Source organism: Ottowia sp. (genome assembly GCF_035325765.1).
Lineage (GTDB): Bacteria > Pseudomonadota > Gammaproteobacteria > Burkholderiales > Burkholderiaceae_C > Ottowia.
The window spans coordinates 1-43827 of record NZ_DAOKZG010000027.1 but is presented as its reverse complement, the minus strand read 5'-3'; the positions used below and the strand labels follow the sequence as shown (position 1 = coordinate 43827).

Annotated in this window: 39 protein-coding genes and 2 pseudogenes; 19 read left to right on the top strand and 22 right to left on the bottom strand. The window is 67.2% G+C overall.

The window, feature by feature from the left end; all coding sequences use genetic code 11:
• Positions 1-170: 170 nt before the first annotated feature.
• From PKA16_RS10145 to PKA16_RS10120, 6 genes are all read right to left on the bottom strand, one after another.
• Positions 171-398, bottom strand: a complete 228-nt coding sequence (locus tag PKA16_RS10145; protein WP_324402894.1) for a glycine zipper 2TM domain-containing protein — start codon at positions 396-398, stop codon at positions 171-173.
• 475 nt (positions 399-873) lie between these two features.
• Entirely contained in the window at positions 874-1194 is a 321-nt protein-coding gene (locus PKA16_RS10140; RefSeq protein WP_324402892.1) for a HigA family addiction module antitoxin, read from the bottom strand.
• Positions 1195-1205: 11 nt separating this feature from the next.
• On the bottom strand, positions 1206-1340 hold the full coding sequence (locus PKA16_RS10135) for a hypothetical protein (RefSeq protein ID WP_324402890.1): 135 nt from the start codon (positions 1338-1340) through the stop codon (positions 1206-1208).
• Between the two features lie 314 nt (positions 1341-1654).
• Positions 1655-2149 carry a PaaI family thioesterase gene (locus PKA16_RS10130; protein ID WP_324402888.1) on the bottom strand — a complete coding sequence of 165 codons (495 nt, stop codon included), beginning with the start codon at positions 2147-2149 and terminating at the stop codon, positions 1655-1657.
• Positions 2146-2637, bottom strand: a complete 492-nt coding sequence (locus PKA16_RS10125) for a PaaI family thioesterase (RefSeq protein ID WP_324402885.1) — start codon at positions 2635-2637, stop codon at positions 2146-2148. Before PKA16_RS10125 ends, PKA16_RS10130 begins: the two co-directional genes overlap by 4 nt.
• Before the next feature lie 58 nt (positions 2638-2695).
• Entirely contained in the window at positions 2696-3421 is a 726-nt protein-coding gene (locus PKA16_RS10120) for a TetR/AcrR family transcriptional regulator C-terminal domain-containing protein (protein ID WP_324402883.1), read from the bottom strand.
• Between PKA16_RS10120 and PKA16_RS10115 the strand changes: the two genes are divergently transcribed.
• The 8 genes and pseudogenes from PKA16_RS10115 (at position 3420) to PKA16_RS10080 (ending at position 13828) form a co-directional block, all read left to right on the top strand.
• A complete protein-coding gene (locus PKA16_RS10115) occupies positions 3420-4520 on the top strand; it encodes an efflux RND transporter periplasmic adaptor subunit (protein WP_324402881.1) in 1101 nt (366 codons plus the stop codon). The genes PKA16_RS10120 and PKA16_RS10115 overlap by 2 nt on opposite strands.
• The gene (locus PKA16_RS10110) at positions 4517-5749 is read left to right on the top strand and encodes an efflux RND transporter permease subunit (protein WP_324402879.1); all 1233 of its coding nucleotides are present in this window, start codon (positions 4517-4519) and stop codon (positions 5747-5749) included. Before PKA16_RS10115 ends, PKA16_RS10110 begins: the two co-directional genes overlap by 4 nt.
• 5 nt (positions 5750-5754) lie before the next feature.
• On the top strand, positions 5755-7578 hold the full coding sequence (locus tag PKA16_RS10105) for an efflux RND transporter permease subunit (RefSeq protein WP_324402876.1): 1824 nt from the start codon (positions 5755-5757) through the stop codon (positions 7576-7578).
• A gap of 170 nt (positions 7579-7748) precedes the next feature.
• The gene (locus PKA16_RS10100) at positions 7749-8816 is read left to right on the top strand and encodes an HlyD family efflux transporter periplasmic adaptor subunit (protein WP_324402874.1); all 1068 of its coding nucleotides are present in this window, start codon (positions 7749-7751) and stop codon (positions 8814-8816) included.
• Positions 8813-11569: a ribosome-associated ATPase/putative transporter RbbA gene (gene rbbA, locus PKA16_RS10095; RefSeq protein ID WP_324402872.1), complete on the top strand. Its 2757-nt coding sequence runs from the start codon at positions 8813-8815 to the stop codon at positions 11567-11569. The genes PKA16_RS10100 and rbbA overlap by 4 nt, the downstream gene beginning before the upstream one ends.
• Positions 11566-12696, top strand: a complete 1131-nt coding sequence (locus PKA16_RS10090) for an ABC transporter permease (RefSeq protein WP_324402870.1) — start codon at positions 11566-11568, stop codon at positions 12694-12696. The genes rbbA and PKA16_RS10090 overlap by 4 nt, the downstream gene beginning before the upstream one ends.
• A 303-nt stretch (positions 12697-12999) precedes the next feature.
• A pseudogene (locus PKA16_RS10085) lies at positions 13000-13587 on the top strand (IS21 family transposase); the annotation flags it as partial.
• Positions 13588-13651: 64 nt separating this feature from the next.
• Positions 13652-13828: a hypothetical protein gene (locus tag PKA16_RS10080; RefSeq protein WP_324402869.1), complete on the top strand. Its 177-nt coding sequence runs from the start codon at positions 13652-13654 to the stop codon at positions 13826-13828.
• Between the two features lie 206 nt (positions 13829-14034).
• Here PKA16_RS10080 and PKA16_RS10075 read toward each other — a convergent pair whose 3' ends face one another.
• The 4 genes from PKA16_RS10075 to PKA16_RS10060 form a co-directional block, all read right to left on the bottom strand.
• On the bottom strand, positions 14035-14163 hold the full coding sequence (locus tag PKA16_RS10075) for a hypothetical protein (protein WP_324402867.1): 129 nt from the start codon (positions 14161-14163) through the stop codon (positions 14035-14037).
• Positions 14164-14208: 45 nt separating this feature from the next.
• On the bottom strand, positions 14209-14451 hold the full coding sequence (locus PKA16_RS10070; RefSeq protein ID WP_324402898.1) for a hypothetical protein: 243 nt from the start codon (positions 14449-14451) through the stop codon (positions 14209-14211).
• A 231-nt stretch (positions 14452-14682) separates the two neighbouring features.
• On the bottom strand, positions 14683-15597 hold the full coding sequence (locus PKA16_RS10065) for an alpha/beta hydrolase (RefSeq protein WP_324402865.1): 915 nt from the start codon (positions 15595-15597) through the stop codon (positions 14683-14685).
• 7 nt (positions 15598-15604) lie between these two features.
• Positions 15605-16360: an SDR family NAD(P)-dependent oxidoreductase gene (locus PKA16_RS10060; protein ID WP_324402863.1), complete on the bottom strand. Its 756-nt coding sequence runs from the start codon at positions 16358-16360 to the stop codon at positions 15605-15607.
• A gap of 203 nt (positions 16361-16563) precedes the next feature.
• On the opposite strand from PKA16_RS10060, the gene PKA16_RS10055 reads away from it, so the two are divergent.
• The 10 genes from PKA16_RS10055 (at position 16564) to PKA16_RS10010 (ending at position 26690) form a co-directional block, all read left to right on the top strand.
• Positions 16564-17778 carry an ABC transporter substrate-binding protein gene (locus tag PKA16_RS10055; RefSeq protein ID WP_324402861.1) on the top strand — a complete coding sequence of 405 codons (1215 nt, stop codon included), beginning with the start codon at positions 16564-16566 and terminating at the stop codon, positions 17776-17778.
• A gap of 16 nt (positions 17779-17794) precedes the next feature.
• Entirely contained in the window at positions 17795-18589 is a 795-nt protein-coding gene (locus PKA16_RS10050; protein ID WP_324402859.1) for an enoyl-CoA hydratase/isomerase family protein, read from the top strand.
• 26 nt (positions 18590-18615) lie between these two features.
• On the top strand, positions 18616-19470 hold the full coding sequence (locus tag PKA16_RS10045) for a branched-chain amino acid ABC transporter permease (protein WP_324402858.1): 855 nt from the start codon (positions 18616-18618) through the stop codon (positions 19468-19470).
• Positions 19470-20513 (top strand): branched-chain amino acid ABC transporter permease, encoded by a 1044-nt coding sequence (locus tag PKA16_RS10040; protein ID WP_324402856.1) that lies wholly within the window; start codon positions 19470-19472, stop codon positions 20511-20513. The genes PKA16_RS10045 and PKA16_RS10040 overlap by 1 nt, the downstream gene beginning before the upstream one ends.
• On the top strand, positions 20510-21244 hold the full coding sequence (locus PKA16_RS10035) for an ATP-binding cassette domain-containing protein (RefSeq protein ID WP_324402854.1): 735 nt from the start codon (positions 20510-20512) through the stop codon (positions 21242-21244). Before PKA16_RS10040 ends, PKA16_RS10035 begins: the two co-directional genes overlap by 4 nt.
• A complete protein-coding gene (locus PKA16_RS10030; protein ID WP_324402852.1) occupies positions 21231-21971 on the top strand; it encodes an ABC transporter ATP-binding protein in 741 nt (246 codons plus the stop codon). Before PKA16_RS10035 ends, PKA16_RS10030 begins: the two co-directional genes overlap by 14 nt.
• Complete coding sequence (locus PKA16_RS10025) at positions 21971-23548, top strand: AMP-binding protein (RefSeq protein WP_324402850.1); 1578 nt, start codon at positions 21971-21973, stop codon at positions 23546-23548. Before PKA16_RS10030 ends, PKA16_RS10025 begins: the two co-directional genes overlap by 1 nt.
• 7 nt (positions 23549-23555) lie before the next feature.
• A complete protein-coding gene (locus PKA16_RS10020; protein ID WP_324402849.1) occupies positions 23556-24224 on the top strand; it encodes an SDR family oxidoreductase in 669 nt (222 codons plus the stop codon).
• Between the two features lie 76 nt (positions 24225-24300).
• Complete coding sequence (locus PKA16_RS10015) at positions 24301-25533, top strand: CoA transferase (RefSeq protein ID WP_324402896.1); 1233 nt, start codon at positions 24301-24303, stop codon at positions 25531-25533.
• A complete protein-coding gene (locus tag PKA16_RS10010; protein WP_324402847.1) occupies positions 25530-26690 on the top strand; it encodes an epoxide hydrolase in 1161 nt (386 codons plus the stop codon). Before PKA16_RS10015 ends, PKA16_RS10010 begins: the two co-directional genes overlap by 4 nt.
• Here PKA16_RS10010 and PKA16_RS10005 read toward each other — a convergent pair.
• The 8 genes from PKA16_RS10005 to PKA16_RS09970 all read right to left on the bottom strand — a co-directional run bounded on the left by PKA16_RS10005 (position 26687) and on the right by PKA16_RS09970 (position 34485).
• A complete protein-coding gene (locus tag PKA16_RS10005; protein ID WP_324402845.1) occupies positions 26687-27517 on the bottom strand; it encodes an enoyl-CoA hydratase in 831 nt (276 codons plus the stop codon). The two genes, PKA16_RS10010 and PKA16_RS10005, sit on opposite strands and share 4 nt — an antisense overlap.
• Positions 27514-28407 (bottom strand): SDR family oxidoreductase, encoded by an 894-nt coding sequence (locus PKA16_RS10000; protein WP_324402843.1) that lies wholly within the window; start codon positions 28405-28407, stop codon positions 27514-27516. The genes PKA16_RS10005 and PKA16_RS10000 overlap by 4 nt, the downstream gene beginning before the upstream one ends.
• A gap of 13 nt (positions 28408-28420) precedes the next feature.
• On the bottom strand, positions 28421-29218 hold the full coding sequence (locus PKA16_RS09995) for an enoyl-CoA hydratase-related protein (protein WP_324402841.1): 798 nt from the start codon (positions 29216-29218) through the stop codon (positions 28421-28423).
• A gap of 32 nt (positions 29219-29250) precedes the next feature.
• Entirely contained in the window at positions 29251-30399 is a 1149-nt protein-coding gene (locus PKA16_RS09990; RefSeq protein ID WP_324402839.1) for an acyl-CoA dehydrogenase family protein, read from the bottom strand.
• 21 nt (positions 30400-30420) lie between these two features.
• Positions 30421-31551 carry a CaiB/BaiF CoA-transferase family protein gene (locus PKA16_RS09985; protein WP_324402837.1) on the bottom strand — a complete coding sequence of 377 codons (1131 nt, stop codon included), beginning with the start codon at positions 31549-31551 and terminating at the stop codon, positions 30421-30423.
• 89 nt (positions 31552-31640) lie between these two features.
• Positions 31641-32462: an enoyl-CoA hydratase-related protein gene (locus PKA16_RS09980; RefSeq protein ID WP_324402835.1), complete on the bottom strand. Its 822-nt coding sequence runs from the start codon at positions 32460-32462 to the stop codon at positions 31641-31643.
• A 9-nt stretch (positions 32463-32471) separates the two neighbouring features.
• On the bottom strand, positions 32472-33650 hold the full coding sequence (locus PKA16_RS09975) for an acetyl-CoA C-acetyltransferase (protein WP_324402833.1): 1179 nt from the start codon (positions 33648-33650) through the stop codon (positions 32472-32474).
• 52 nt (positions 33651-33702) lie between these two features.
• A complete protein-coding gene (locus PKA16_RS09970; RefSeq protein WP_324402831.1) occupies positions 33703-34485 on the bottom strand; it encodes an SDR family NAD(P)-dependent oxidoreductase in 783 nt (260 codons plus the stop codon).
• A 146-nt stretch (positions 34486-34631) separates the two neighbouring features.
• On the opposite strand from PKA16_RS09970, the gene PKA16_RS09965 reads away from it, so the two are divergent.
• Entirely contained in the window at positions 34632-37367 is a 2736-nt protein-coding gene (locus tag PKA16_RS09965) for a LuxR C-terminal-related transcriptional regulator (protein ID WP_324402829.1), read from the top strand.
• Between the two features lie 87 nt (positions 37368-37454).
• On the opposite strand, the pseudogene PKA16_RS09960 reads toward PKA16_RS09965, so the two are convergent.
• From PKA16_RS09960 to PKA16_RS09945, 4 genes and pseudogenes are all read right to left on the bottom strand, one after another.
• Positions 37455-37736, bottom strand: a pseudogene (locus tag PKA16_RS09960) (transposase); the annotation flags it as partial.
• 173 nt (positions 37737-37909) lie between these two features.
• Positions 37910-39310, bottom strand: a complete 1401-nt coding sequence (locus PKA16_RS09955; protein ID WP_324402827.1) for an efflux transporter outer membrane subunit — start codon at positions 39308-39310, stop codon at positions 37910-37912.
• On the bottom strand, positions 39307-42483 hold the full coding sequence (locus PKA16_RS09950; protein WP_324402825.1) for an efflux RND transporter permease subunit: 3177 nt from the start codon (positions 42481-42483) through the stop codon (positions 39307-39309). Before PKA16_RS09950 ends, PKA16_RS09955 begins: the two co-directional genes overlap by 4 nt.
• Before the next feature lie 13 nt (positions 42484-42496).
• A complete protein-coding gene (locus PKA16_RS09945) occupies positions 42497-43699 on the bottom strand; it encodes an efflux RND transporter periplasmic adaptor subunit (protein WP_324402823.1) in 1203 nt (400 codons plus the stop codon).
• Between the last annotated feature and the right edge of the window lie 128 nt (positions 43700-43827).

Here is a 43827-nt window from a genome sequence, read left to right as displayed (position 1 = left end):
GTCGCCGCAGCACGCATCGTCGCGGACCTGAAAACGAGTTGTTCAGGGCCGACTAAACAACGCGGTGTCGCGCGGCGCCACGCACGTCGCCGGGGCCGGGTGCCCGCACCCGTTCGCTCGTGCCGCGCCAGGGAATGCCGGCCCGCCGGCGACCCGGCAGGCGCCGGCGGTCACTTGCCCTTCTTGCCCGACTCGTTGCCGATGAGGCCGCCGATCGCGGCGCCGCCGAGCGTACCGACCGCACTGCCATGGGTGAGCACCGACCCGGCGACCGCGCCGACGGCGGCGCCGGTGGCCGTGTGGCGCGTTTCGCGCGACATGCCGGCGCAGGCCGACAGCGTCATCGCCGACACGATGGCGGCGACGATCGTGAACGAGCGGATGCGGGTGTGCGACATCTCGGGTCTCCGGTGATTGGGATACCCCCATCTTCGGCGCCGGCGCACCGGCCGCCCATCGTCCATCGCCGCGTCGGCGTGTAGGACCCGACCTACGATCGAGACTCGAGCGGGACGCCCTACTCCCACTCGATCATCAACAGCTTCGCTAAGTCGTTGTCTGGCTTGATGCTCATCTCGCAACGCCGGGTGTTTTACCGTCAAAAGTACCGTCATTTTGAGTGGCATCCCCGAGCGCAGCTTCCATCATCGATCGACATCTATCGAAAACCATCGGCGCTTCCACAATCGCTCGCTTTCGAGATCTATCGCGGTCAATCGCTTTGCTGCATGCGATCCCGCAGGTGGAAGCAGCCCCTCGGGCATTCGAGTCGAGAGCGACAAGGCTCCGGCATCAGATGGCATAACTTGTTGTCGCATCGAGTCTTTGTGGCAGATTTTTTACCGTCACGACGCCGCCGAACGAGCTCCGCGATCAGTGCGCATCCGCCGTCTGCTCCATTGCTTCCTTCCACGGCCTGATTTTCGCCAGCGTCTTCGCAAGGCTCGTCTTCGCGACCTCGGTGTCGTAGTCCGCCTGCAGACGCAGCCACCAGCCGTCGGAGAGCCCGAAGAAGCGGCACAGCCGCAGATCGGTGTCCGCGGTGATGGCGCGCCTGCCGGCGACGATCTCGCCGATTCGCTGCGCGGGTACGCCGATCTCCTTCGCCAGCCGGTAGTTGCTCATGCCCAAGGGCTTGAGGAACTCCTCGACGAGCTTCTCGCCGGGCGACACGGGCTTGAGTTTCCTGGTCATCTGGTCTGGCCTCAGTGATCGTCCACGATCTCGACGTCTTCGGTGTCGCCTCCGGTCCAGCGAATGCAGGCGCGGAACGGATCATTCGCCCGCAGGCTCCACTGGCGCTTCACAGGTGAATCGCCCCTCGCAAAGACGATCAACATTCACGTTCCCATGCACCGGCAGACCAGTGCAACCTCCGACTCGAGCAGAAGCACCGGCACGATCCTCTCTTCTCGCGGGGCGCAGAGGCCTGGAAAGATCAGAACGCGGCCAACTCACCTATCTCAAGCGGCTGCGCGTTCAGACGAGCGGAGCCGGCTCTGTCCATAGCGGTCCGGCTGCGCGAAATCCTGCGTTGATCCGGGTTGAGGTGGCGTGGCTCGTCGTCGGGCCGCGGGATACGCGCGCGGCGACCGAGGCGGCGCTCGCGCCCGTGGTCGACGTGGTCGTTGCTGCCCGAACGCGCGACTCCCGCCTATGCCTCGGACACTGGACGATACTCGATGATCGAGGCGTCCGACGACGAGGGTGCGATGTACACATGAGCACGTGCCAACGCGATTGGAGCGTCGACACTGCGTTGCCAGCAACGCACGCCGACCGCAACGACACGCTTGCCAGTGCGATGCACTTCACCGGCTGCATGCAAGTCATGAGGCCCCGCGGATGCAAGATAGTCGAGAGAGAAATCAACGAGCTTCGGCGGAAGCCCTTGCTGGCTGACGGCATAGGCGATGGCCAGTGCGGCAGCTTCCAGGAAGGTGGCGATGACGCCACCGTGAATCGCAGGCAAGGTGACGTTTCCGACAAGCCGCTCGTCGAACGGCAGGAAGAAGGTGCAACCATTCGAGTCCGACGACTTGGTGACCTGGATGCCCAGGTACTGTGCGTACGGGATCGCCGCCAGAGTCGCGGCGACTCGGTTGTGACGTGAGAGATTGCCGTCCGTATTCAGGCTGTCGTCGGTCATGGCCGGCCTCCGCGAGCGATGCGAGTTGCTTCTCCGACGCCCCCCGAACTCGACGACAGCATGAAGGTTCCGGCGGCCACGGCAACCACCTTTTCTTCAGCCCCGCATACAAGCTCGCAGCGAGCAAATGCGACGGGTCGCGTGAGCCGGTAGCAGTCGGCGATCGCGATCAGGTCTGCGTCCATTGAAGCCGGGGCCAGGTGATCGATGCGCATGTCGAGAGTTGCAATCGGAACGAAACGGCCGACGGCGCGGAAGACTGCCAATCCACAGGCCGAGTCTGCGAGACTGAAGAGCACGCCGGGAAAAAAGAACTTGCCTCCGGGGTCGCCCGACAGTCTCGACGCTGGGGGCAGTCGCATGCGCGTCCTGCCGTCAGGTGTTCGATCGTCGAGGAGCATGCCTATGTCCTTCCCATGTGGCATGTGCCGAGAGAACAATCGGGCGAGATCTTCGATGGATATCGAGGCGGTGTTGTCGTCGCTCATGTGTGGGGTCGGAAGTGGCACGGCAGGGGGCTGGCTGCTGCAATCGGAATGATGCAGGTCAACGCATCTTGGCACTGCACAGCGCCACGAAGGCGCCCACAACGCGCCGGGCGTGGTCGCCGCGCGCCTGCCTGCTGCGGTCGGGCGAAGGCTGCCGGTACATCGCACGCACCAGATCCAGGCCCACCGCCATCCCGAGCAGCATCTCGGCCGCGCGCTGCGGGTCGCCGCACGCCAGCAGACCGCGCTCCTGCGCCTGCCGCAGGTACTCCGCGAGCCGCTCGTGGGAACGCTGCGGCCCGCTGCGGTAGACGGCGCGAAGGTCGCGCAAGGGTGGCGCCGCCTGGCCCATCGCCTGCATCAGGCGCGCGTGCCGGCTGCCGGCGAGAAAGCCGTGCAGCGCGAACACGAAGCGCTCCAGGTCGGCGACGAGGCCTTGCCGGGCGAGCGGCGGCGCACCGAGCGACACGTCGATGCGCGACGCCTCATCGGCCACGACGGCGGCCAGCAGCTCGTGGCGGCTCGGGTACAGCGCGTACAGCGTTGTCTTCGACACGTGGGCGCCGTGCGCCACCGCGTCCATCGTCAGGCCGCGCGGCCCCTGCTGGAACAGCAGCCGGCGAGCGGCAGCGCGAATTCGCAGCGCCTTGTCGGGGCGCGTGCGATCTGGCACGCGAGAGATGGTCGACGAGGAGGGCACGGCAGCCGCAAGGCTGTAGCGACGGTCCGGTATAGCACCCGCACGATACAGTGTCGTACTCGATCCAAGTCTCTCCAGCACCATGACATCGTTCTCGTTGACCCGCCTGGCCGGTGCGGCCGCCGGCCGCGGCGCCGCAATCGTCGCACTCGCCGCCCTCGTCGCGGCGTGCGCACCGGGCGAGCAGGCACCTGCCGAAGCGCGCGTGCCCTACGTGCGCGTCGCGCAGCCCGAGCCTGTGCTGGGCGCGGCGCTCGGTGTCTCGGGCACCGTGCGCGCGCGCGTCGAGGCGCCACTGGCGTTCGAGGTCGGCGGTCGCGTCGTCGCGCGCCTCGCCGACGCAGGGCAGAGCGTGCGCGCAGGCCAGCCACTGATGAACCTCGATCCACGCGACCTCGACCAGGCGGTACAGGCTGCGCTGGCCGAACAGGCGGCGGCCGCCACGACGCTGGCCACCGCCGAAGTCGACCTGAAGCGCGCGCGCCAGCTCGCTGCCGAGGGCTTCGTCAGCCCGCAGGCGACGGACCGCGCCGAGTTGCAGCGGCGCGAGGCGCTGTCGCGCCTGGACGCCGCTACCGCGCGGCTGGCGCAGGCGCGCCATGCGCGCGACTACGCCGAGTTGAAGGCGCCTGCCGAGGGCGTGCTGATCGACGTCACCGGCCAGCCCGGCCAGGTCGTCGCGCCCGGCCAGACGGTGGCGACGCTGGCACGAGGCGCGCGCGAGATCGAGGTTTTCCTGCCCGATGGGGTTGCGGCTCCGGCGCGCGGCACCGCGCTCGGCCCCGACGGGCAGGCGCTGCCGCTGGCGCTGCGCGAGGTGGCCGGCGCGGTCGATGCGCTGGGCCGCACGCGGCGCGCGCGCTACACCGTGGCAGCGGGCGGCGAGCGTCTGGTGCTCGGCAGCGTCGTCGCGACGCGCTTCGACATCGGGCCCGCGCCTGCGGGGGTCGAGGCCGCGGCGGTGTTCACGCTGCCGGTCGGCGCACTGGACGAGCGCGGCCAGCAGGCGCAGGTCTGGCGGGTGCGCGAGGGCCGCACGCAGGCGGTGCCGGTGCAGGTGATCGGGCTGGACGACCGCACGGTGCGCGTGGCCGGGGCGCTGCAGACCGACGACCGCGTCGTCGCGCTGGGCACGCACCTGCTGCGCGAAGGCATGGCGGTGCGCGAGCGGGCCGCGCCATGAGCTTCCCGAACCTGTCCGCGCTCGCAGTGCGCGAGCGCGCGGTGACGCTGTTCTTCCTCGTGCTGTCGGTGATCGCCGGCGTCTACGCCTTCGTCTCGCTCGGACGTGCCGAGGACCCGGCGTTCACCGTGCGTGTGCTCGTGGTCAACGCCGCCTGGCCCGGCGCCACCGCCGAACAACTGCGCGACCAGGTGGTCGACCGGCTCGAGAAGCGGCTGCAGGAAGTCGAGTACCTGTACCGCATCGAGACCACGATTCGCCCCGGTCAGGCGACGCTGCAGGTCGAGTTCCAAGACTACACGCCGCAGCACAAGGTGCCCGACCTGTTCTACGAAGTGCGCAAGCGCATGCTCGACGAGGCGCCGCGGATGCCTGCTGGCGTGATCGGTCCGATCGTCAACGACGACTTCGGCGACGTCTATTTCAAGCTGATGGCGCTCACCGCTCCTGGCCTGCCCTACGGCGACCTGGTGCGCGAGGCGGAGGCCGTGCGCGACCGCCTGCAGCGCGTGGCGGGCGTTCACAAGGCGCTGCTGCTGGGCGAACGCAGCCAGCGCGTGTTCGTCGAGTTCGACAACGCTCGCCTGGTCAACCTCGGGCTGGCGCCGCAGGCGATCTTCGAGGCCATCGACGCCAGCAACCGGCTCGTGCCGGCCGGGCGGCTGGAAACCGCCGGGCCACGGCTGCACCTGCGCGTCGACGCCGATCTGGCCGACCCCGAGGCCCTCGCCGCACTGCCGATCCGCGCGGGCGGCAAGCTGCTGCGGCTGGGCGATATCGCCACCATCCGCCGTGGCTTCGAGGACCCGCCGAGCGTGCTCGTGCGCTCGCGCGGCGCGGAGGCGGTGCTGCTGGGCGTCGTGATGGCCAAGGGCGAGAACGGGCTCGCACTCGGCCGGCGGCTCGACGCCTTCGTCGACGCGGAGACCGCGCGGCTGCCGCTGGGCCTGACGCTGAACACCCTCACCCACCAGGCCGACGCGATCCGCGCCGCAGTCGACCTGTTCCAGGTCAAGTTCCTCGTCGCCGTCGCCGTGGTCATGGGGGTGAGCATCCTGGCGATCGGGCTGCGCGCAGGGTTGATCGTCGGCATCGCGGTGCCGGTGACACTGGGCATCACCTTCCTCGTCATGCTGCTGATGGGCATCAACCTCGACCGCATCACGCTGGGCGCGCTGATCATCGCGCTGGGCCTGCTCGTGGACGACGCGATCATCTCGGTGGGATGATGCTGGTGAAGATCGCCGAAGGCTGGGACCGCGTGCGCGCCGCCGCCCACGCCTGGAACGTCACCGCCGCGCCGATGCTGTTCGGCACCCTGGTGACGGTGGCCGGCTTCCTGCCGATCGGCTTCGCGCGCTCGGGGGTCGGCGAATACGCCGGCAACATCTTCTGGGTGCTCGCGATCTCGCTGCTCGTGTCCTGGCTGGTGGCCGTGGTTTTCGCGCCCTACCTGGGCGTCAAGCTGCTGCGCGGCGCCGGTGCTCACGTGAGCCACGACAGCCTGTACCAGACACCGGCCTACCGCCGCCTGCGCGCGCTCGTCGCCGCGTGCGTGCGCTGGCGCAAGAGTGTGGTCGCCGTCACCGTCGCGCTGCTCGTGCTGGCCGGGTTCGGCATGGCCACCGCGGTGCAGAAGCAGTTCTTCCCCGGCTCGGATCGGCCCGAGGTGCTGGTCAGCGTCTACCTGCCACAGGGCAGCAGCATTGCTGCCTCCAATGCGACGCTCGGGCGCGTCGAAGCGGCGCTCGCGCCGATGCCCGAGGTCAAGTCGCTGCTGGCCTACGCCGGCAGCGGCGTGCCACGCTTCTTCATCTCGGCCAACCCCGAGCCGCCCGATCCGGCCTTCGGCAAGATCGTCGCCGTCACCGGCGGGCCCGCGGAGCGCGATCGCGTGATGGCCGAGCTCGAGCGCCGCATCGCCGCTGGCGAGTTCCCCGAGGCGCGCGTGCGCGTGTACCGGCTGCTGTACGGCCCGCCGGTGATCTGGCCGGTGCAGATGCGCGTGATCGGCCCCGACCCGCTGGTGCTGCGCCAGATCGCGCACCGCGTGCGCGACACGATGGCCGCCAGCCCGCACACGCGCGACCCGCACCTGGAGTGGGACGAGCGCGTGCCGACGCTTCACCTGCGGGCCGACGCCGAGCGGCTGCGCCTGATCGGGCTCACGCCGCAGGAGCTGGCGCAGCAGATGCAGTTCCAGCTCGAGGGCTTGCCCGTGGCGCAGCTGCGTCAGGACCTGCGCACCGTCGAGCTCGTGGCGCGTGGCGAGCTGCGGCGTCCGCTCGACGCCGCGGCGCTCGGCGCGCTGGAGATCTTGAGCGGCGACGGCCGCAAGCTGCCGCTGGCGCAGGTCGGCCGCGTCGAAGTGCGCTTCGAGGAACCGGTGATCAAGCGCTACAACCGCGAACCCTTCGTCGCCGTGCTGGCCGATGTGCAGGGCGCGCAGCCCAACGACGTGACAGCGGCAGTGTGGAAGGCGCTCGAGCCGCTGCGCGCCGAGCTGCCCGAGGGCTACCGCATCGACATCGGCGGCGCGGTCGAAGCCTCGGGCAAGGCCGACGCGTCGATCCAGAAGCTGCAGCCGGTGATGCTCGCCTTCATGCTGATCTTCATCATGCTGCAGATGCGCTCGTTCGCCGGCACCTTCATGGTGGTGGCCACCGCCCCGCTGGGCCTGATCGGCGCCGTGCTGGCGCTGCTGATGTTCCGCCAACCGTTCGGCTTCGTCGCGCTGCTGGGACTGATCGGGCTGGCCGGCATCCTGATGCGCAACACGCTGATCCTGACACAGCAGGTGGCCGACAACTTCGAGGTCGGCATGCCCGCGTTCGAGGCGGTGGTCGAGGCGGCCGTGCAGCGTGCGCGGCCGGTGGTGCTGACGGCGCTGGCGGCGGTGCTCGCCTTCGTGCCGCTGACACAGGACAGCTTCTGGGGGCCGCTCGCCTACGTGCTGATCGGCGGCGTGGCGGCCGGCACTGCCATCACGCTGCTGTTCGTGCCGGCGCTTTACGCGCTGTGGTTCCGCATCGATGCAACGAGCGCTGCGGCGCGGTAGGCAGGAGGGATCCGCTGGGGCGACGGCCGCTACGCCAACCCGATCGTCAACGAGCCTTATACGCCGTTGATTTGAGACACTGGAATGAGCGAACCGGCACGGCACATCGGATTCCTTGATCGCGAATGGCTGACAGCCGCGTGGGCAACAACTGCCTCTGGGATGCGAACATGAACATCAAGACTTGGGCTCTCCGGTCGGGCGTGGTGGCTGCCGTCGGCGTCGCCGGATTGTTCTTCTGGCATCAGCACAACGGCAACGGGACGCTGGAGCACATCGCCAGCGGCAACGGTCGCATCGAGGCGGTGGAGATCGACATCGCTGCCCGCCAGCCGGGCCGCATCGAGGCCATCGAGGCGCGTGAGGGCGAACTGGTGCGTACCGGCCAGGTGCTGGCGCGCATGGACATCGAGTCCTTGCAGGCCCAATTGCGGCAAGCCGAAGCGCGCATGCGGCAGGCCGAAGACGCGGTGGGCTCGGCGCGCAGCCAGCTGGCACAGCGAGGGAGCGAGAAAGCGGCGATGCAGGCCCTGGTGGTGCAACGCCAGACGGAGCTGGCCGCCGCCGAGCGACGTGCCCGGCGTTTCGAAGATCTGCGCAACCAATCCTTCATCTCGCAGCAGCAGCTCGATGACCAGACCGAAACCGTGGAGCGCGCCGCCGCCGCGCTGGCCGCCGCGCGTGCGCAGGTGGCAGCCGGCGACGCGGCGATTGCTGCCGCCCGCAGCCAGATCCGGGGCAGCGAGTCGGCGGTGGAGGCGGCGCGCGCGGAGATCGCCCGCATCCGCACCGACATCGAGGACAGCGTGCTCAAGGCGCCGCGCGACGGTCGCGTGCAAATGATCGTGGCGCGCCCAGGCGAGGTGGTGGGCGCCGGCGGGCGGGTGCTCAACCTGGTGGACCTGAAGGACGTGTACATGACCTTCTTCCTGCCGACCCGCGCGGTGGGACGCGTCGCCGTGGGCAGCGAGGCGCGGCTGGTGCTCGATGCGGTGCCGCAGTACGTGATTCCGGCCCGCATTTCCTTCGTCGCCGACGTGGCGCAGTTCACGCCCAAGACGGTGGAAACCCAGGTCGAGCGCGAGAAGCTCATGTTCCGGGTGCGGGCGCAGATTCCGCCCGACCTGCTGGAGAAACATCTGGCTCAGGTCAAGACCGGCCTGCCCGGCGTGGCCTACGTCAAGCTCGACCCCGATGCACCCTGGCCGGCGCAGTTGCAGGCGAGGCTGCCCGAATGAACCGCACGGCCGCCACGCTGTCCGCCCCTGTGGCGCGCCTGCGCGGTGTGGGGCTGCGCTACGGCAAGGCACAAGCGCTGACGGACATCGACCTCGATGTCCCGGCCGGCGTGATGGCAGGCCTGATCGGCCCGGACGGGGTGGGCAAGTCCAGCCTCATGGCCCTCGTTTCCGGTGCGCATGCCCTGCAGAACGGACGCATCGAGGTGCTGGGCGGCGACATGGCCAGCGCGCGCTTTCGCGCCAAGGCGTGCCCGCGCATCGCCTACATGCCACAGGGCCTGGGCAAGAACCTCTACCCGACCTTGTCGGTGTTCGAGAACGTGGACTTCTTCGGCCGGCTGTTCGGCCATGACCGTGCGGAGCGCGAGCGCCGCATCGCCGCGCTGCTGACCGCCACGGGGCTCGCGCCCTTCGCCGACCGCCCGGTCGGCAAGCTCTCGGGCGGCATGAAGCAGAAGCTCGGGCTGTGCTGCGCGCTGATCCACGACCCCGACCTGCTCATCCTCGACGAGCCCACGACCGGCGTCGATCCGCTCTCGCGCCGGCAGTTCTGGGCGCTGATCGACGCCATCCGTGCCGAGCGAGCGGGCATGAGCGTGCTGGTGGCCACCGCCTACATGGAGGAGGCCTCGCGCTTCGACTGGCTGGCGGCGATGGACGCCGGGCGCGTGCTCGCCACCGGCACGCCCGCAGAATTGCTCGAGCGCACCGCCTGCGACACGCTGGAGCAGGCGTTCATCGCGCTGCTGCCCGAGAAGCAACGCGCCGGCTACCGGCCGGTGGAAATCGCACCGCTCGCAGCCGGCGCCGAGGCCGAGGCGGCCATCGAGGCACGCGACCTCACCAAGCGCTTCGGCGACTTCACGGCGGTGGAGCGGGTGAGTTTCCGCATCCAGCGCGGCGAGATCTTCGGCTTCCTCGGCTCCAACGGCTGCGGCAAGACCACGACCATGAAGATGCTCACGGGGCTGTTGCCCGCGAGCGAAGGCGAGGCGCTGCTGTTCGGCAAGCCGCTCGACCCCCACGACCTCGCCACCCGCCGCCGCGTCGGCTTCATGACGCAGAGCTTTTCGCTCTACGGCGAGCTGACGGTGCAGCAGAACCTGGTGTTGCACGGGCGCCTGTACGGCCTGCCGGAAGCGGACATCGAACCCCGGGTGAAGGCCATGGCCGACCGCTTCGACCTGGCCGACATCCTCGATGCGCTGCCCGACGCGCTGCCACTGGGCGACCGTCAGCGCCTGTCCCTGGCGGTGGCGATGATCCATGGCCCGGAGATGCTGATCCTCGACGAGCCCACCTCGGGCGTGGACCCGGTGGCGCGCGATGCCTTCTGGCGTGCGCTGATCGAGTTGTCCCGCAGCGATGGCGTGACGATCTTCGTCTCCACCCACTTCATGAACGAGGCCGAACGGTGCGACCGCATATCGCTGATGCACGCCGGTCGCGTGCTGGTCAGTGATACGCCGCAGGCCATCCTGGCGGCGCGCGGCGCACGAACGCTGGAAGATGCCTTCATTGCGTACCTCGAGGAGGCCGTCGGTGAGCCGGCACCGCCGGAGCGTGCCGGCCCGTCGGCATTGGCGGATGTCCGGGCCGATGCAGCGCCGGGTGCCCGCCGGGCCTTCAGCCTGCGCCGGCTGTTCAGCTTCACGCGACGCGAGGCGCTGGAGCTCGAGCGCGACCCGATCCGCCTGAGCCTGGCGGTGCTGGGCAGCATCGTGCTGATGCTGGTCCTGGGCTACGGCATCACGCTGGACGTGGAGGATCTGACCTATGCGGTACTCGACCACGACCAGACCAGCATCAGCCGCGATTACAGCCTGAGCCTGTCGGGCTCCCGCTATTTCGCCGAGCGAGCGCCGCTGCACGACTACGCCGAGCTGGACCGGCGGATGCGCGCCGGCGAGATCAGCCTGGCGATCGAGATTCCGCCGGGCTTCGGGCGCGATGTGCTGCGCGGCCGGCCCGTCCAGGTCGGCGCCTGGATCGACGGCGCCATGCCGCAGCGCGCCGAGACCGTGCGCGGCTACGTGCAGGGCGTTCACCAGCACTGGCTGGGCGAGCGCTTGCGCGAGGCGCTTGGCGAGGCGGCTGCGGCCCCGCTGGTGACCGTGGAGACGCGTTTCCGCTACAACCCCGACGTGCGCAGCCTGCCGGCCATGGTGCCGGCGGTGATCCCGCTGCTGCTGATGTTGATTCCGGCCATCCTGGCAGCGCTGTCGGTGGTGCGCGAGAAGGAACTGGGCTCGATCATCAACTTCTACGTCACGCCGGCGACCCGGCTCGAATTCCTGCTGGGCAAGCAGATTCCCTATGTCGTGCTGGCGTTGGCGAGTTTTCTGCTGCTTGTGGGGCTGGCCGTGCTGTTGTTCCGCGTGCCGGTCACCGGCAGCTTCGCGGCGCTGGCGCTGGGCGCGCTGATCTACGTGATCAACGCCACCGCCTTCGGCCTGCTGATGTCCTCCTTCGTGCGCAGCCAGGTGGCGGCGCTGTTCGGCACGGCCCTGCTCACCATCCTGCCGGCGGTGCAGTTCTCGGGACTCATCGATCCGGTCAGTTCGCTCGAAGGCGTGGGACGCCTGATCGGCGAGGTCTTTCCGACCACCCACTTCGTCACCATCTCGCGCGGCACCTTCTCCAAGGCGCTCGAATTCGGCGATCTCTGGGCCTCGTTTGTTCCGCTCCTGATCAGCGCCCCGGTGCTGATCGGCCTGACCGCTGCACTGCTCAGGAAACAAGCCCGATGAAGCGACAACGCCTGCGCAATATCGCCCAGCTCGGTCTCAAGGAAGTGCGCAGCCTGCTGCGCGACCCGATCATGCTGGTGTTGATCGTCTATGCCTTCAGCTTTTCGATCTACACCGCCGCCACCGCGATGCCGGAGACGCTCAACAAGGCCCCCATCGCCGTCATCGACGAGGACCGTTCGCCGCTGTCGCAGCACATCATCGACGCCTTGTATCCGCCTTACTTCATGCCGCCGGTGCTGATCGCTCCGGCTGAGCTGGACAAGCGCATGGACGCCGGTCTCGAGACCTTCGCCCTGCATATTCCGGCCGGCTTCCAGCGCGACGTGCTGGCCGGGCGCGCCCCCGCCATCCAACTGAGCGTGGACGCCACGCGCATGAGCCAGGCCTTCACCGGCAGCGGGCACGTCCAGGCCATCGTCCAGGATCAGGTCGCCGAATTCATCCGCCGCTACCGCTCGGTGGCTGGCGCGCCCGTGGAACTGGCGCTGCGCGCCCGCTTCAATCCCGAGCTGAGCAAGGCCTGGTTCGGCGCCGTCATGCAGATCATCAACAACATCACCATGCTGTCCATCGTTCTCACCGGCGCTGCCTTGATCCGGGAGCGCGAACACGGCACCCTGGAGCATCTGCTGGTGATGCCGGTCACGCCGTTCGAGATCATGGCCGCCAAGGTGCTGGCGATGGCGGCCGTGGTCTTGCTCGCCTCGGTATTTGCGCTCAACGTGATCGTGCGCGGTCTGATGGGCGTGCCTATCGAAGGATCGCTGCCGCTGTTCTTCACCGGCGCGGCGGTGCACCTGTTCGCCACCACATCGCTGGGCATTTTCCTGGCGACGTTGGCGCGCTCGATGCCGCAGTTCGGCATGCTGCTGCTGATGGTGCTGCTGCCGCTGCAGATGCTCTCGGGCGGCACGACGCCGCGCGAAAGCATGCCCGAACTGGTCCGGTTCGTGATGCTGGCCGCTCCCAACACTCACTTCGTGATGCTGTCCCAAGGCATTCTTTACCGCGGTGCAGGCTTGGAGGTGGTCTGGCCGCAGTTGATCAGCCTGGCTGTGATCGGATCAGCCCTGTTCACTTTCTCGTTGGCGCGGTTCCGCAAGACCTTGGCGTCGATGGCGTAGATGTTTCAATCAGCCCTCGGCAACCCGCACTATTGCTCATAGGCGCGGGAGTCCAGTCGGCACGTGATCCACCGTTCGACACCAAAATTCAGCGCCCAACTGTTCTCGACGCGCCGGGTTCACTTTTCGGCCTCTTTTTCAAATTTTCAATGGTCGTATGAAGCAACCGCAGCCTTCGAACAGGAAGGCACGTGCCTGGCCCGTGGTTACCTTCAGAGAACCGAGATGACGCCCACCGGCCTGAAGACCAATGCCGCTTCGACCCTTGACCAGGCATCAGGCGAGAAACGGCCTCGACGCGCCGGGGGCGTACCGCGGCGCGGCATCTACGACAACATGAAGACGGCGGTCGACAAGGTCAAGAAGGGCAAGGGCCGGGTCGCCAACGCCCGCTTCGCGGTGATGTGCAGCCACTACCTGTTCGACGCCGACTTCTGCAACGTCGCCGCGGGCTGGGAGAAGGGCGTCGTCGAGAAGAACGTGCAGGACAGCCGGCGGCGCATCTGGATCGAGGCGGCCAAGCAGCGCTGGGGCAGCTTCGCCGAGCTCAACGCTTGGCTGGGCCAGCGCTGCCGCGCCCTGTGGGACGAAGTACGCCACCCCGAGCACGACCAGTTCAGCGTCGCCGAGATGCTCGAGCACGAGCGGCCGCAGCTGATGCCGATGCCGGCGCCGTTCGACGGCTACGTGGAGAAGCCGGCGCGGGTGTCGAGCACCAGCCTGGTGTCGGTGGCCCGCAACCGCTACTCGGTGCCCCGCGAGTTGGTGGGGCAGATGGTCTCGACCAGACTGTACCCGAACGCGGTGGCCGTTGCCGCGGGCGACCAGATCGTCGCGCGCCATGACCGGCTGAGCAACGCGGGGGAAACGCGCTACGACTGGCAGCACTATGGTCAAATTTGGATCGGCGCCGACACCCGGAAGCATCCGGCGCGTGTACCGCCCGCGTGATGTGATGACGCCGCTGCAAAAGCTCGCCAGCCTGCCCAACGCCGCGCAGTTCCTGCGAGCGACGACCACGCTGGCCGAACTGCACGCGCTCGCCGGTGCGCTCAGCGACGTCGCGGCCGCCGAGGAACTCGCCCAGACCCGGGCGGCACTGTTCAAGCGCGCCAGTACACGCGCGGCCTGAACCCGTCAATTGCATCGATGAGAGCGGGGGGCCTGCGGCCCCTCGCGCCCCCCCGCTCACGGCGTCAGAGAAAGAACGAAAGACAAAACCAACCCGATCGACGTGTCGCCTACACTTCCGACCCTCTACAACGGATCGACCCGCTCCGCCCCGCGGATTCGGACCTCTTCAGGCACATACCTGATTTGAAAAGGACTGAAGGCGGCTCATCCGCGCCCGCCGAGCGCCATTGCATCGGCGATGGATTGCTTGGCGCGCAGAACGATATCCGGTGAGATCGGGCTGCGCCGTGCCCCGACCGCGCGCTCGGCCAACGCCGTAGTCGGCGTTTGCATGGAGCGGCCGCCGGCAGCGCGCTGGCCAGGTCCCGCGTGCTGCGGCTACGCCGCCGTGACGCCCGCCGCGCGCTCGCGCATCGCCCTGCGTCCAATCGCGGTTGCCTCGCCGTCCACGGAGCGTCCGTCGCTGGAGATCACGACGCCATACAGCACCCTTACGGCTTGCGCCGTGACATAGCCGTTGGCGAGATCGTCGTACGGGATCAAATCCTGTACCGGCATCCCCAACTCGGCCTGCTTGAGCACGGCCACGCTCTGCTCCACCGAAAGGCGCTTCCTCTTCATCTCTTCATGACAAACCCCCTCCGCATACAAGGCAGTCTGCCGAAAGACTCGCGCTCAGTTCGGTCCGGATTCTTCAGGGCACATCAGAAGCAACGGCCGATTCCGGTTCCTGCTGACGGCTCCACCGTTGCGACCTCCAAGGGCCGTGAGGTCTCTGGTGACGCCGATCGCTACCGTCAAATCGGTTCACCGAGCCGGCGCGTCACCTTCAACGTGGTGCGGCGGGAAAGATCAAGCCCGAGCAGGCCGGGCCGGTAGCTGACGCTCGAGAAAGGCGATGACCGCATCGGCGAACACGTCGTTGCGATCCCCGGCGACCATGTGACCTGCATTACCGACGTTCACATACTCGGCATGCGGGCACAGCTGCAGGAAACGCTGCACACCGGCCCCGGTCAACACGTCCGACAGGCCGCCGCGCACCAACAGAGTCGGCACGCTCAGCGCTCGCGCAGAGGCCTCGAGACGCAGGCGGCGCTGTGCAACATCGGCCTGTGCGGCAAGGAACGCCGGGTCCCAGTGCCAGCGGTACCGGCCGGCCGCATCGCGCCGCAGGTTCTTTGCAAGGCCGTCCAGGTTCCGGGGACGGTCACGCTGCGGCTGATAGCTGGCGATGGCATCCGCCACCTCTTGCAGCGAGGAGTAGCCCTCCGGTCTCTGGGACATGAACTCGCCGATGCGCCGCGCGCCATCGACGTCGATCTCCGTGGCAATGTCGACCAGCACCAGCGCACGGGCGGCAATCCTGCCCTCGCCGGCGGCGATGAGGCTGGTGATGCCACCCATCGACGCACCGACCAGGACAGGTGCGCTCACGCCGAGCTGCTGCAGTACGCGCTCGAGATCCGCGATCATGACGTCAGATCCGTAGCGCCCGTCGCGCGACCAGTCCGAGTCGCCGTGACCTCGAGCGTCCAGTGCTATCGCGCGGTAGCCCGCGTTGCCCAGCCGCTCGCCGGCCGCTTTCCATGCGTGCCGAGTCTGCCCGCCCCCATGCAACAGCACCACCACCGGACCCTGTGCATCGCCCCAGCTGTCCGCCGCGACGTGCACTCCTCCGGTTCCTTCCCAGACGTGCATCGGCTCGGGCGTCCCCGCGAGCTTCTCGCCCGCGTTCTGCCTGTCTTCCGGATGCGTGGGAGCCATGTGCGGATCAGGCAGCGGTCCAGCCGCCATCGACACACAGCGTATGCCCGGTGACGTACGAGGCGCCGGGGGAGGACAGGAAGATCGCCGCGCCGACCACTTCATCCAACTCCCCGTATCGTCCCATCGGAATACGCTGCAACAGGCGTGGACCGATGTGCGGATGCTGCCGGACGCCGGCCGTCAACGCCGTCTCGACGAAACCGTAGGCGATCGCATTGACGCGTACCCTGCGGTTCGCCCAGTCCAGCGCCAGCGCCTTGGTCAGTTGCTCCACGCCGCCTTTGCTCGCGCAGTACGGTACCTGACGCTTCAGTCCGACGAGACCGGCGATGGAACTGGTGTTCACGATGGCTCCGCCGCGGGCCAGCATCAGTGCACCGAGGTGCCGGCAACCATAGAACACGCCGCTGAGGTTGGTGTCCAGGATGGCCTGCCACTGCGCCGCGGTCGTCGACTCCATCAGCGCATAGTGGTTGTCGATGCCGGCGTTGTTGACGAGTATGTCCAGACCGCCGAACTCGTCTGCCATGCGCTCTGCGAGCGCACGCACGGCCTGCTCGCGGCTGACGTCGGCGACGCGCGCGACCGTGTCGCGGCCTACGCGGCACGCCGCTTCGGCCAGCGTCGCAGCATCGCGACCGCACAGGATGACGCGCGCACCGGACTCGGCCAGCCCCTGCGCGATGGCGAATCCGATACCGCGGCTGGCCCCGGTCACGATTGCCGTTTTCCCTGACAGGTCAAAGTACCGATGCGTCATCCCGCGCCCTCAGCGACGCTTCTCGCGGCATGCATTGCCGCCGAACTGTGCAAGCGTTCAAAGGCGGACCTCGAACGCTGCCGGTATTCTTGAACAGCTGCGGAGCAAGACAATCGTCGGAAGCGACGATTGACCCTGCGGCTCTAGACACCGGATCATGAAATCGAGGGCACGCCATGAATCGAGCCCCGAAGGAGACAGTCATGAGCAATCTTCATCCGCGCTCCGCGCTCCGCGCCGGTCTGGCATCGTTGGCGCTGCTTGCTGCCGCGGCTTCCGTACCGTCTGTGCTTGCCCAGCAGAAGGCTTCAGAGCCATTGCGCATCGGCGTGTTGACCGCGCTCTCCGGCCCATTCGTGGCCTACGGCCAGCCCCTGTACGATGGCGTGAAGATGGCGATCGAGGAAGTCAACGCACAGGGTGGGCTGCTGGTGAACGGCGTGCGCCACCCGGTGCAGCTCGTCGAGCGCGACACGCGGTCGGATGTGAACGCCACCGTCAGCGGTGCGACAGCCATGGTGCGCGACCAAGGGCTGAAATTCATCGTCGGACCCGGTACCGGCGTCGAAACAGGCCCTGCGCTGGAAATCACGCAACGCGCAGGCGTAATCCAGCTGTCGGCCTCCAGCATCCTGCAGGGCATCCTCAACAAGGAGAACACATCGCCTACCGGCAACCGGCGCCATCTCTTTATGGTGCAGACCGGCTCCGATGTGCGCGAGTATCTGACGGTACAGGCGTCGCTGAAGCACTTCCCCAACAACAAGCGGCAGGGCGTCATCATCAGCAACGACTCCAACGGCGACTTCATCGGCAAGTGGGTCGACAAAGCGATCGAGCGCAACAAGGCGACGCTGGCATTGCCGAACGTGCTCTACGAGCCCGGCACGACGGACTACTCCCCCTATTTGACGAAGATCCGCCAGGCAAAGACTGAGCATCTGAATATCTGGTGGCTGCCCACCGACGGAATCAATATCCTGCAGCAGGCGCGCCAGTTGAACGCGGCCGACAGCTACTTTGTGTGGGGTCCCGAGCCCAGCGACATCGCGCAGCGCATTCCTGATGCCGACCGCGTGCTAATCGGATGCTCTCCGATCTGCCGGGGCATCATGACGACGCCCGAAACCAAGGCGTTTTGGGAGCGTTACGCAAAGCTCGTCGGCTCGAATGCCAAGTTCGGTGCGGCCGCCGGCAGCGCCGCCTGGTACTACGAGGGAACTCGTATGCTGTTCAAGGCTATGCAGACGGCGGGCACGGTCACGAATACGGACGCGATCGCAGCGGCGCTGGCGAAGACGCAGATGTCCGGATCGCTGGGCAATCTGCGGTTCGACGATCGCCACGTCGCCATCCATGGCATCGACATGTGCCTGTTCACCAAAGGCAAACCGGCGTGCGAGTACATCTCGCCTTGAGCGAGCGGAGCAGCGGATGACCGCGAAGCAGTGGCAGCACACCATCCAGAGAATCGAGGGCGACGTCTACCGGATCACGCTGAATCGTCCGGAAAAGCTCAACGCCTTCTCGTCGATCATGTACGGCGAGGTCAAGCACGGCGTGCTCATCGCGGGACTGCTGCCGGAAGTCGACAGCATCGTCATCGAAGGGCAGCCGGGCGCCTTTGCCACCGGCGGGGACCTCGCGGAGTTCCTCGGCATTCTGGAATTGCCGCCCGAGCAGTTCATCTTGGAGTACACGACGCGTTTCGACGAACCGGTGCCTTTCCGCGCGATCCTCGAATGCCCGAAGCCCGTCGTCGCAAAGGTCGATGGACTGTGTCTGGCCGGAGGCCTGCTGGTGGCAACCACCTGCGATGCGGTCGTCGCCACGCCCGGATCGAAGTTCGGCGTCCCTGAGGGCCGCGTCGGCCTGGCCGATCCGTACTGTGCTGCGCTGCTGCCGCTGTCGCTGGGGTTGGGCCGGGCGCGCTATCTGATGCTGACTTCGGAGTTCATTGACGCGGCCACGGCCTTCAGCTGGGGCCTGGTCCACAAGCTGGCTGAGCAGGAGCAGCTCGACGCTGCCGTCGACGATGTGCTGGCGCGCTTGCGCCGCGTTGCTCCCGAAGCTCGACGCGCCTACAAACTGGCGGCCAATCGCGCCGTTCCGCACATGTCGGTGGAATCGTTACTTCGCGCGGTTATGACGGCGAACGGACGCGAAGGCCTGCGCGCCTTCGTCGAAAAGCGAAAGCCGGACTGGGACTGCTCCAACCCGCTCATCTAGCACGAACGCGCGACCGGACCTGCTGTATGGAAACGTTGCTGCAACAACTGGTCAATGGCATGGCGCTGGCCAGCGTCTACGCGCTGCTGGCCGTCGGCATCACGCTGGTGTTCGGGTTGACCGGCATCGTCAACTTCGCGCACGGCGAGTTTCTGGTCTTCGGTGCGCTGCTGGCGGCGTCCGCAGTAGCGTTTGGAATGCCGTTCCCCATCGCCTGCGCGATCGGGATGATCGTGACGGCGATCCTGGGATTCGGCGTCGAACGGTTCCTGTTCAGGCCGATCGCATCGGAGCCGATACGCGGCTTCATCGTCAGTCTGGGGCTCATCATCGTGATGCAGCACGTCGCGCTCAAAATCTGGGGTGACGAACAGCGGGCGATCGATGCGCCGCTTCCGCAGGTAGTGGCAATGGGCGAGGTGCGTATCGCGGCGATGCGCATCGTCGTCACCATCGTGACGATCGCAGTGCTCGCGTTGTTCTTCTTACTGTTGACACGGTCGAAATGGGGCCGGGCGCTGCGTTCGGTCGCGATCGACCGCGAGACCGCGTCCACCGTTGGCGTTCCGGTGCAGCGTTACATATCGGCCACTTTCGTCGTCGGTTCGGCGCTGGCAGGGCTGGGCGGCGCGCTGCTGCTGTCGGTGTTCCCGATGAGCCCGTTTTCCGGCGGCTCCTACACGATCAAGGGCTTCGCCGTCGCCATCGTCGGCGGACTCGGCAGCGTCAGCGGGGCGATGATCGCCGCAGTCATCCTGGGCATGGTGGAAGCCATTGCCTCCGGGTACTTCTCGCCGGCGTGGTCGAACGCGTTCGCATTCGCGGCGATGATCCTCGTGCTGCTGCTGCGGCCCAGCGGCCTGCGCGGCGGGGTGCACTGATGGCCGGCGCGGGCGCTGCCGCGACCTTCCGCTCCCAGACGCTGTCGCTGATCATCGGCGGTGCGCTGCTGGCGGTGCTGCCGCTGTTCGGCATCAACAATCAGTTCCTGCAGCTTGTCACGCTGGCGCTCCTGTTCGCGGTGCCGGCCATCGGCCTGGGGCTGTTGTACGGCGAAGCGGGGCAGATGTCGGTGGCCAGCGGCGCGCTCTTCGGCGTCGGCGCCTACGTCGCGGCGATCGGTGCCCGGGAGCAGGTGCTGACCATCTGGCCCGCGGTGCCGGTAGCGGCATTGGCAGCCGCCGCCGCGGCAACGCTGGTCGGTCTCACGGCACTGCGCGTGCGCGGCCACTACTTTCTCATCATCACCTTTGCATTCGCCGAGCTGTGGCGCATCACGACGGTCAATCTGCGCAGCATCACCGGCGGCAACCAGGGGCTGATGGTGCTCGAACCCGTGACGCTGCCGGCCGTGGGGGAGATCGAATCGCTGCGCGCGTTCTACTACATGGGACTGGCGGCGGCGCTGCTCGCCGCGTGGGTCGTCGTGCTGCTGCGCTTCTCGTCCTTCGGCCGCTCCCTGCGCGTCGTCCGGGAGAACGAGCGCCTGGCGATCTCGCTGGGCCTGAACGCGGCCCGCACGCGGCTCGTCGCGTTTGCGATCAGCGGCGCGCTGGCGGGCGCGGCCGGGACGCTGTACGCCTACAACCTCAAGCACATCGGCCCGGATCTGTACGGCGCGAATGCCGGCATCCAGATCGTGCTGATCCTGCTGATCGGCGGCGCGCGCAGCGCAATAGGCCCCATCATTGGTTCGATCGTGTTCTTTGCCATCCCGGAGCTGGTCCGCGTGGATCCGGTATCGACGCAGATCATCTACGGCCTCGCTCTGGTCGCCATAGTGCTCGTGACTCCCCAGGGGCTTGCGCCGGGGCTCGCCGGGTGGCTGGCGCGAACTTTCACGCGATTCCGGGCGAAGCCGGCGGTCGGCGGCGCGGACGCGTCCGATCGTGCTGCGCGCGAAGCGCGGTCGACGATGTCATGAGCGACGGCGTCCTGTCATGCCACAACGTGACGATGCGCTTTGGCGGCGTCACGGCGCTGAGCGACGTGAGTCTCCAGTTTCCGCGCGGGCAGGTCATAGGCGTCATCGGACCCAACGGCAGCGGCAAGACCACGTTGTTCAACATCCTGTCTGCCGAGCTGCGGCCCAGCGCCGGTGAAGTGCTTTGGCAAGGCCGCCGTGTCGATGGCCTGGCGCAGCATCGTGTCGCGGCGCTGGGCATCGTCAGAACCTACCAGAGTGCGACGGTCTTCCCGGAACTGACGGTGCGCGAGAGCATGGCGTTCGCCCGCTGGATCTCGCAGTCGCGCGCGGGACGCAGCATCGCGGACATCGCCGAGCTGACCGGCCTGGCGGAGTTGATGGACGAACAGTGTCGTGCCTTGCCTTACGGACACCAGAAGATCCTCGGTGTCGCGCTGGGACTGCTGACTGCCCCCACGCTATTGCTGCTCGACGAGCCGGCGGCCGGCCTGAACCAGGCAGAGGTCAGGCGCTTTCTGCGCCTCATCCACGACATCCGTGCGACGCACGACATCGGCTTAGGCATCATCGACCACGACATGAACCTGATCATGCCCGCGTGCGACCGCATCGCCGTGCTGAACTTCGGCACGCTGCTGGCCGTGGGCACGCCGGCGGAGATCCAGCAGAACCAGGCCGTGCTCGACATCTACCTGAGCGGGGATCTGCGCGCTGATGCTGTCCATTGAGAAAATCTACACGCGCATCGGCGCGTCGCCGATCCACCGCGACCTGTCGATCAAGGCCGGCGACGGCGAGATCGTGGCGATCCTCGGCTCCAACGGCGCCGGCAAGACCAGCCTGCTGCGCGCCGTGATGGGTCTGCTGCCCCTCGAATCGGGGTCGATCGTCTTCGACGGGCGCGACATCTCGAAGCTCGTGCCGCATGAACGCAACCGGCTCGGCCTCGCCTACGTGCCCGAAGGGCGCCGCATCTTCGGTCCGATGACCGTGCGCGAGAACCTCGAGATGGGCAGCTACGGCGCTAACCCGCCGGCCGCCACCATGCGGCAGAGGCTGCAGGCGATGTATGAGCGCTTTCCCGTACTGAAGGAGAAGGCCGCGGCACTGGGCAGCACGTTGAGCGGCGGCCAGCAGCAGATGCTGGCGATCGCGCGCGCGCTGATGTCGAACCCGCAGCGGCTGCTCCTCGACGAGCCGTCGCTGGGCCTGGCTCCGCAGATGGTGCGCGCCGTGCACGACACCGTCAAGCGTCTCCGGGAGGAGCACCGTGTAGGGGTGTTGCTGGTCGAGCAGAACGCCGGGCTGGCGCTGGCGGTTGCGGACCGCGTCTACCTGATCGCGCGCGGATCGATCGTGGAACAGGGCACGCCCCAAGAGCTGGGGCGCAGCAGCGCGCTGCGGGCGCTCTATCTCGGCGAGGTGAACGCTCCCCTGCAGGAGGCCGAATGCTGATGAACGAGAGACTTCAAGTCGAAGACCGGACCTTGCTCGGATCGCTGCAGAAGGGAGTCGCGCTGCGCGGTGACCGCCCCGCGGTGCGCTTCACCGACGGCGGCGATCACAGTGCCGCATCGCTGCTCGCGCAGGCCGGCCGCTTCGCCGCGCTGCTGCTGGCGCAGGGCGCGCAGCGCGGGGATCGAGTCGCCATCGTCTGCAGCAACCGCGTCGAGTTCATCTGGGCGTTCTTCGGTGCCTGCTGGATCGGGGCCGTGCCCGCGCCGCTCAACACCAGCCTGCAGGGCCGCATGCTGCGTCACCAGCTCGACGACCTCGAAGCTGCGGCGATCGTCTGCGAGGACGGAACGCAGGACGCGATTGCCGCCGCGCTGGAAAGCGCAGCCGATGCGCGCCTGCTGAACATCGACCGGCATCCGGTTCTGGCGCGCCTGCGCGCCGGCGACGGCTCGCTGGCGGTGGCGCCTGCCACGCCGGGCCAGCGCTCCGAGCTCGCGATGATCCTCTATACCTCGGGCACGACGGGGCTGTCCAAGGGAATCATGTACAGCCACGAGATGGCGATCTCGTTCGGCGAGTGCACGCAGTGGATGCTAGGCCATGCGGCCGACGATGTCGCCTTCAACTGCCTGCCGTTGTTTCACGGCAACTCGCTGCTGTGCACGCTGGTTCCCGCGCTGCGGGCCGGGTCGCTGGCGGTGTTCGGTCCGCGCTTCTCGGCCGGCTCCTACTGGAACACCGTGCGCGAACACAAGGCGACGGTGCTGTCGCTGCTGGGTTCGATGGTGCCCATACTGCTCAACCAGCCGCCCACCAAGGACGATGCCGACACGCCGGCGCGCATCGCGCTCGCCGTACCGAACCCGAACCAGCATTTCCACGAATTCGAGCAGCGTTTCCGCATCAAGCTGAGTTCGCTGTACGGGATGACCGACATCGGCCTGGTCATCGGCGTGCCGCACGACGTCCCGGGCCGTCCCGGCAAGTGCGGCATCGAACATCCGGACTTCGAGTGTGTAGTTTGCGACGAGAACGACAATCCGCTGCCGGACGGGGAGGTCGGCGAACTGCTGGTCCGGCCGCGACGTCCTTTCGTCATGCAGCTGGGTTACTGGCGTAACGCGGAGGCGACGGTCGCGACCTGGCGCAACCTGTGGTTCCACACTGGAGACTATCTGCGCCGCGATTCGGACGGCTGGTACGAGTTCATCGACCGCAAGAAGGACGCGATCCGCCGCTTCGGCGAGAACATCTCCTCCTTCGAGGTCGAGTGCGCGCTGCTCGAGCACCCGGCGGTCGCCGAGGCCGCGGTCTACGCGGTGCCGGCGCAGTTGTCCGAGGACGAGGTCATGGTTTCCGTGGTGCCCATGCCCGACGCCTCGGTGACGCCCGAAGAGCTGTTGCGGCACTGCGAGGCTTCGTTGCCGTACTACGCCGTGCCGCGCTTCTACCGCGTGGCGGCGGCCCTTCCGAAGACGCAGACTGCCAAGGTGCAGAAGGCGGAGTTGCGGCGCGTCGGCGTGGACGCGGTCACGTGGGACGCCGGGCCGCGCGGCCGGTCGCGGCGTGGCTGACCGGGGCGTGGCTAATCGACGCGCAGTTGCGCTGGTCACCGGCGCGAGCCGCGGCATCGGGGCCGAAGTAGCACGGTCGCTGGCAGTTGCCGGCTTCGATCTGCTGCTGACCGCGCGTTCCGCGCACGACCTGGAGGCCGTGGCCAAGGATGTCCGCGCGGGCGGTGGGCGTGCATCCTGCCTCGCCGCGGACGCCGAGGAGCCGGCCAGCAGCGCGGCCGCCGTCGAAGCCGCGCAGCGGACTTTCGGAAGGCTCGATGCACTGGTGTGCTGCGCCGGCGTGCTGGACGTCGTGAAACTGCGCGACGCCAGCGACGAGCGGCTGCTGCGCAGCCTGTCGCTGAACCTGCTCGCACCGATGCGCTTCGCGCGCGACACGGCGCGCGCGATGGCGCAGCAGCGCGGCGGCCGCATCGTCTTCGTCGCCTCCACCTTCGCTTTCGTCAGCGCGGCCGGATACAGCCTGTACACGGCTTCCAAGGCGGGGCTGGTCGGCCTGACGCGGGCACTGGCGCTGGAACTGGTGGACGACGGCATCCGCGTCAATGCCATAGCGCCCGGGCAGGTGCGCACGCGATGCTGCAGCCGGTGCTGCAGCGCTTCGGCGAAGAGCGGGTCGCCCGTCACATTCCGGCGAAGCGCATCGCCGAACCCGCGGAGATCGCGGCGGCCGTGAAGTTCCTGGTCGTGGAGGCGCCGGACTTCATGACCAGCGACGTCATGACCATCGACGGAGGGTATCTGTGCCGCTGATGAACGCACCGCCGGGCGTGCTGCAGGGGCTGCTGGTCGTCGATTTCACGCAGGCCATCGCCGGGCCGTTCGCGACACGCGTACTGGCGGAAATGGGTGCCCGCGTCATTAAGATCGAGTCTCCGCGCGGCGATCTGGTTCGCGGCGTGCAATGCAGACCGGAGCAGGGATGGGGGCCGATGTTCGGCCACGGCTCCGCCGGCAAGGAGTCGATCTGCGTGGACATGCAGCATCCCGACGGCCATCGCGTCGTCGATGCGCTGCTCGACCGGGCGGACGTCATCGTCGAGAACTTCCGGCCGGGCACGCTGGAGCGATGGGGCTTCGATCCACGCGAGCTCGTCGAGCGCCCGCGGCACCCAGTCGTGTGCAGCGTCAGCGGGTTTGGACGGGGTACCGAGCAGTCGGCATGGTCTGCCACCGACCCCCTGGGGCAGGCCTTCACCGGCATGACCTTCATGATCGGCAGCGACGGCGAACGCCCGTACCTGGCAGCCAACGGCATTGCAGATACCTCGACGGCGATGGCCGCCGCGGTTGCCATCCTCGCAGCGATCATCGGACGGCAGCGTGACGGGCGGGGTCGTTACCTCGACGTGGCAATGGCCGATGTCATGCTGGCGATGGACTGCGTGGTGAACCCGGTGGCGGCCGCCTTCGACGACGAGCAATGGCGGCCGCTGGGCCATGATCATCCCGCTGTCTGCCCATTCGGCGTGTTCAGGGCGTCCGACGGCTTCGTCGTCATCCAGGGCATGGGCCAGGGCGAGCAAAGTACGTGGGGCCGGCTGTGTGTTGCGATCGACGCGCAGGACCTGCTCACCGATGCGCGCACGGCCGGCGAAGCGGCGCGCCTGCACAACCGGGATGTCGTCAACGGCCGCATCGCCGCCTGGGTGGCGACGCGCACCCGCGATGACGTGGTCCGGCACCTGCAGGCGAGCGGCACGCTCGCCGGACCGGTGCTGTCTCCGTACGAAGCAGTGAACCACCCGTTCTACGAACGGCGCAACGGCGTGAAGCCAGTTGCCGTCGATGACGCCGGCGTCGCGCGGCGGAAGATGGTGGCGATGCCGTTCTCCGCCTCGGGGCTCACGGGCGCGCCGGCCCGCCCTCCGATGCGGGGCGAGCATACGCGCGCGGTGCTCGCCGAGGTCCTGGGCATGTCGACCGAGCGCATCGACGCCCTGTATACGGCGCGCGCCGTGGCGACGTCCGATCAGTGGCCATGAACGGCCTGGTCGCCAGTCCGATTCACGTGCCGCAAGCAGTCCTCGATGATCTGCAGCGGCGGTTGCGGGCAACGCGTTGGCCCGATGAACTGGACGATGCGCGCGGTGTGTGGGGCCCTCGCCTCGGGTGGATACAGCAGGTGTGCCGGACGTGGGCCGACGCATACGACTGGCGCAGCACCGAAGCGCGGCTGGCCGCGTATCCGCAGTACGAAACGGTCATCGACGGGCAGCGCATCCACTTCCTGTGGATCCGCAGCGCCGCATCGCGCCGCGTGCCGCTGCTGATGACGCACGGCTGGCCCGGCTCCATCGTCGAGTTCCTCGACGTCATCGACCCGCTCGTGGCGCCGGAGCGCTTCGGCGTGCCCGATGCGGTCGGCTTCGACCTGGTGCTGCCGTCGCTCCCGGGCTACGGCTTCTCCGGGCCGACCGTGGCCAGCGGCTGGGACATGACCAGAGTCGCGCAGACCTGGCGCCGGCTGATGCAGGTGCTGGGCTATGGCCGCTACGCTGCGCAAGGCGGCGACTGGGGCTCGATGGTCTCCACGCGTCTGGCGCTACTCGCGCCCGACGAGATGCTGGGCCTGCATCTGAACATGGCGCTGGCGCCGCGGCGCCCCGGCGCGATCTCGGACACCGAGCAGACCGACCTGGACGACGTGGTGCGTTTCGTCAAGACAGGTTCGGCCTACCAGGTGATCCAGGGCCGGTCGCCGCAGACGCTGGCCTATGGTCTCAACGACTCGCCCGCCGGGCTGGCGGCCTGGATACTGGACAAGTTCCAGCGCTGGTCGGACAACGACGGCGATGTCGAACAGGCGATCCCGCTGAATCGGCTGCTGGACAATCTCACCGTCTACTGGATCACGAGCACCATCAATTCCTCGACGCGATTGTACGCCGAGGCGCAGCGAGCCGGCGACTTCGGCGCGGCCACCGGCCGGGTCAGCGTGCCTACCGGCATCGCGATCTATCCGAAGGAAATGTTCCGCTATCCGCGTTCATGGCTGGATCAGGCGTTCAATGTGGTCCACTACCGCCGCATGCCGCGCGGCGGTCATTTCGCAGCGATGGAAGAACCGGATCTTTTCGTTGCCGACGTGCGCGAGTTCTTTGGCGACCTGCTGGCAGCAAGCCCGGAGAGACTCGACTAGCCGCGTCCGTTGCCGTGCCCGACCTGGCGACGGCCGCGCTCGCGGACTTCGACGCTGCTGCGCGCCAGCCCTGCCCGCTGCAGCGATCCAGCCCACGCACGCGCGCGTTCGGCCTCCATCCGCAACCCCTGTTCGAGGGTGACGCCCGCGCCGTCGTCGATCAGCCGCTTGTAGGCCGAGAGCATGTCGTCGTCAATGGACAGCATGTCGGCGGCCAGCGCCAGCGCCTGCGGCAGAAGCTGCTCCGGCGGTACGACCCGGTTGACGAGTCCCCAGCCCTCGGCCTGCGTCGCGGAAACGAAATTGCCGGTCAATGCCATCTCCTTGGCGCGGCCCCCGCCGATGCGGCGCGGCAGCAGCTGGGACAGACCCCAGCTCGGCAGCACGCCGACGCGCGCGTGCGTATCAGCAAAGCGGGCGCTGGTGGAAGCGATGAGGATGTCGCAGGCCAGCGCCAGTTCCAATCCGCCGGTGACGGCCGCGCCGTTGACGGCGCCGATGATCGGGCGCCGGCAGCGCCGCATCGCTGCGACGGGATCGTCCGCGTCCTGGGAGACGACGACGGCTGCCGGATCGGCCAGGCCACTCAGCTCCTTCAGGTCGAGGCCGGCGCAGAATGCGGAGCCGGCACCCGTCAGGACGATGACGCCGGCATCCGCATCGAGCGCATCGAAGACCTGAGCCAGCGCACGGCGCATCGGCGGCGTCAACGCATTCGCCGCGTGCGGCCGGTTCAGCGTGACCAGTGCGCAACCCGGCAGCAGCTGCCCGACGAGAACCAGCTGCGCCTTCGCATCCGGCGAAGCGCTGTGTCGGCTCCCGCTCACGAGCGGCGCGCCTGCTTGTCTGCTGCATCGGTGCGCCGGGCGGCCTCCCGGGCTTCGAGCAACTGCTGCGGCGTCCATGACGCCAGGTGGGCGAAGTTGCCTCCGCTGGCCAGGTGTTCTGCGCCGTCGATAGCGATCGTTTCGCCGTTGACATAGCCGGCGCCGTCGGACAACAGAAAGACGGCCAGATTCGCCAGCTCGGTCATGCGGCCGGCACGGCGCATCGGATTGCGCGACGCCGGGTCGTAGCTGGACCCTCCGGGATCGAGGCGCGCGCTCATGCCCGGCGTCGGGAAGAGCCCCGGAGCGATGGCATTCAAGCGCAGGCCGCGCGGACCCCATTCCACGGCCAGCGACTGCGTCATCGCGCGCAGCGCCGCCTTCGACATCGCCGAAGGCACAGTGAACGGCGACCCATTCCACACCCAGGTCGTCAGCATCGATACCACCGATGCGCGCCGGCCTTCGGCCAGCCACCGCTTCGCGCATTCCAGTGTGACCAGGAACGATCCGCGGAAGACCGTGTTCGCGATGGCATCGAAGCCGCGCGGCGAAAGATCCTCGGTCCGGCTGAGGAAGTTGCCAGCCGCATTGTTCACCAGGCCGGTCAGCGGGCCGCCATCGGACCAGACGTGGTCGATCAGCTCAACGATGGCCTCGTGCTGGCGCAGATCGCATTGAAGCGGCACGACGCGGCCGGCATGCGCGCTCTGCAGCTCGGAGGCCGTGCGTTGCAGCACGTCGCTGCGCCGCCCGCAGATGTAGACCTCACTGCCCAGCAGCAGGCAGGCTTCGGCGATGACGCGGCCCAGCCCCGTACCGCCTCCGGTCACCAGTACGCGCTGTCCGGCCAGCAGGCCGGGCCTGAACATCAGTTCATCGTGGTCCATGGAGCCTCACGCGTCAGCGACCCGGGTACCTTGGCCTGCGCTTCTCGAGAAAGGCGGTCACGCCTTCTGCGAAGTCCTCGCCCTGCGTGCATAGCACCTGATTGCGGTCCTCCATCGCGATGACCGCCTCCATGGAGCCGGCGTCGATCGCGTAGCTCAGAGCGTCCTTGGTCAGCCGCAGTCCCAGCGGCGTCGCGCTCAACATGTCCTCCGCCATCGCCTGCGCCTCGGCACGCAATTCGGCCAGCGCGCCGACGCGGCTCACCAGCCCCAGCGCCTGCGCGCGCCCGGCATCGATGAAGCGGCCGGTCAGCATCAGCTCCGAGGCGACGGACGCCCCGACCATGCGCGGCAGGAAATAACTGACGCCGACGTCGCAGGCGCTGAGGCCCAGTCGGATGAACGCCGCGTTCATGCGTGCGTCCGGCGTAGCGAGCCTGACGTCGGACGCCAACGCCAGCCCGAATCCACCGCCGCTGGCCGCGCCCTGCACGATGCTGATGATCGGCTGCGGACAGCGCCGCATCGCGAGCATGACGTCGCGCACCTTCGTCTGCCGTTCGAGCATGTCGGTCACGCCTTCTCGCGCGCCGGAGGGCTGTAGGTCCTTCAGATCGAGACCGGCGCAGAACGCGCGTCCCGCGCCCTCGAGAATCACGACACGCACCGCGGGAAGCGTCTTCAGGCCATTGAAGAAGTCGTGCAGCTCGGCGATCAGCCGCGGGTTGAGCGCATTCAGCCGCTCGGGGCGGTTCAGCGTCACCCGTGCGATCGCTTCCTCGGCGGCGACGATCAGATGTTCGTAGGTCATCGGGGTTGCACGCGTGGCGGTGTTCCGGCGGCTCACAGCGCTCGCGCGATCAGCTCCTTCATGATCTCGTTCGTGCCCCCGTAGATGCGCTGTACGCGCGCATCGACGAACATGCGGGCGATCAGATATTCGTTCATGTAGCCGTAGCCGCCGTGCAGCTGCAGGCATTCGTCGATGACCTTGCCCTGCTGCTCGCTGGCCCACAGCTTCAGCATCGCGGCCGTCACGTTGTCTAGCGTGCCGGCGACCAGCCTTTCCACGCATTGATCGACGAAGGTGCGCGCCACTCTCGCGATCGTCGCTATCTCGGCCAGCCGGAAGCGGGTGTTCTGGAAATCCGCGACCGGCTGTCCGAAAGCCTGCCGGTTCCGCACGTACGCCAGCGTCTCCTCGTACGCGCCCTCGATAGCCGCGGCGGCCATCACGCCGATGATCGTGCGTTCGTAGGGCAGATCGGACATCAGCTGGTAGAAGCCCCGGCCCTCCTGGCCGCCGAGCAGGTTGGCGGCAGGCACCTCAACGTCGTCGAAGAACAGCTCCGACGTGTCCTGGGCTTTCAGCCCGATCTTGTCCATCACGCGGCCGACGCGGTAGCCCTCCGCTCCGGCGGTCTCGACGATCAGTATCGATGTCCCTCGCGCGCGCTGCGCTGGATCGGTCTTGGCGACCACCAGCACGAGGCCCGCCAGGAAGCCGTTGGTTATGAAGGTCTTCGAGCCGCTGATCACGTAGCGGTCGCCGTGCCGCTCGGCGCGAGTCCTCACGGCCTGCAGGTCGGAGCCCGCGCCGGGTTCGGTCATCGCGATCGCACCCACCAGCTCGCCGCGCGCCATGCGCGGCAGGTAGCGCTGCCTCTGCTCCTCGGTGCCGTGATTCAGCAGGTAGTGCGCGACGATGCTGTGCACCGAAGGACTCATGCCGGTCAGGCCGCGCCGCGCCATCGCGTCGTAGAACACTGCTTCGTGCCTGAAGTCACCGCCGCCGCCGCCGTACTGGTCCGGTATGTCGGAACACAGCAGACCGACCTCGCCGGCGCGTTTCCAGATATCCAGGCCGACATGGCCGCGCCTGCGCGCTTCCTCGTCGAGCGGCAGCATCTCCTTTTCGACGAAGCGCGTCACCGTGTCCCGATAGGACGCGACGTCTTTGTCCAGCCAGGAGATGCTCAGGTCGATACCCACGTCAGCCGTCCGGGCGAATCGTCATGCCGGATGCACGGTTTCAACGCGGCTGGCCGCGTCGGTCGGAGCTTCCCATGCACGCAGCAGCGACTCGGCGTCGACCTCTCCCGTGGCGGACCGGGGCGGTCCGGCAGGGGTACGGCCGAAGCGGGGCGCCGGTGCGGGCTGCACGACACCGTCGACGTCGATGAAGGTCCGGCGCGCCACGTTGTGAGGATGGTGAGGCGCTTCGTCCCAGTCCAGCACCGGAGCAAAGCAGGCGTCGCTGCCTTCCAGCAGCGCACACCACTCGTCGCGTGTGCGGGTCTTGAAGACGTCGGCCAGTCGCAGCTTCAGCAGCGGCCACAGCCGCGGATCCATCTGGTCGTCGAACAGCGGGTCATCGATGCCGCAGCGCTCGCGCAGCGTCCTGTAGAACTGCGGCTCAATTGCACCGATGGCGACGAAGCGGCCGTCCGCGCACGCGTAGGTGTCGTAGAAGTGCGATCCGCCGTCGAGCAGGTTCTCGCCGCGCTGGTTGCTCCACGCACCTTCGGCCTTCATGCCGTACATCATCGCCGACAGCAGCGCTGCGCCGTCGGTCATCGCAGCGTCCACGACCTGCCCCTTGCCGGAGTTGCGCGCTTCGTGAACCGCGCACAGGATGCCGAAGGCCAGCAGCATGCCGCCGCCGCCGAAGTCGCCGAGGTAGTTCAGCGGGACGACCGGCGCTTCGCCCGAGCGGCCGATCGCGTGCAGCGCGCCGCTGATGGCGACATAGTTGATATCGTGTCCGGCGGCCTGTGCCAGGGGTCCCGTCTGGCCCCATCCGGTCATGCGGCCATACACCAGCCGCGCATTGCGCGCGAGGCAGTCGTCAGGGCCTAGTCCCAACCGCTCCATGACGCCGGGCCGGAATCCCTCCATCAGCACGTCGGCGCGCTCGATGAGCCGGAGCACGGTGCTTCGCGGCCCCGGCTCGTGCAGGTCTGCCACGACCGCTCTGCGGCCCCGTCCCAGCACGTTCATTCCCGCCTGTGCGAGGACCGGTCTGGCAGGGCGCTCGATACGCACCACGTCGGCGCCCAGATCGGCGAGCATCATTGCTGCGAAGGGCGCCGGCCCTATGCCGGCCATTTCGATCACCCTCATGCCTGTCAACGGTCCGGGCATCGGTCGAACCCTATCTGCGTCTCGCCATCCGTTGTGGACAGGAAATGCTGGCATGCGGGCCATGCGCCCGGATCGTCCGAAGCGACGAGTTATGCGGCCCCTCCGGCAGCTCGGCCGGGAAACTGCGGGTCGCGTCGGGCCAGGAACGCGCTGACGCCTTCCGTGAAGTCCGGGCTGTGCAGCAGCCGTCGCTGCCGGTCGGCCTCGTAGCGCAACTGGGTTTCCAGTGCATTGGTCTCGGAGACGTCCAGGGCGCGGCGCAGTTCCAGCGCGACGCCGTCCGGCAGTGCGGCCAGCGCCAGCGCGATTTGCCGCGTCGCCTCGGTCAGCGCCGGATCGTCCACGCATTGCCAGATCAATCCCCATCGCTCGGCCGCTTCCGCAGTCAGGCGATCGCCCAGCAGCGCGAGGGCGGTCGCACGCGCCTTTCCCGCGAGGCGCGGCAGAAACCACGTCGTGCCCAGGTCCGGCAGGATGCCCAGGCGCGGCACGAAGGGAAGATAGAAGTAGGCGGACCGGGCCGCAATGACGATGTCCGCGGCCAGCGCAAGGCCCACGCCGGCGCCTGCGGCCAGGCCGTTGACCGCGGCGACGACGGGTACGCGCGACTGCCGTAGCTCCGTGATCAGTGGATTGGAAATGTCACGTACCGCATCGGCGATGCGCGTTGCCAGCGCCTGGTGGCCGCCGGTCTCCGCCCAAAGGGCAGGCAGGTTGGCGCCGGCGCAGAATGCACGCCCGGTGCCGGTGATCACCAGCACTCGTACGGCAGGGTTGACTTGCACGCGGGCGACAGCCTCGCGCAAGCGGCACTGCAGCACGGTATCCAGCGGATTGAGCTTTCCGGGCTGGTTCAGCGTCAGGGTCGCGACGCCGCCATCGATGCTGTCCAGAAGGCTGTCGTCGTCCACGGCCGGCTACTACAGCCGCTCGAAGATCGTGACATTGGCCATGCCGCCGCCTTCGCACATGGTCTGCAGGCCGTAGCGCTTCGCACGCTGCTTCAGCGCGTGCAGCAGCGTCGCCGTGAGCTTCGTGCCCGATGCACCCAGCGGGTGGCCCAGCGCAATGGCACCGCCATGGACGTTCAGCCGGTCGGGATCCGCGCCCGTGGCTTTCAGCCAGGCGAGCGGCACCGGCGCGAAAGCCTCGTTGACCTCGTACAGGTCGATGTCGTCGATACGCATGCCGCTGCGGCGCAGGGCTTGTGCCGTTGCCGGAATCGGCGCTTCCAGCATGATCACCGGATCGTGACCCAGGACCGACATATGGTGCACGCGAGCCATCGGCTCCAGCCCCAGCGACTTGAGCCCGTTGGCACTGACCACCACTGCGCCGCTGGCGCCGTCGCAGATCTGGCTTGCGTTCGCCGCGGTGACGCGACCGCCCTCGGCCAGCAGCTTGACTCCGGCAATGGCTTCAAGGCTGGCGTCGAAGCGTATGCCTTCGTCCACAACGTGCCGGGTACCGTCACTGCTGCCGTCCGCAGCGCGCGCGTCGACGGCGACGATCTCGTCCTCGAACCAGCCCTCCTTCGTGGCCTGCGCGGCAAGCTGATGGCTGCGCAGCGCATAGGCGTCGAGCTCCTCCTTGGTGAACTCGTACTTCCTGGCCATCATCTCCGCTCCGCTGAACTGGCTGAACTGCACGCCCGGATAGCGTTGCTGCAGCCGCGGGCTGACATAGGTGCCCAGGCCGTGCCTTTCGGGCAGCGACGACGGGGTGAACATCGGTACACGGGTCATGCTCTCGACGCCGCCGGCGATCACGACGTCCATCGAGCCCGACATCACCGCCTGCGCGGCGAAGTGCAGCGCCTGCTGCGATGATCCGCATTGCCGGTCCAGCGTGACACCGGGAACGGACTCCGGCAGCCGCGATGCCAGCACGGCGTTGCGCGCGACGTTCATCGACTGCTGGCCTACCTGGCTTACGCAGCCCAGCACCACGTCGTCAATGGAGGCCGGGTCGCAATCGGTGCATCCGAGCAGGTCATTGATGACTTCGGCCGCCAGGTCCACCGGATGCCAGCCCGCCAGCTTTCCGCCGCGACGACCACCTGCTACCCGGGTGGCCGCGACGATGTACGCCTCCTGCATCATTCGCTCCTGCGTGAGTTCTGATCGGCGAGTTGGAGTCCGGACGCCGGTCCTAACGTGGCGCCATGCGGATGGCGCCGTCTAGGCGGACGCTCTCGCCGTTGAAGTAGCGGTTGGTCAGCAGCGACTCGACCAGTGCGGCGAATTCGTCCGGGTGGCCCAGCCGCTTCGGGAAAGGAACCGAAGCGCCTAGCGATGTCCGCACGGCATCCGGCAACGTCATCAGCAGCGGCGTTTCGAACAGTCCCGGCTGTATCGTATTGACGCGGATGCCGTCGTTCATCAGGTCGCGCGCAATCGGCAGCGTCATGCCGACGATACCGGCCTTGGATGCCGAGTAGGCGGCCTGGCCGACCTGGCCGTCACTGGCGGCCACCGAGGCCGTATTGACGATGGCGCCGCGCTCGCCGTCGGGGCCGGCCTCGCGCTGCAGCATGCCGGCCGCCGACTTCGCGATGCAGCGGAACGTCCCGATGAGATTGATCTGGATGATGCGTTCGTATGCGTCCAGCGGAAAATGCTGCGGGGTGCCAGTCTGCCTGTCGCGGCTTGCGGTCTTGATTGCATTGCCAGTACCCGCGCAGTTGATCAGCGCCGCTTCCTGTCCGTGAGCGCGGCGCGCGAGTTCGAATCCGGCATCGACCTCGGTCTCGCGGGTCACGTCCACCCTGCAGAACAGGCCGCCGATCTCGCGTGCCAGGGCCTCCCCCGCACCGGGATTGATGTCGAATATGGAAACCTTGACGCCCAGCGCGGCCAAGCGCCGCGCTGTTGCGGCGCCCAAGCCTGAAGCGCCACCCGTGACCACGGCGCTGATGGAGGAGTCGAGCTTCATTGCACCAGTCTAGGAAGGCGGGTGGGCGGTCCGCATCGTCAGAAGCGACGATCTGTGCGCGCAGGGCGCCGTGGCACGGCGCGAACGCGCTATAAAGATGAGATTCAAAGCCGCTCTGAAACGGTCCGCGTCCGGCACTTACGCAAATGCCGACGCAGATGGAGACAATGGAGTCGCAGTCAGCCGTGCTGCTCGCACCATTGCGGGCGAAACTCGTGCCCCCGCATCCCAGCGGGCCGCAGGTCCTCCGGCAATCGGTGATCGACCAGGTATGCGCGCCGCAGGGTGCCAAGCTGGTCCTGATGCGTGCGCCTGCCGGGTTCGGCAAGACCACGGCCATGCTGCAATGTCAGTCGCGGGCGCAGGCAATGGCGATCGCGACGGGCTGGCTCACGCTCGATCGTTCCGATAACGACGCGTCGAGGTTTCTCGCTGGACTTGCTCACAGCGTCACAGCAATCATCGGTGAAGATCCCTCCGGCCCGGGGTTGAACGGGCGCTGTCGCACGACAGGTGACCTCGCGCTGCAGTTGATCTCGTGTCTGTCCAGGTTGGACGATCCATTCGCCATCTTCCTTGATGACTTCGAGACCGTTCGCGAGGCGAGCGTCCTGGGCTGGCTGCGCGAGCTTGTGGATCGTCTACCCCCGCAGGCGCGGCTCGTGGTGGCGTCGCGCAGCCTGCCGGATCTTCGCTTGGGACGGCTGCGTGCCAGGGGTCAGCTGCTGGAGATCGACGCAACCCGTCTTCGCTTCTCGCTGGAAGAGACGGCAGCCTTTTTCGGCTCGCCACCCAGGGGGCCTCTGTCGTTTGAGGACTTGTCCAAGCTGCATGCGAAGACGGAGGGTTGGGTGGCTGCGCTTTGGCTGGCATCCAGAGCGCTGGAACACAGCAAGTCCCCGTCGGAGTTCATCGAGCGCTTCTCTGGGACCGAGCAGGCAGTGGCCGACTACCTGGCCGAGGATGTACTGGAAAGGCAGCCGCCATCGATACGCGCCTTTCTGCTGCGCACTAGCGTACTGCGGCATCTGGAGGCGCCGCTGTGCGACGCGCTGATGCCCGGCGTCGACAGCCGCCAGGTGCTGAAGCGGTTGCAGTCCGCCGATGTGCTGCTGGTGCCGCTGGGCCACGAAGCCAGCACGTTCCGCTATCACAGCCTGTTTGCGCATTTCCTCCAGGCGCAACTGCGGCGGGAACTGCCGCAGGAACTGACGCAACTTCACGCCGAGGCGTCTCGGTGGTATGAGGCTCAGGGCCGTCCGGTGCCAGCCATCGACCATGCACTGGAAGGCCGCGACATCGAGCACGCGGTGCGTCTGCTGTCGCAGCACGCCCCGCGACTGCTTGCGCAGGGGCGCATGCGGCTGCTATCACGCTGGTTCTCGGTAGTGCCGTCGAGTGCGCTTGGAGATCATCCCGAACTTCAGCTGATTCATATCTGGTCCGTGTGCTTCACTCGAGGGCCGTGGGAGGCGATGGATCTTCTGTCCCGCAGCGGCCTGATCGGCTCTAACGACGTGCGCACAGTGCCGCACGTGCGAGCGCTGCAACCCTGTTTGCTCGCCATGATGGACCGCTACGAAGAGGCCTACGCCGCCGGGATCGCCAGCCTGGATCAGGGAGCCAGTGCCGTTCCGTTCGCCGACAACGTGTATGCGAACGCGATGGCCACCATAGCGGCGGTCATCGGCAGATCCGACCAGGCGCGTCGTCTAGTCGATGCGGCACGGCGCGGACAGGGTTCCGGGGCCAGTGAGTTCAACATGATGTACTCCGAAACCGCGGAAGGGATGATCGATCTGCAGGAGGCTCGCCTGAGGCAGGCGACCGCACGTTTCCGCATGGCGGTGACTGCCAATCGCACGGGCGACTACAGCCACACGGAAGGTAATGCCTGGGCCGGCGTTCCGTACGCGCTGTCCGTCTACGAAGGCAACGAGCTCGACCAGTCGGCCCACCTGCTGCACGTATACCTGCCTGTCGCCTGCGATGTCCGGCTGCCGGACCACGTGATCCTAGGTTACATCACGCTGTCACGCATCGCGTTCCTGCGTGGCGACGTCGACCACGCGCTGCAGCTGTTGACTGAGCTTGAGTACGTCGGGCACAAGGGGCGATTGCCGCGCGTGGCCGCGGGCGCAAAGCTGGAGCGCGCACGGCTGCAGCTGTTGCAAGGCCACTATGGCGCGGCGTCCGAGGAGCTCGACCGCACTGCGGATGCCGGCCTCTGGAAGAGAGTCGACTCGCTGCGCTTCCTTGCCAACGATCTTGAATACCTCGATCTGGCCCGGTTGCGATGGGAGTTGCACGCGGGCGATCCCCGCACCGCTGCAATCAGCCTGGCGTCCGCTGCGCAGGGGGCGGAGGAGGCCTCGCGGTTCCGCCGTGCACTGAAGCTGCGTGTCCTGCAGGCGGCTGCGCTTCAGCGCGCGGGGGACCCGACTGCCGCGGCGGTGGTGGCCGGCGCCTTGAAAGTTCTGTGCGGACAGGGCTTCGTCCGTCTGGTGCTGGACGAGGGCGAGATCGTCGGCCCGGTGCTGCATTCGCTGAATGCATCGCTGCAGTCCAGCCCTGCGCTGCACGACGACCCGGTGTTCGTTGACTACGTACAGCATCTGGCAAGCATCTGTCCGGCCAGCGGAAAGTCGACGGCGACATCCGAGGCGACCGGCGCGGCGATCCTGCTGGATCCGCTGACGCGCAAGGAGATACGAGTATTACAGCTGCTGGCCGAAGGGTACTCGAACGGCGCTATGGCCGAGAAGCTGTTCGTGTCGGACAGCACCGTGCGCACGCACCTGCGCAACATCAACACGAAGCTGAACGCACACAGCCGAACGCAGGCGGTAGCCGCGGCCCGGCGGCTCGGGGTCATTCCTTAAAGACGCGCAGTAGTGTCCCAGCGTCTGTCAGAGGAGAAAGAACTGTTGATCGTCGTGCGGCGGCAGAGGCGATGGTGCAAGCAGTCAATTTATCGGTGTTGTCTCGAACATTGTCAGGCTCAGGATCTGCAGGAGTTCGTAAAGGCTATGCGGCAGCAGCGCGCGCTTCTTGACGATGGCGATCAGCACGTAGGTGGCGACCGCGATCCAGATTTGCGTCTTCACCGCGTTCTCGCTGGTGCCGAAGAATGCCTTGATGCGCAGATGCTGTTTGATTCATTTGAAGAACAGTTCGACTTGCCAGCGCAGCCGGTACAGCTCGCCGATCGGCTCGGGCGGCAGCCGCGTGTTGTTGGTCAGGAACACGATGCGCTAGTCGTATGAAGCAACCGCAGCCTTCGAACAGGAAGGCACGTGCCTGGCCCGTGGTTACCTTCAGAGAACCGAGATGACGCCCACCGGCCTGAAGACCAATGCCGCTTCGACCCTTGACCAGGCATCAGGCGAGAAACGGCCTCGACGCGCCGGCCCGTGGTGTTCTCTCATCCGCCGCCGCCCAAGACGGCATACAGTCGCGCCTGACTCACCATCCCGGCCAGGCGCAACAAGATCAGTACCTGCTGCGCGGCGAAGTGGGCGCGTTGCGCGTCCAGCACGGAGAGGTAGCTGTCCGTGCCTTTGTCAAATCGCAGCGTGGCCAGGCGATAGCTGTCCGCCAGGGCCGCCGCGAGCGATTGCTGGGCGGCGACTTGCTCGTCGATCGTACCGCGCACGGCCAGCGCATCGGACACTTCGCGGAATGCTGTCTGGATGGCCCTTTCATACTCGGTCTGGATGATTTCCTGATCCGTCTTGCTGACCCGCAAAGCGGCCCACAGGCGGGCGTCGAAGATCGGCATGACGAACTGCGGCGTAAAGAGCCATGTGCCCGTCCCGGATTCGAACAATCTGGAGAGCTGGTCGCTCGCCGTGCCGAGGGTGGTGGTCAGCGAGATCCGCGGGAACAGCGCCGCTCGCGCGGCACCGATATTGGCATAAGCGCCCTTGAGGCGATGCTCGGCGGCCATCACATCGGGCCGACGCAACAATACATCGGAGGTCAGCCCCCCACTGATCGGCTTCGGCGGCGAGACACTGGCGAGATCCGGGGCCAGCCAGTCTTCCGCAACCGGCGTGCCGACCAGCAGGTCGAGGGCATTCTTGTCCTGAGCGACGAACTGCGTGTAAACGGCGACGTCGCGGCGCGCCGTATCCAGCGGGACTTGCGCACGTTTGAGATCCAGCTCGTTGGCCAGCCCGACCTCGAAGCGTCTCTTCACCAGGGCATGGGCCGCCCGCTGGCTTTCAAGGGTGGCGCGCGAAAGTTGCAGGTTTTCCCGATCAGCAGCCAGGGTGAGGAAGGCACGCGCGACTTCGGCCACCAAAGCAATCTGCGCCCCGCGTCGCGCCTCGTCGGTCGCGAGATATTCCTCCAGCGCCTGAGCGGACAGGCTGCGGATGCGGCCGAAGAAGTCGATCTCCCAGGCGACAATGCCCAGGTCGACGCTGTACCGGCTGTCGGTGCGCGGCTGCCCTTGCTGCAACAGGTCGGCCGAGCGCTGCTCCCTGCTGCCTCCGCCCCGGGCGCCAACGCTCGGAAAGAGCTCCGCCCGCTGGATGCCATACAGGGCCTGTGCCCGCTCGACGTTGAGCGCGGCGAGACGCAGGTCGCGGTTGTTCGCCAGCGCCGTTTCGATGAGCTTATGCAGGCGTGCGTCGGTGAAGAATTCCTGCCACTTCAGCTCGTCCGCGCGCGGCGCGGAGGCATCGGGCGTCGGATAAGCGGGGCCGGCGGGCCAGGCGGACGGTACCGGCGTGTCCGGCTTTTCGTACGTCGGCGCCATCGAACATCCCGCCAACGCCAAGCCAATCAGGGACAGCGCGCACACCAGGGCCTTATTCATGACCCACCCCCCGACGTGCCTTCGACCATAAGCCCTGGTGTGGTCCGGCCAGTGCGCCGCCCGAAAGACTTGTAGATCATGACGTAGAACAACGGGGCAAAGAAGATAACCAGCAGGGTCGAGGTCACCATGCCGCCGAGCACCGCGGTACCGATGGCGGTTTGCGCGCCGGCGCCCGCGCCACCTGCCAGCGCCAGCGGCAGCACGCCGAAGCCGAAGGCCAGCGAGGTCATGACGATGGGGCGCAGGCGCAGCTTGGCCGCTTCCAGCGTGGCTTCGACCAATCCCGCGCCCGCCTCGACGCGCTGCATGGCAAACTGAATGATCAGGATCGCGTTCTTCGTGGTCAGCCCCAGCGTGGTCAGCATGCCGATCTGGAAATAGACGTCGTTAGGCATATGGCGCAGGCTCGAGGCGATCACGCCGCCGATGATTCCCAGCGGCAGCGTCAGCAGAATCGCGACGGGAATCGGCCAGCTCTCGTACAGCGCCGCCAGGCACAGGAATATGACGAAGAGCGAGAAGGCATACAGCAAGGTGGTCTGGGTGCCGGCCATGCGCTCCTGATAGGAAAGGCCGGTCCAGTCATAGCCGATGCCCTGCGGCAGGCGCCCGGCGATTTCTTCCATGGCGCGCATCGCATCGCCGGTGCTGTAGCCAGGCGCCGGACTGCCCCAGATGTTGATCGACGGGAACGCGTTGTAGCGCTCCAGCTTCGGCGAACCACTCACCCATCGGCCGCTGGCGAAGGAGGCGAAGGGCACCATCCTGCCTTCCTTGTTGCGCACCTGGAGCTTTTCCAGGTCCGTGGGCAGCATGCGCAAGGGAGCTTCGGCCTGGACGAAGACCCGTTTCACCCGTCCTGCCTGGATGAAGTCGTTCACGTAGGCGCCGCCAAACGCTGCCGTGATGGTGTTGTGAATGGCGCTGACGGGCACGCCCATGGCGCCGGCCTTGTCCCAGTCGACATCGACGTGGTACTCGGCCGCGTCTTCCATGCCGTTGGGACGGACCTGCATCAGGCGCGGGTCCTGGGCAGCCATGCCCAGCACCATGTTGCGCGCGTTCATCAGGGCTTGATGACCCAGGCCGCCGCGGTCCTGCAACTGGAAGTCGAAACCGCTGGCGTTGCCCAGCTCGATCACCGAAGGCGGCGGAAAGGCGAACACCATTGCCCCCTTGATCTGCGAGAAGGCGCCCATTGCCCGTCCGGCGATGGCCTTGACCTTGAGGTCGGGGCGCTGGCGCAAGTTCCAGTCCTTGAGCTTGGCGAAGCCGATGCCCACGTTCTGCCCCTGGCCGGCGAAACTGGCGCCGGCAACCGTTAGAGACGAATCGACCGCCTCCTTCTCGTTCCGGGCGAAGTGATCGCGCGCCTGATTCATGACCGCCTCGATCTGCTCCAGCGACGATCCCGCCGGCAGCACCGCCTGCATGAGCAGGATGCCTTGGTCCTCGTCGGGCAGATAGGCCGTGGGCATGCGCACGAACAGGAAGCCCAGCCCCGCGACGATCAGCACATAGACGAACACATAGCGCAGCCGCCGCGCCAGGACATGGCCGACGGCGCGCGTGTACCAGTCGCGAAACTTGAAGAAGACATGCTCGAACCACAAGAAGAACGGTCGCAGGAACCAGATGGCGGCTTCGGCGGACTCGTGCCCCTTGGCTACCGGCTTGAGGAAGGTGGCGCACAGCACCGGCGTCAGGACCAGGGCGACCACCACCGACAGCAGCATGGCCGCTGCCACCGTCACGGAAAACTGCCGGTAGATGACGCCGGTGGACCCGCCGAAGAACGCCATCGGCAGGAACACCGCCGCCAGCACAACACCGATGCCGATCAGCGCCGGCGTAATCTGCTCCATGGATTTGGCGGTGGCCTCGCGGGGCGGCAGCCCTTCCTCGCTCATGATGCGTTCGACGTTCTCCACCACCACGATGGCGTCGTCGACCAGCAGGCCGATGGCCAGCACCATCGCGAACATGGTCAGCATGTTGATGGAGAAGCCGAACAGAAACAGCACGAAGAAGGTGCCCAGCAGCACCACCGGCACGGCGAGGGTCGGGATCAGGGTGGCGCGCAGGTTGCCCATGAACAGCCACATGATCAGGAACACCAGCACCACCGCCTCGATCAGAGTCTTGACGACCTCGTCGATGGCGACCTTGGTGAAGGGCGTGGTGTCGTAGGGGTAGATCACCTTCATGCCCGGCGGGAAATAGCGGCTCATCTCCGCCAACTTCTGCTTGACCTTGTCTGCCGTCTCCAGGGCATTGGCGCCGGCGGCCTGGCGAATCGCCAGCGCGGCGGCGGGCTTGCCGAGGTAATTGGCAACGATGTCGTAGCGCTCGGTACCGAGTTCCGTGCGGCCGATGTCCTTGACGCGCACCACCGAGCCATCCGCGTTGGTGCGAATGGGGATGGCCGCGAACTGCTCGGGTGTCTGCAGCAGGTGCTGCACGACGATGGCGGCGTTCATGCGCTGGCCCGGCACGGCCGGCGCGCCGCCCAGCTGGCCGGCGGAAGCTTCGACGTTGTAGGTCCTGAGCGCCGCGATGACGTCCTCGACGGTCAGCCGGTAGCTGGTGAGCTTGTCCGGATCCAGCCAGACGCGCATGGCGTACTGGGAGCCGAAGTTCTCCACTTCGCCGACACCCGGCACGCGCGAGAGGATCTTTTCCAGATTTGACTGCGCGTAGTCGCGCAGATCGTCACCGGTCATGCTGCCGTCCTCGGAAATGAGGCCGACGATCAGCAGGTAGTTGCGCGTCGATTTGCTGACCTTGACTCCCTGCTGCTGCACGACGGCCGGCAGGCTGGCCATGGCGAGCTGCAGCTTGTTCTGCACCTTCGACCAGGCGACATTCGGGTCAGTGCCGGGGGCGAAGGTGAGCTCGATGCGCGATGCGCCCGAGGAGGAACTGGTGCCCGACAGATACAGCATGTCGTCCAGGCCCGTCATCTTCTGCTCGATGATCTGGGTGACCGTGTTTTCCACGGTCTCCGCGGAGGCCCCCGGGAAGAAGGCATCGATGGCGATGGCCGGCGGCGCGATCGGTGGGTACTGGGCGATTGGCAGGTTGTGGATCGCCAGGGCGCCAGCCGCCATCATGGCGATGGCGATGACCCAGGCAAATACCGGCCGGGCGAGAAAGAATTTCGACAGCATGGAGGCCGCTCCCTTATTTCGCTGCGCTGCTTGCGGCGGCTTCCGCGCCCGCGGGCGGCGTGGCGCTGGCCTGGAAGGGCTCGGTCTTGACGGTCACGGGCGTGCCGGGGCGCAGCATCTGCAGGATCTGCACGCCTTCAACGATCACCCGATCGCCGGCGGCGAGCCCTGACGTCACCAACCACTGGTTCCCGATCTCGCGTTCGAGAGTCAGCATCCTCATGCCGACTTTGCCTTCCTTATCGACGACAAAGGCGTAAGGCTCGCCTTTCTGATTTCGCAGTACACCTTGCTGCGGAACGAGGAGCGCCGCTTCGAGGACGCCTTCCTCCACCGTCGCCCGAACGAACATGCCGGGCAAGAGCACGCCCTCTGGATTGGGAAAGACCATGCGCAGGATCACCGATCCCGTGCTGGCGTCCACAGAGACATCGCGGAATTCCAAGGTTCCGCGATGGGCGTAGTTCCGACCGTCCTCCAGTACCAGTCCTACTCTGTTCCGCTCCTTGCTCCCCTGCTGCAAGCCGCCTTCCTCCAGCCGTCGACGCAGACGCAACAGATCGTTGCTGGACTGCGGCACGTCGACGTAGATCGGATCGAACTGTTGAATCGTCGCCAGCGGCGTCGGCTGGTAAGCCGTGACGATGGCCCCCTCGGTCACACTGGACTTACCGATGCGGCCGGAAATCGGGGCCGTAATGCGGGTATAGGCCAGGTTGATGCGGGCGGACTCCATCTGCGCCTTCCAAGTCGCGATGTCCGCCTCGGCCTGCTTGAGGGCCGCGGCGGCGTCATCGAAATCCTGCTGACTGACGGCCTTGTCCGCGAGCAATTCCTTGAAGCGCTCGGCACGGACGCGGATCGCGGGAAGATTGGCTTCGGAACGCGCCAACGCCGCGCGAGCATTGTCCAGCGCCGCTTGGTAAGGAGCCGGATCGATCTGATAGAGCACGTCGCCCGCCCGGATCTGCGCGCCTTCCGTAAACTGCCGCTTTTGGATCAGACCATTGACCTGCGGCCGAAGCTCAGCGACGCGGAAAGCCGAGGTGCGCCCCGGCAACCGGGTGGAGAGCGTAACCTTCTGCGGCTGAATGGTTATGACGGAAACCTGCGGCGTGCCCCCGCCTGGACCGCCTGCCGGCGGCTTGCCGCCCGGACTGCAGGCAACAAGAAAGATCACGAGCAAACCGGCGGCAGGGAGTCTGGGCAGGTTCATTGGAGCGGTCCTCAAAGCGAATAGATGCGAAGAAAACAATCGACGATGCGTTCAGCGCGCCTGGGTAGCACGGCCGCCTCGGCCGCGTCGGCACAGAACAGACGGCGGGTATGCTCGAAGCCCATCAG

What these genes read in the sequence shown, in the direction of transcription:
- PKA16_RS10060 (WP_324402863.1), bottom strand. Translation starts at nt 16,360, where the DNA reads ATGACGCATCGGTACTTTGACCTGTCAGGGAAAACGGCAATCGTGACC.
- PKA16_RS09965 (WP_324402829.1), top strand. Translation starts at nt 34,632, where the DNA reads ATGCCGACGCAGATGGAGACAATGGAGTCGCAGTCAGCCGTGCTGCTC.
- PKA16_RS10110 (WP_324402879.1), top strand. Translation starts at nt 4,517, where the DNA reads ATGAGCTTCCCGAACCTGTCCGCGCTCGCAGTGCGCGAGCGCGCGGTG.
- PKA16_RS10135 (WP_324402890.1), bottom strand. Translation starts at nt 1,340, where the DNA reads ATGTTGATCGTCTTTGCGAGGGGCGATTCACCTGTGAAGCGCCAGTGG.
- PKA16_RS10075 (WP_324402867.1), bottom strand. Translation starts at nt 14,163, where the DNA reads ATGCAAACGCCGACTACGGCGTTGGCCGAGCGCGCGGTCGGGGCACGG.
- PKA16_RS10010 (WP_324402847.1), top strand. Translation starts at nt 25,530, where the DNA reads ATGAACGGCCTGGTCGCCAGTCCGATTCACGTGCCGCAAGCAGTCCTC.
- PKA16_RS10070 (WP_324402898.1), bottom strand. Translation starts at nt 14,451, where the DNA reads ATGAAGAGGAAGCGCCTTTCGGTGGAGCAGAGCGTGGCCGTGCTCAAG.
- PKA16_RS10125 (WP_324402885.1), bottom strand. Translation starts at nt 2,637, where the DNA reads ATGAGCGACGACAACACCGCCTCGATATCCATCGAAGATCTCGCCCGA.
- PKA16_RS10080 (WP_324402869.1), top strand. Translation starts at nt 13,652, where the DNA reads ATGACGCCGCTGCAAAAGCTCGCCAGCCTGCCCAACGCCGCGCAGTTC.
- PKA16_RS10115 (WP_324402881.1), top strand. Translation starts at nt 3,420, where the DNA reads ATGACATCGTTCTCGTTGACCCGCCTGGCCGGTGCGGCCGCCGGCCGC.
- PKA16_RS10035 (WP_324402854.1), top strand. Translation starts at nt 20,510, where the DNA reads ATGAGCGACGGCGTCCTGTCATGCCACAACGTGACGATGCGCTTTGGC.
- PKA16_RS09985 (WP_324402837.1), bottom strand. Translation starts at nt 31,551, where the DNA reads ATGCCCGGACCGTTGACAGGCATGAGGGTGATCGAAATGGCCGGCATA.
- rbbA (WP_324402872.1), top strand. Translation starts at nt 8,813, where the DNA reads ATGAACCGCACGGCCGCCACGCTGTCCGCCCCTGTGGCGCGCCTGCGC.
- PKA16_RS10145 (WP_324402894.1), bottom strand. Translation starts at nt 398, where the DNA reads ATGTCGCACACCCGCATCCGCTCGTTCACGATCGTCGCCGCCATCGTG.
- PKA16_RS09975 (WP_324402833.1), bottom strand. Translation starts at nt 33,650, where the DNA reads ATGCAGGAGGCGTACATCGTCGCGGCCACCCGGGTAGCAGGTGGTCGT.
- PKA16_RS10065 (WP_324402865.1), bottom strand. Translation starts at nt 15,597, where the DNA reads ATGGCTCCCACGCATCCGGAAGACAGGCAGAACGCGGGCGAGAAGCTC.
- PKA16_RS10140 (WP_324402892.1), bottom strand. Translation starts at nt 1,194, where the DNA reads ATGACCAGGAAACTCAAGCCCGTGTCGCCCGGCGAGAAGCTCGTCGAG.
- PKA16_RS09945 (WP_324402823.1), bottom strand. Translation starts at nt 43,699, where the DNA reads ATGAACCTGCCCAGACTCCCTGCCGCCGGTTTGCTCGTGATCTTTCTT.
- PKA16_RS10030 (WP_324402852.1), top strand. Translation starts at nt 21,231, where the DNA reads ATGCTGTCCATTGAGAAAATCTACACGCGCATCGGCGCGTCGCCGATC.
- PKA16_RS10130 (WP_324402888.1), bottom strand. Translation starts at nt 2,149, where the DNA reads ATGACCGACGACAGCCTGAATACGGACGGCAATCTCTCACGTCACAAC.
- PKA16_RS10000 (WP_324402843.1), bottom strand. Translation starts at nt 28,407, where the DNA reads ATGGACCACGATGAACTGATGTTCAGGCCCGGCCTGCTGGCCGGACAG.
- PKA16_RS10050 (WP_324402859.1), top strand. Translation starts at nt 17,795, where the DNA reads ATGACCGCGAAGCAGTGGCAGCACACCATCCAGAGAATCGAGGGCGAC.
- PKA16_RS09995 (WP_324402841.1), bottom strand. Translation starts at nt 29,218, where the DNA reads ATGACCTACGAACATCTGATCGTCGCCGCCGAGGAAGCGATCGCACGG.
- PKA16_RS10045 (WP_324402858.1), top strand. Translation starts at nt 18,616, where the DNA reads ATGGAAACGTTGCTGCAACAACTGGTCAATGGCATGGCGCTGGCCAGC.
- PKA16_RS10090 (WP_324402870.1), top strand. Translation starts at nt 11,566, where the DNA reads ATGAAGCGACAACGCCTGCGCAATATCGCCCAGCTCGGTCTCAAGGAA.
- PKA16_RS10120 (WP_324402883.1), bottom strand. Translation starts at nt 3,421, where the DNA reads ATGGTGCTGGAGAGACTTGGATCGAGTACGACACTGTATCGTGCGGGT.
- PKA16_RS09950 (WP_324402825.1), bottom strand. Translation starts at nt 42,483, where the DNA reads ATGCTGTCGAAATTCTTTCTCGCCCGGCCGGTATTTGCCTGGGTCATC.
- PKA16_RS10055 (WP_324402861.1), top strand. Translation starts at nt 16,564, where the DNA reads ATGAGCAATCTTCATCCGCGCTCCGCGCTCCGCGCCGGTCTGGCATCG.
- PKA16_RS10015 (WP_324402896.1), top strand. Translation starts at nt 24,301, where the DNA reads ATGAACGCACCGCCGGGCGTGCTGCAGGGGCTGCTGGTCGTCGATTTC.
- PKA16_RS10025 (WP_324402850.1), top strand. Translation starts at nt 21,971, where the DNA reads ATGAACGAGAGACTTCAAGTCGAAGACCGGACCTTGCTCGGATCGCTG.
- PKA16_RS09955 (WP_324402827.1), bottom strand. Translation starts at nt 39,310, where the DNA reads ATGAATAAGGCCCTGGTGTGCGCGCTGTCCCTGATTGGCTTGGCGTTG.
- PKA16_RS09970 (WP_324402831.1), bottom strand. Translation starts at nt 34,485, where the DNA reads ATGAAGCTCGACTCCTCCATCAGCGCCGTGGTCACGGGTGGCGCTTCA.
- PKA16_RS10100 (WP_324402874.1), top strand. Translation starts at nt 7,749, where the DNA reads ATGAACATCAAGACTTGGGCTCTCCGGTCGGGCGTGGTGGCTGCCGTC.
- PKA16_RS10040 (WP_324402856.1), top strand. Translation starts at nt 19,470, where the DNA reads ATGGCCGGCGCGGGCGCTGCCGCGACCTTCCGCTCCCAGACGCTGTCG.